Here is a 57,671-nt window from a genome sequence, read left to right on the forward strand (position 1 = left end):
CCCCCCCCCCCCCCCCCCCCCCCCCCCCCCCCCCCCCCCCCCCCACACCCCCCCCCCCCCCCCCCCCCCAACGTGGTCGTAGATACAACTTTTCCTGTTCAGTATGAGCAACTGGAAAAATTGGCGCAACGAAAATTACCTAATGACGTTTTTGATTATGTGCAAAGTGGCGCTGGGGCTGAGGAAACGCTTCGGGCGAATCGACAGGCGTTTGAACAGTGGAAGATCGTTCCTCGCTTTCTAACAGATGTCTCGCATCTTTCAACGCAAGTGAAGGTGAATGGAACTGAAATTGCGGCACCGATACTACTTTCGCCTATCGGGATGCAGGGGATTGTTCATGAAGAGGGCGAGCTTGCGACAGCTCGGGCTGCCGCGAAAGAAAATCTCCCGTTTGTATCAAGCACCGTGTCTTCTTATTCAATGGAAGAGATTGCATCTGAAACTCATGGCGTTAGATGGTTTCAACTATACTATCCGAATGATCCTGTTATTGCTAAAAGTTTGGTAGAGAGGGCCGAGACGGCAGGATATGCTGCAATTGTAATCACTGTGGATACGGCGATGCTTGGCTATCGTGAGCGCGATCGCACCAATCGGTATTCTCCTTTTCTTCTTGGTAAGGGAATTGCAAACTATGAAGCTGATCCCGTGTTCGACGAACGAGTGAGTCGGTCGGAGAATGCTTCCTTTTTAGATGAAATGAAAAAGGTTTTCTATAAACCTTCTCTCTGTTGGGAGGACATTGCGTATTTGAAAAGCATTACGTCGCTTCCCATCTATTTAAAAGGAATATTGAGTGCGGAGGATGCGCGGGCTGCTGCAGATTTTGGCATCGAAGGGATTGTCGTATCCAATCACGGAGGACGTCAGCTAGATGGCTGTATTGCCTCTCTTGATGCTCTTTCTTCTATTAAAAAGGAAATTGGTGATGAGCTAACCATTTTATTTGATAGTGGGATTAGACGTGGAGCTGACATCGTTAAGGCACTTGCACTTGGAGCTGACGCTGTTTTTGTTGGTCGCCCCTACCTTTATGGACTTGCTGCAGATGGAGAAGTTGGAGTGCAACGTGTGTTAAAGCAGCTCAAGGAAGATCTCTTTATCTCTTTATCGTTAGCAGGAGTTTCTTCATTAAAAGAACTAAACAAAGAATGGATTCAGCAAGCTTAGGAGGAATGAAAATTGGAATCGATACAAGTGAGAGCAACGCCTGGGCACTATGAATGTCGATCTGGCGTGCTTCAAGAATTACCTCGTCTTCTTCAAGAAGGACGGTTTGAGAAGGTATTTATTCTTTCAGGGCATCGCTCTTGGGAGGCGGCTCAAGAACACTTCCCGGATTTGTCTGATTTTCATACAGCGTACTCTACGTACAATGGGGAATGTTCTGAATCAGAAATTGCAAGACAAGCTGAATTAGCAAGCATCCATGAGGCTGATTTGATTTTAGGTGTCGGGGGTGGAAAAGTTCTCGATGTTGCCAAAGCCGTTGGTCACGAAATGAATAAAGATGTAGCACTTGTGCCCACGCTTGCTTCTACTTGTGCAGCGACCACGCCCCTTAGCGTGAAATATTCAGATGAAGGCGAATTTATTACGTATACTATTTTTCCAAGAAGTACATATCTTGTTCTTGTAGAGCCCGAAATTCTTTTACAGTCGCCAATCGCTTATTTACGAGCGGGGATTGGTGATACGCTTGCCAAATGGTACGAAGCGAGAGCATTAATTGAAGGACTACCTTCTACGCCTGTGTCTGTACAATTAGCATACGAGGTTGCTAAAAGCTGCCGCGATGTGCTTGTGAAGGATGGTGATCAAGCGGTTAAAGATCAGCAAAAGGGTTATCTGAGCGATGCGTTTATCCGCGTCATTGAAACGAATCTTTTATCAGGAGGAATGGTAGGGGGTCTTGGTGATCGCTATGGACGAATTGCTGGAGCGCATTCAATTCATAATGGGCTAACGCATGTTACAGAAGCACATTCTTTTCTTCATGGTGAAAAAGTTGCGTACGGTATTTTAGTACAGCTTGTACTAGAAGGGGAGTGGGCGGAAGTAAGAGGGTTGTTTTCTTTCTATGAGCAAATTGGTTTGCCGCTCTCATTAGAGTTACTTGGGGTTGCATCTGCGAATATGGAAGGCGCCGCTGATGTGATTGCTGAATACGCGACGAAAGAAGGAGAGTCGATTCACTTTCAAACGGCTTTGCCTGTTTCGAAAAGTGATGTCATTGAAGCGATCCTGGGATTAGAAGCTTTGCAACTGACGTTAAGCTGAGCTAATTCCTAAATGCAAGAAAAAGTCCCCTGGCTGCGTTCAACATCCAGGGGGCTAGCTATGGTAAGGGGAGCTTGCGAGCAGATCAAGGTGTCGATTATGGTGATCGCGTATGTGCTGCTGCTGCTGAGGGTTAGTTTTAAAGACGTTCTTGATAAGCAATAAGATTGTCATAGAAATTCCTCCTTATATAATTTAGATGTTAGCGGCGGTTGATTATTTCTTGTTCCAGCACATAAATGTTTTCCATCGGAAGCACCTCCTTCGTTTCTTTTGTTACTTTCATTCTACGCCGCAACGAAATGAAATAAACCGGCCACCGGTTCGGTTTTTATCTCATCCTTAAGAAGGAGATTTCCTCAGTCTTTTACCCATTCGACAAATAACGGGGAGTGACAGGCACTGTTCCGGCGGTTCTACTTGACAGTGCCACAATATGGTAGTATTTTAGATTAATGCCGACTAAACTTATAAGGATTATAAAGTTTAGTCTCAAGATAATATTAAAGAGGGGGAATTCAGTATGGATACATTCATCGTTATTGTGAATATTGCTATTTTACTTGTTCTTATTGGTGTATTAATAAAGATGCAGCAGAAGCATGTATCATTTAGTAAGCGAGTTTTTGCCGGATTAGGTTTCGGTGTCGCGCTAGGGGTTTACTTACAAATTGCATTTGGTGCTAGTTCGGAGATTGTTAGTCAAACATCCGATTGGTATAGCATTGTAGGAAGCGGATACGTTCGCTTGCTCATGATGATCGTTATTCCACTTGTTATGGTCTCGATCATTCAATCGATTACAAATCTTGAGAAGACGTCAGAGCTTGGAAAGATGTCAGGTTGGATCATTGGCATTCTTGTCTCCACTGCAATGGTTGCGGCCATTGTTGGTGTCGGAAGTTCGCTCATCTTTGACTTAAATGCCGAGCAAATTGAAGCGGGGCAGGCAGAGCAGGACCGAGGAAGTTATCTTGAAGAAACGCTTGGTAGCGTAAAGGATATGAGTACTCCAGATAAGATTCTTGCTTTCATTCCCGCTAATCCGTTTGAAGATATGACTGGAGCTCGTCCAACTTCCACGATTGCGGTCGTTATTTTCTCAGCAATCGTAGGGATTGCGGCACTGGGAGTACGACGGAAAAATCCTGAACAAGCGGCCGTTTTCACGAAGGGTGTTAATGCCGTTTATGCAATCGTAATGCGTATCGTTACGCTTGTTCTTCGTTTAACTCCTTTTGGGATCATGGGCTTAATGGCAACAACAGTGGCTCAGACGAACGTAGCAGGAATTCTTGAACTTGGAAAATTCGTTCTCGCATCATATCTCGCCTTACTTGTAATGTTTATCATTCATTTAATTTTGATTGCAACTGGTGGATTAAATCCACTTACGTATTTGAAAAAGGTTCTACCTGTTCTTACATTTGCTTTTACATCACGTTCAAGCGCAGGGACCATTCCGTTGAATATTTCTGCACAGAAAAATAGCCTTGGTGTTGATGAAGGAACAGCGAATATGTCAGCTTCGTTTGGCGCTACGATCGGTCAAAATGGTTGCGCAGGCATTTATCCTGCGATGCTCGCAGTGATGATCGCGCCAACAGTTGGCATCGATCCGCTTAGCCCAGGATTTTTAATTCAGCTTGTGCTAATCGTAGGCATTAGTTCATTTGGGGTCGCTGGTGTTGGCGGTGGAGCTACTTTTGCAGCATTGATCGTCCTTTCTTCAATGAACTTACCAGTTTACTTAGCAGGACTTCTTATTTCTGTGGAGCCTCTCATTGATATGGGACGGACGGCTCTTAACGTAAACGGTGCAATGACATCAGGAACGCTCACTTCCCGTATTCTTGGGAAATTTAATCATGATAAATTTAACGATTCGAAGGCAATTGAAAAAGATATTGCTGTATAAAGAAAGAGGGATCCCGCTTCGATTAAGAAGCGGGGTTTTTTAATTTCTTCAGTACCTTTGCTCGTGCAAGGGGTTATACATGCTGCCATGGCCCTCCCTAGCCATGAATCTTTTTGCCATAAACTTAAGCGGGTGATTCTGTCCGCCTGTAAAATCCTGCAATTGAAGGAAGTGCGGCAGTCACCGTCGAAAAGAAATAAGGGTATAAATGGTCAGGGGGGAAGCGAATGTATTGGCTCAGGCTGCTTGTTTTAAGTCTAGTGATCGTCGTGACGGCTTCTTGTTCATCACAGGCATCGGTTCAACATGAAACAACCGATACAATTCATCTCGTTCCGGAAGGTTTTGAAGGGAAATTGATCGTTATTTATAACGTAGAAGGTGCACCTAAGTTAAAAAAAGAAAAAGGCTTTACGGTGATCCCTTATGATCAGGATGGCACGTACTTAACCTCAACGGAAGATATGGAATATGGGGGAGTAACAGATGAGTTTTATTACGTTGATCAAAAAGATAAGCGTACCTCAATCGAGACAAATTGCACGTATCTGTTCCCGAATAGCGGCATTACTATAGCGGATCGGCGCTTGCTTTATAACGCTTTTTACTTAACACAGTCACACTGCAGTGACGACTTTCACGGAAAAGGTCCGGAAAATGCGAGCAACCGAAATATTACAGGCAGTGTAGAAGAGAAGCTTAAGGAAGAAGGGTTATTGGAGTAACCAAATAACGATAAGAAAACGACGGCGAGTTCGCCGTCGTTTTAGTTTACTCTCTCCCATATTCTCTGTACGTTTACCAAGGTTTCTTCTTCAAACATCAGGCAATACACATCAGGCATATCAAGGTTACGCCAGAAGGTGACATCGTACTTCTGATCGAAATGACTCAAGATTAATGCCAGCAAATTTCCATGGGTTCCAATGATAACGCTTTTTCCTTCATATGTTTTTAGGACGTCCTTTAGTGCAACAATGCCGCGATTACGCGCTTCTTCGTTTGATTCACCACCTGGATGCGCATAGGATTCATTATGCCAAACCATTTCTATCGCTTCCTGGAAATTTTCAACCGACTTTCCGGCGAGCGTTCTTTCTTTAAATGCTTCGATCAGTTGAATGTCCTTATCGTGCTGTAGAGCGATGCCTTCAACTGTTTGAATTGCTCGCTTATATGGACTAGAAAGAATCACGTCGATGTGCTTTTCAGCCATCTGGTGCGTGAGCAATTTCTGATCGTGTTGGCCATTGGATGATAAGCCGCGACCGTACTCATCTGGTGAATAGGTCGAGTGCGCATGGCGAACAAGATAGATTTCTGTTTGCTTCATTGGTTCACCTCTTTAAAGCGGCGGGGGGGCGGTGCCGGCCAGACCCCCCCGCCCGAAATTTGTTTCAAGCAGCCCACGTGTAAGCTGAGTCCGGTTTTTTACACCGGTTTTCTCATAAATACGGCTAAGATGTTTTTTAATTGTAACTTCGCTTAAAGAAAGAGTTTGTGCTAGCTTGGCATTAGAATATCCTTGTATCACAAGTGAAACTACTTCCTGCTCACGAGCAGTAAAGTGGAAATGATGGTCGGGCGTCTCAGATAGATTAACTCCAAGAGCATTTGCGAACGTTTCAAGATAGTGAGAGAGTCGAGCATTTCGTAAATCAAGCTCATAAGTTTTAGAAGGTCGATCAGGGCCATAATCAAAATGCATCGCTTCTGGAATTTCATTAAATCGAAACTGTTCTAATAATTCTTGATAAAAAGGAAGGGGCGTTGAAGCAACGAGAATCCCTTCGGTTAACACAAGCGGAAGAAGATGGTAAAGAAGTGCTTTTCGATCTTCCATCTGTTTTGGGTTTTTCACGCCTAGGTATCGAATGACCCAGCCGGATGGTGTATCTTGTGAAAGAATGCGCTTTTCTTCAGCGGGAGAGATTCTCTTAAAATAACTTCTTGTCACAGGACTGCTTTGCAATTTTCTAAGCGTGTTTGACTGAATGGGTAGCAAGAAAGCAATTCCCTTGACGATTCCATCTCTTTGTCGAAGCAACTTCACGTGGTGAATACCGACGGACTCGATCATTTCTTTTGTCATAAAAGCCGATTCCTGGTTGTTATTTTTAGAGGTGAAGTATTTGTTAAACTTCTCTCCACTGTGCTCATTCGCAAACGGAGTCTGCAGATCTTCGCTGACAAGAGCATTCTCTTCTAAATAAGGAAGAATATCCCTCCAGTCATCTTGATTTGCTGAAGTCATCGTGTACGTTGATAACGTTTCATAATCAAATAACGAGGCTCGCATCATAGGTTCACCTAGCAAGTAAAAAAACTCACTAATTTCCGTAGAATCCACTATTCGATCATGATCGAAAAAGGAACGACAATAAAGCAAAGCGCGCTTCCAGAGCTGATGATAGTAAAAGGGCTTCCTTCTTCTAAGGTCATCTCGCATTGCGCGTTGGAAAAGTGTATTTAACTGCCAGCCGGCTTCCGTTTCTTCAAAAAAAGAAAGAGAGATGAGCGCTTCAAAATCTTTTCGTGATATCGATTGATCAAGCATTACCTCAAGTTTTTCCTGCTGAATGTAGCGACCGATTGATGCCACCTCTATGTAAGGAAGGAGGTGATCATCTTCAAGTTCACTAAGCCATTCCTTTACAACGGTTCGATAAATTTTCTGTTCATCTCTTTCATTCCACTCTTGTGTTTCATTTAATTTCTGCACGCAGAGCGATAAGGCATAAGGATTACCGCTTGAAAATTTCCAGGCTAGCTGTACGAGCTCCGGATCCAATGTTTGGAACACCGAATCGAATTGGCCCATACTAAACCCTTTTAACTCGATCGATGTGATAAAGGGATACCAGATTGACGCTCTCCAGGACGCATTAAGCTGCTTACGACCGCAGAAAATGAGAATGCTGGAAGAGGGTAGCGAAGGAAGAAAGGACTGTCTAAACCATTCATCTAACTTTTCAAATCGTTCGTAGGAATCAATCGCAATGACAAAGCGAATTCCTTGTTTTTCTAGATGTTGGATGTGCATATGAATGGCTTCAAGTGGTGAAATGTATACGTTAGAGGCGCTCATCTGGTCAAGCAATAGTTGAAGAAAAGCAGATGGCTCGGCTTTTGAATATTGTGCATTAACAAGATAAAAAACGACGCCTCGATCCGTGGCTTCTTTTTGATAGTGAGTCATTAATTCGCTTTTCCCGGTTCCTGGTTGGCCATAGACTGAAAGAATACCACTTCCACTATGGTCTAGTAAGCGAGAGAAGCTAGCTAATTCTTTTTCTCTCGTAATATTAAATGGAAAAGCCTTCATCTGACTTTGATCATGATTGGGGTTATCTGGAAGGACCATCCGTATCACACTCCGCTATAAAAGATTACTCGAATTTTGTCTAAGTAGTATACTTTCGTATACTACCCCCAAATTCCTGCTTTTGATAAAATTAATTAATACAATATTCTGAATTTACAAATTGAGGGAGGGATCGCTGTGGAGGCAGGGAATAATCCAGAAAAAATGACGCCAACCCCACGAAAGACTTCAAGCGGATTGGAGGAAAACGTCGCAGGACTGTTGACCTATGTGTTAGGGTTTGTCACTGGAATTATATTTTTATTAATCGAAAAAGAAAACAAGTTCGTTCGGTTTCACGCTATGCAATCCATTGTTGTGTTCGGAGCTTTCTTCGTTATAAGTCTTGTGTTAAATGTTGTTCCTGTTATTGGTACAATCGTTTCTGTTCTGATTTTACCTCCTCTTAGCTTAATTGTTTGGATTGTTTTAATGGTAAAAGCCTATCAGGGGAATCAATATAAGCTTCCAATCGCTGGCGACTTCTCCGAAAAGCAGTTAGCGAAAATGAAATAAGAAAAGCCGCGATTCTCTTTTGGAGAAAATCGCGGCTTTTATTGAATCAGAGCTTCAAGGGCTCAAGAAGACTTCTTTATTTTTTGGTCGTTAATTCTTGATCAACCACTTGTTTCAGGTAGTTCATCACATCTTTTTGAAGATCTGGGCGTGTTAGAGCAAAATCGACGGTTGCTTTAATGAAACCAAATTTATCACCAACATCGTAACGTTGGCCTTCGAATTCATGAGCAAAAACGGCTTGCTGTTCATTCAATACTTTAATCGCATCTGTCAGCTGAATTTCTCCACCAGCGCCTTTAGGCAGGTTTTCAAGAATGGAGAATATTTCAGGAGTTAGAATGTAACGTCCTAAAATCGCATAGTTAGACGGTGCTTCTTCAAGGGAAGGTTTCTCAACAAGAGATTTAATGGGAATAATACCATTGTCGATTTGTTCTCCTTTTGGAGCGATAATCCCGTATTTTGAAACGGCTTCGTCCGCAACTTGTTGAACACCTACAATAGAAGTACGGTAACGGTTGTAGCTATCCATGAGCTGACCAATACACGGCTGCTCTGATTTGACAATGTCGTCTCCAAGGAGAACTGCGAAAGGCTCATTACCAATAAAACGACTTGCGCAGTTAATCGCATGTCCAAGGCCTTTTGGTTCTTTTTGACGGATATAGTGAATGTTAGCTAAATTAGATATTTGCTGAACTTCTTTTAACATCGCTTCTTTTTGCTTCTTGATAAGCGTTTCTTCAAGCTCATAAGATTTGTCAAAATGGTCTTCAATTGCGCGCTTTCCGCGACCGCTAACGATAATAATATCTTCAATTCCAGCGGCAACAGCCTCTTCTACAATATATTGAATCGTTGGCTTGTCCACGATTGGTAGCATTTCCTTTGGCTGTGCCTTAGTTGCCGGTAAGAACCTTGTTCCAAGACCAGCGGCAGGTATAATAGCCTTCCTTACTCTCATGTTGAATCCTCCCAGTAACTAATTGATTTCAAAATCGATATAAGTGCTTACTAATATTAACATATTTCCCGACTTTTTTCCTGCTTTTTCACAACCTAGCAGAATGCACGTAGTACGACGTGCTTAGAGGCTTCAGATACATTTTGTTTATCGTGAATGCCTCTATTACAGAATTTTCGACAACAATAGTCGGTATCCTTCTCAATCCTGAAATGTTAAGATGAAACACACTAAATCCCGTTTATGCGAAAATTTCGCTAGTACGCCTGTGTATAGTTTTATTTCATACAAGAAGGGTAATGAAGGATAACTGCATGTTCGTAAATTATTAAATGAGGTTGATTAAAGAAGTAAGCTCAATTGTTTTGATGTGTAGTCTGTCTAAACGATTGAACTTATTATTCTAAATGACCCTATTCCCATTTTGGTTTAAAAGTATGCGTTGGCTTTATGTTTGTCTATAAGCTCGATCGTATTCACTAAACAGGCATTTATTACAAGCGAATTAAGGGCCACAATTTACCGGGATGTGACGAAGGGTGTCATATGTTGCGATGAAGTTATAGCGACAGCATTGTTTTAACGTAATGAACCTAGTTTTCTCATTAATCCACGATCAGTCAGTCTTAGCTTTTTTGACGTGAGAACATGAAGAATCTAGCAGAGATTGTTCACACAATTGAAAGAAAATAAACTGCTTTTCCCTTATTTTTACAATGATTATTCAATCGAATTCATGTATACTTAAGTATTAGATTGAAAAGATTTATTGAAAAAATAGTCTCATAGAGAGAAAAAAGAGATAAGGCGAAGTTGTGAAGGGATGAAAAGAAATGAAAGAATTGTTCTTTTCCGTGCTTCTCGTCGTGAAGAATGAAGAGAGGTATATACGAAAGTTGCTAGAAGGTGTCTTGCAACAGGAGTTTCCTCAGCATTCATATGAAATTCTAATCGTTGATGGAATGTCGTCCGATCGAACGAAAGATATTATAGAAGATGTTAGTCTTAAGAATCCGGGAAGAATTCGACTATTTGAAAATCCGAAAGAAACCTTACCTACAGGATGGAATCTTGCTATCCAAAATGCAAAAGGAAAGTACATTTTAAGGGTAGACGGTCATACGATGATCCCTAAAGATTTCCTTAAAGGTTACTATGACTTAATTCAACGCAAGCCAAATATGGACTGCGTCGGAGGCGTTATTCGAACGGAAGGAAAAGGATTTTGGGGAACAATTAATGCGTATGTTTACTCACATCCAATGGGAGTCGGGAACTCAATGTTCCGCATTACAAAAAGCTCCAGTAAATGGGAAGGACTTGTAGACACAGTTCCGTATGGTGCTTACAAGCGTGAAGTATTCCAAAAAGCCGGATTGTTCAACGAAAACTTAAGAAGAAGTGAAGATATAGAATTTCATGCGAGGGTTAGAAATCGAGGCGGAAAGTTTTATTTGTCTAGTGATATTGCTTCCACTTATTTTGCTAGAGATAGTGTAAAGACATTTGTTCAAAAGTCTTACGCAGATGGTAAATGGGGTATTATTGCTTCTAGAAGTACAAAAGGTGTAATGAGATTTCGACAGCTTGCTCCCTTGATGGCATTTCTTACGGGAACAGGTCTTGGAATTGGAGCACTCTTTAATGATGCTTTTTTAATCGGGTTACTCTCATTAGTTGCAATTTACCTGATGATGATCGGTGTTTCTTCACTAGGCGTTATCAAACAACATGGTTTCCGCGCATATTTTCCTACGGTGATGCAGTTCTTTCTGCTCCACTTTTCGAGGGGCCTCGGACTAGTAGGCGGATACTTTAGCAAACAATACTGGAAGGTGAAGACCGGTCATGAAAAATGGGCAAGAATTACTACCGACCACATTTCTTGATAACGAGACGATTCTTTCTTATCGAAAGCAGTCTCAAACTTTAAGTTATAAAGAAGATTTATGGTCATGGTATGTACTGCGGCGAATTTCGATTTATATTACCATTTTGTTTATTAAAATGAGTATAAAACCAAATACGGTAAGCTGGATGAGTGCATTCTTTATGATTATCTCAGGCTTATCACTAATGATTGCTACTCCATTATCGATTGTTTTTGCCGCGCTATTTTATAATATTGGCTATCTCTTTGATTGCGTTGATGGTGAAGTTGCTAGAATTACGAAACAAACGTCATCAAAAGGGTATTATATTGACATTATTATACAAGCTGCAGCATTGCCGGTCTTTTTATCGATGATTTTAACTGTCTTAAGACAAGCTGGGATGCTTGAAGTAAATCTACTCGAAATGACAATGATCTATGTGACGATTGTAGCGATTATCATGGCATTACTCGTTCCAATTGCCTACCAGCTAACGAAGTTAACGATGTCGCAATCGACCACTCAGGATCCTGTGAATTCGATCCGCGATGGTTCACTGTTTTTTGATATTGTAGCTGTTCTGCTTGGCCTACCTGGCTTTTATGTTACAGCTGTGTTCATTGTTTTGATTGAACAGGTAACAGGCGCAGAGTTTCTACTTTACTATATATCCTTTTTCCTCGCCATGCTTGTGATAAAGACAGGCCTGCGCGTCATAATTACATCACGCTCATTTGATAAAGGATAGACTTGGGTACAAATCTATTATAAAACAAATGAAGCGCGCGTGATGTTAAGTATTATTAAAAATTGTAAATTGTATGTTAATTCGTGTCTCGTTAAAAAACTATTAAACACTAATAACTGGAGGGGTCGAAATGAAGAAGGTTTTGACTTACGGTACGTTTGATTTATTGCATTGGGGACATATTAATTTATTAAAGAGAGCAAAGGATCTTGGCGACTATCTAATTGTAGCCATTTCAACTGATGAATTTAACGAACTCAAAAATAAAAAGGCGTATCACAGCTACGAAAATCGTAAAGTCATTTTAGAAGCGATTCGTTACGTAGACGAAGTTATTCCTGAAGAACATTGGGAACAAAAAGTAGACGATGTTAAAAATAACGATGTTGATATTTTCGTAATGGGCGATGATTGGGAAGGCAAATTTGACTTCTTGAAAGATCATTGTGAAGTTGTTTATCTTCCACGTACGGCAGGAATTTCAACAACGAAAATCAAGAAAGAGTTGCTTGTATCTAACGGCTAAGCAGTCATAGAATTTGAGAATAAATAGTTGGGGTGCTAGGGATTGTGATGGGACAAATTAGTGTAATAGTAACCGTTTATAATAAACAAGATTATATTCAAAAATGCCTTGATTCTTTGCTTCAGCAGTCTTATCAGGATTTTGAGATTATCCTGATCAATGACGCTTCAACTGATCGTAGTAAAGAAATCATCGAGCATTATCATGACCCAAGACTAAGCTGCTATCATTTAGACACAAATGTTGGTGTCTCAAAAGCGCGCAATATGGGAATTGACCATGCTTCAAATGAGTTCATCTATTTTATGGACGGTGACGATTACCTGGCCCCATATACACTGGAGCTTCTTCTAAGCAATGTTGGAGAAGACCATCTAATTGGTGCGTCTATTTTTAAAGCTGGTAAAATTGACATTCCTACAGAAATTGGAGAAGATTCCTACCACTTACGGAGATTAAGAGGCGGTAGAAAGATTAAAGCTCTCCGCCGTAGAAGTGCGACGAACTTTCTAATTCGCAAAGACTTTATTGAGTATCATCAGCTTCGTTTTGATGAAGAAGCAACGTTTTACGCGGATTTATCATTTTCCATACCTGCGATTGTGCATTCGGAAGAGATTCCGATGATTTCAGGAGTTCCGACTTATTTAAAAGGGGAATGTTACGATCCAATTGACCATCCAACTTTAATGTTGCACTCGGTTGAGGAGAAGCTACCTGACTTATTTTATATTTATCACAAGATGAAGCTATCATATGGCGAAACGAAAAGCATTAGTCGTTATTTGGACTTGCTTTTGTTAAACTATTACTCAAAAAGTATTACAAATAAAGCCACGAAAGAACCATCTGTTTTATTTGATCATTTTACTGCTTTAAAAAACTGTCTTGCCCTCGTGGCCCCAGGAAGAATCAAGCGAAGAAATTTAGTTGAACGAAGAGAACATCGCCTCCTCCAGAAAGGTAAGAAGGAAGCCGTTCTGAAGTCAATGAAGTTTCGCGTTCGCTTAAGACAGTGGCGAAGAGCGTTAAGGAAAAAGCACTTACTCATGCGTCAGCTCTACCGAACTGTCCTTGTGAAAATGCCAATGAAAGAGCGAAAAGTGTTGCTTGAAAGCTTTGGCGGCAAAGGCTACTCTGATAGTCCTCGCTACATTTATGAAGAGCTGTTGAAAAGCAACCAGAAATACGACTATTTATGGGTTTATGATAAGCAGAAAAAGGATATACCTGGAAATCCGAAACAGGTGCGTCGATTAAGTCCAGCATATTATTATCATCTGGCAACGGCAAAATACTGGGTATCGAACGCCAGAATGCCGAATTTTGCTATTAAACGCCCTGAGACGGTGTACTTGCAAACGTGGCACGGTACTCCACTTAAGAAGCTTGCGGCTGATATGAAGGAAGTCCGTATGCCTGGTACAACAACAGAAAAATACAAGCGAAATTTTTATAACGAAGCCCAAAAATGGGACTATCTTGTTTCACCGAATGATTATTCTACGCAGATCTTTAGAAGAGCGTTCAAGTTTGGAAAAGAAATGCTTGATGTTGGTTATCCGAGAAATGATATTCTTTACCTTCCAGAAGAAGAAAAGAAAAAACGACAGCAGGAAATTAAGGCGAAGCTCGATATCCCGACAGATAAGAAGGTCATCCTCTATGCACCAACGTGGCGTGACGATGAGTTTCATGGGAAAGGTCAGTATAAATTTGACTTAAAGTTAGATCTGAAGAAAATGCAGGAGCGCTTAGGAGATCAGTATGTGATTGCTCTCCGAATGCACTATTTAGTTGCTGAGCACATCGATACAACGGGTATGAGTGATTTTGTTTACAACCTTTCTGACTATGGCGATATTGCGGAGCTTTATTTGCTATCAGATGTGTTGATTACCGATTATTCATCCGTATTCTTTGATTACGCGAACCTGCGTCGTCCGATTCTTTTCTTCACTTATGACATCGAAAAATATCGCGATTCACTGCGCGGATTTTATATGGATTTTGAAAATGAAGCACCTGGCCCATTGTTGAAAACATCAGAGGGCGTTCTTGATGCCATTGAAAATCTTGAAAGAATTGAGATCGAGTACGAAAGTAAATTTAATGCATTTTACGATAAATATTGCCATCTTGATGATGGGCATGCAGCTAAGAAAGTGATTAACAGGGTGTTTGAACCCGAAAAAGCTGAAGTGTAGATGCACATTTAAGAAACAGGGTACTGCCGCTGATAAAGGCGAAATGGCACTATCCTGTTTTTTAAAGCGAGAGGGCATTTCAAATGAATCTACTATTTGTCGGGAGTAAGGTGTCCATTTCATGAAAAAGCTATTAAAGATGATGAAAATATATCCATTGATGAAGGCATTTAGTCGACTTCTTTTCGTGGCATTAGGTCGGTTTCCTGCAAATAAGCGACTCGTGATATTCGAAAGCTTTTCTGGAAAACAGTATAGCTGTAATCCAAGAGCAATCTACGAATATCTTGTCGAGCACAATTATAACCTTGAAATGATTTGGAGCGTTGAAGAGTCACATGCTGATTTATTCCGCAAAAAGGGTATACCTACTGTAAGGCGTTTTTCACTAAAGTGGTTTTACCTGATGGCTCGTGCTCGTTATTGGGTAACGAATAGTCGAATGTCCCTTTGGATTCCAAAGCCATCGCACACCGTTTACGTGCAAACGTGGCATGGAACGCCGCTTAAGAAGCTTGCTGGAGATATGGACGAGGTCCACATGCCTGGGACAAATACGCTTTCTTATAAAGATAATTTCTATAAGGAAGCTGCGAAGTGGGATTATCTTATTTCACCTAACCGTTACTCAACAGAAATTTTTGAGCGAGCATTTGGTTTTAAGAAAAACATGATTGAATCGGGTTATCCCCGTAATGATCGCCTGCATCTTGAAAATGATGAAAACGGAATTGTCGCATTAAAAGCGGAGTACAGCATTCCAACGCATAAAAAAGTGGTGCTTTATGCACCGACTTGGCGAGATGATGAGTTCTATCAGCCGGGCAAATACAAACATGAGCTAAAATTAGATTTAGATATGTTAAGACGCGAAATCGGCGATGATTATGTTATTGTGTTAAGGATGCACTACTTGATTGCTGAGCAATTTGACCTTTCTCCATATGAGGGATTTGTCTATGATTTATCTGTAGGTGTCGACGTAAACGATCTTTACTTGATGTCCGACGTTTTGATTACGGATTATTCTTCTGTCTTTTTCGATTATGCGAATTTAAGGAGACCGATCATTTTCTTCACCTACGATCTCGCTTCATATCGAGACAAATTGCGTGGCTTCTACTTTGATTTAGAAGTTGAAGCACCCGGTCCTGTAGTGACAACAACCGCAGAAGTGTTGAAGGCCATTCAAACGTTTGAAAATGAGGGTTTTGGCGCATTCGAGGAGAAGTATAACGATTTCTATCAGACGTATTGTTACCTCGAAGGAGGATCTGCTACCAAAAAGGTTGTTGACCAAATTTTTGTTAGTGAGGCAAAATAAGCATGAATTCGATGATTGCAGTTTTAAAAGAACAAGTAAGTAACTTTTACTTAATAAATCGACTTTCGGTTTATCAAGTGAAAAGTACAAATAGCAACAACTATCTTGGTATGGTCTGGGAAATTCTGAATCCTCTGTTTCAAATGAGTATTTACTGGTTTGTATTTGGATTTGGGATCCGTAATGGTAATCCTGTCGACGGTGTCCCCTTTGTGCTATGGATGTCTGCTGGTCTTGTAGTTTGGTTCTTCTTTAATCCAGCTGTTATTCAAGGGTCAAAATCGATTTATACCAGGATTTCGATGGTATCGAAGATGAACTTCCCTATGAGTACTATTCCGAGTTTTGTGATCATGTCGGTCTTTTACCAGCACTTGATTCTTCTCGGTATTTATTTTGCAGCCGTGTTATTAACCGGTCAGGGTTTATCGTGGCACTTAATTCAATTGCCTTATTACATGTTTTCATTAATTATTTTAATCTTTGCGATCTCTCTTATTACGTCAACATTATCGACAATTGTAAGAGATGTACACAAAATGCTTCAGTCATTTATACGAATGTTTCTTTATTTAACACCGATTCTTTGGACAATTGATGATTTACCTGGATTTATCCAGGTTGGGATGAAACTTAATCCGCTATACTATATAGTGGAAGGCTACAGAGATGCACTTCTCGGCATGGGCTGGGTTCATCAGACGCTTCAATACACACTTTATTATTGGGTGGTTGTTGTGCTGTTATTGATGATTGGTTCCTACCTGCATATGAAGTTCAAGAGTCATTTCGTAGACTATATTTAATAAGGACTGTCGTTTATGAGCTATTCAGTTAAATTAAATGGGATTACGAAAAAATATAAAATGCACAGGCAGAACTCCGATAAGCTGAAGGACATCCTTCTTCCTGGAGGTTACGGTGAGGATTTTTACGCGATTCGTGACTTAACTTTTGAAGCAGGAGAAGGCGACGTTGTTGGTATTATTGGGGTTAACGGATCAGGGAAATCAACGTTCTCGAATCTTGTTGCCAACATTACTCCACCAACGAGCGGGGAAATTGACGTTAAAGGTGATGTCTCTCTAATCGCCGTTTCTGCTGGATTAAATAAAGAATTAACAGGTCGTGAGAATATTGAGTTAAAGCTTCTTATGATGGGCTATAAAAAGGACGTAATTGAAAAAATGAAGCCTGATATTATTGAGTTTGCCGATATTGGTAAATTTATTGATATGCCTGTTAAGAAATATTCAAGCGGTATGAAGTCGCGTCTCGGATTTTCGATTTCAATTAGCGTAGATCCGGATGTTCTGATTGTCGATGAGGCACTTTCAGTTGGTGATAAAACATTTGCCGATAAATGCCTTGTGAAGATGGAAGAGTTTAAAGAAAGAGGCAAGACGATTTTCTTCGTTAGTCACTCGAACGGCCAGATGAAGAAGTTTTGTAATAAAGCAATCTGGCTTGAACATGGTACGATCCGTGAGTATGGACCGATGAAGGATATCATGCCGAAGTATGAAGCCTTTATTAAAGAATACAAATCGTGGTCAAAGGAAGAAAAACGCCGTTTTAAAGAAGAAGGAATGAAGAAGCAGGAAGGTCTTTTAGCTGCTGATTCAGAAGAAAAAGGGAAACGAAAGAAGTCCAGGCTCTTGTTTAGGTAATTTGCTTTCTTCTTTAACCGAATCGCTCTCAGTAGAGAGCGATTTTTTCATTATTTGCGATGAATTTACGGGAATGAATGTGATATGATGAGAAGGAATTTTTTGGTGACATCACAAGAAGTGGGGGAGAAAGAATGGCTATTTTAGTAACAGGCGGTGCTGGCTACATTGGAAGTCATACGTGTGTGCAGTTACTTGATCACGGTTCTGATATTGTTGTCGTTGATAACTTTTCGAATAGTAAGATGGAGTCGCTTGATCGTGTGAAAGAATTAACAGAGAGAGATTTTGATATATATGAGGTAGATCTCCTTGATCGTGCTTCGTTAGAAAAGGTATTTGAAGAAAATGAGATTGAAGCGGTTATTCATTTTGCAGGCTTGAAAGCGGTCGGTGAATCCGTTTCCATGCCGCTTCATTATTATCACAATAACTTAACAGGGACGTTCGTTCTATGTGAAGTGATGGAGAAATACAACGTAAGGAATATTGTCTTCAGCTCTTCGGCCACTGTATATGGGATGCCAGACGTGATGCCGATTACAGAAGAGGCGCCCCTAAGTGCGACGAATCCTTATGGTCAAACGAAGCTTATGATTGAACAAATTCTTCGTGATCTTCACGTGGCAGATTCAAACTGGAGCATTGCTCTACTTCGCTATTTCAATCCAATCGGGGCTCACATCAGCGGGCGAATTGGAGAAGATCCGAACGGGATTCCTAACAACTTGATGCCATATATTAGTCAGGTAGCTGTCGGGAAGCTTGAACAGCTTAGCGTGTTTGGTGATGATTATGACACAGCTGACGGTACGGGTGTACGTGATTACATTCATGTTGAAGATTTAGCGAATGGCCATCTAAAAGCTCTTGAGCATATTCTAGGTACGACGGGTGTTGAGGCGTATAACCTTGGGACGGGTAATGGCTATAGTGTACTTCAAATGGTAAAGGCTTTTGAAGAAGCAACAGGAAAAGAAGTGAAGTATTCGATTGCACCACGCCGTCCTGGTGATATCGGAGAATGCTACGCCGATCCCACGAAAGCTGAAAAAGAGCTAGGCTGGAAAGCAGCGAAAGGCATTGAAGAAATGTGCCGCGACACGTGGCGCTGGCAGTCGGAGAATCCAGATGGGTATAAAGAGGGGCGTCGTCGAGGGGGTCAGGTTCGAACCTGACCCCTAACACAAACAACTGTCCCTATATAAAGGACACTGTAAAGCTCGCTCTTTCATAGAGCGGGCTTTTGTGTGTGGATGAAGCATTCTTGTTATAATACCTATAGTGGTATTCAACGATATGAAGAAATTCTAAGGAGGTTTTCACCATGGCCGGGAAACGATTCAAACCGGGAAAGGCGGATCGACTTCTTGATCCGAAGCGAAAGGAAATCATTTCACCTGAACAAGTTATAGCTCATCTTGAAGTAACGACGACCGATCATGTAGCTGATTTTGGTGCGGGGAATGGGTATTTCACCTTACCTCTAGCGGAAGTGGCTGAAAAGGTCTATGCGGTTGATATTGAGAAGCAGATGTTAGATCTTCTTAAAAAACGTGCGATAGAAGTGGAGAATATCGATTACATTGTCAGTAGTCTTGAACAAATTAACCTGGCTGATCAAGTAGCGGATAAAGCTGTTGCTGCTTTTGTCATTCATGAAGTACCTGACCTCAAGAAAGCTTTTCAAGAATTTAAGCGAATTGTTAAGCCGGGAAACAAAATACTCGTGCTCGAATGGGAAGCCATTGAAATGGAAATGGGCCCTCCCCTTCATGAGCGGATTTCTTCACATAAGATGAAGGAGATCTTCGAAGAAAATGGTCTTAAGCCTGAGGTTCATTATTTTCATGAGGCTGTTTATGGGGTAACGGCGGTAGTGTAGTGGATTGAGATGGGTGGTCTTTGAGGGGGTCAGGTTCGAACCTGACCCCCTTCAAAGACAATTGTCCTTCTATGAAAACACTCTACTTAACTATTTTATAGAGGTAGAGTTTTTGGTGTAAAAGTAAATTTATCAGTAAATATTTACTTGACTATTAGGCCTTTGTACCTTAATCTAAAAATATGAATACGCTTTCATTTTCTTTTTCGGTATTGTTTAGTAAACAAACAGGAGGGGTTAAGGTGAGAAAGGTAATGGGTCGAGTAAGTATTTTATTGATTCTTATGTTGGTTCTCGGTGCTTGTTCTAGTAACAATAGCTCGAGTGAAGAATCAGGTGATGGAGAGAGTAGTGGAAAGAAAGTCACTGCATGGGCATGGAACATTAACGTTCCGGTTCTTGAAGAAGCGGCTGAGAAGTTTAAAGAAGAAAACCCGGATTTTGAGTTAGAAGTAGTGGAACTTGGTCGTGAAGACGTTTACTCGAAATTAACGACTGGTCTCCAAGCTGGAGGAAAAGGATTACCGGATATCGTCCTTGTAGAGGATGATCGGATCCAGGGTTATATGGAAACATTCCCTGATGCATTTGTAAATGTATCGGATAAGGGATTTGATGATAGCAAAGAGAGCTTTCCTACTTATAAAACAGACCTTCTATCAAAAGACGGAGCGATGTATGGTTTCCCATTTGACGGTGGGCCAACAGGCGTTTTTTACCGCACTGATTATTTTGAAGAAGCTGGTGTAAATCCTGACGATATTCAGACGTGGGATGACTTTATTGATGCTGGTAAAAAAATCAAAGAAGCGACTGGAAAAGCGATGCTTGGACTTGATTTGAATGGTGATGACGGTCTTTATCGTATGATGATGACGCAGCAAGGAACGTTCTATTTTGATGATGAGAAGAATGTGAATTTTACTTCTGAAGAATCAAAAATGGCCGCAGAGAAAGTAAAAATGATGAAAGAAGAAGGCCTGGTGAAAGATACAGTTGGCTGGGATGCCTGGATTAGTGCTATGGCTCAAGGCGATGTGGCAACAGCTCCATCTGGCGCATGGTTAAGTGGGTCAATTACACAACAGGCGAAAGACACAGAAGGTAACTGGGGTGTGTTTAAGCTTCCTGCATTTGAAGAGGACGGTAACCGTGCAGCAAACCTTGGTGGTAGTAACTACGTGATTACAAGTGCAAGTAAAAACCAGGATATGGCGTATGATTTCATGGAATTCTTTACAACAAGTGAAGACGTTCAGTTAACGGCGATGGATAACGGTTTGTTCCCAACATTGAACACAATTTATGAAAGTGAAGCTTTCACGAAAGAAGTGGAATTCTTTAACAATCAACCAATTTGGGAGTTGTTTGCAAGTGAAATGAATGACATTCCATCTGTGAACTATACAGGTAACTATGCGCTTGCAAGCGATGAGTCCATTAAAGCGCAATCTGAAGTGATGAACGACAAAAAATCGATTGAAGAGGCGTATAAAGCAGCGGAAGATCGATTGAAGAATCGCATTCAATAATGGTGCGGGGGTCAGGTTCGAACCTGACCCCCCATAAAGACAAAAGCAAGAAAGTGTCCGTCACCGATGGACACTTTCTTCTTTGTATAAACCTCCATTAATTGGCAGGTAAATATTATAGTAAACTTTTAGTAAACATTTACTTGACTCTGTTTACCTCATCGACTATTCTAATAAGTGTAGACGCTTTCATTATGAATTTTGGAAGTTTTCAGTAATAAATTGGAGGGGTAGTCGATGAAGAAGGTAACGGGTCTAGTTAGTATAAGTATGATGCTTGTGTTAAGTCTGTTTCTTGCGGCGTGTGGGAATGGCGGAAGCGAGGACGAAGGTTCAGGTGATAGCAATAAAGTAACAGCTTGGGCTTGGAATATTAACGTACCGGTGCTTGAAAAAGCGGCCGAGAAATTTAAAGAAGAAAACCCGGATTTTGAACTTGAAGTTGTTGAAATGGGTACTGATGATGTTTACTCGAAACTTACAACGGGTCTTCAAGCAGGAGGTAAAGGTTTACCCGATATCGTTCTTGTCGAAGATGATCGCGTTCAAGGGTATATGAGTGCTTTTCCGGACGCTTTTGTAAACGTTTCCGATAAAGGCTTTGATGAAATGAAAGATAGCTTCCCGTCTTATAAAACTGAGCTTGTTTCAAAAGATGGCGCAATGTACGGCTTCCCGTTTGACGGTGGACCAACTGGCGTATTCTACCGCACTGATATTTTTGAAGAAGCTGGTGTAAACGCGGAAGATATTAAAACGTGGGATGACTACATCGAAGCTGGTAAAACCATTAAAGAAAAAACAGATAAAGCCATGATTGGTTTGGACTTAAACGGAGATGACGGTCTTTACCGCATGATGCTCAATCAGCAGGGAACATTCTACTTTGATGATGAGAAGAACGTAGCTCTAACTTCTGAAGAATCAAAGAAGGCAATGAAAGTCCAACAGACGCTTAATGAAGAAGGTCTTGTCAAAGAAACAGTTGGTTGGGACGCATGGATCAGTGCGATGACGAGCGGCGATGTGGCAACAGCTCCATCAGGTGCATGGTTATACGGATCCATTACACAACAGGGCAAAGATACTTCAGGTAAATGGGGATTAATTGAGCTTCCAGCATTTGAAGAAGGTGGAAACCGTGCCTCTAACCTTGGAGGAAGTAACTACATGATTCCTAGTGCGAGTAACAATGCGGATCTTGCTTATGACTTTATGGAATTCTTCTCTACTAATAAAGACGTTCAATTATCAGCAATGGAAGGCGGCCTGTTCCCTTCATTGAACACAATCTACGATAACGAAGCATTTACAAAAGAAGTTGAGTTCTTTAACAATCAGCCAATCTGGAGTCTACTTGCTGACGAAATGGATAGCATTCCTGCTGTTAACTACACAGGAGACTATGCCGTAGCAAAAGATGAAGCTGTGAAAGCACAGTCTGAAATCGCAAATGGCAAAGGAATTGAAGAAGCGTTAAAAGCTTCAGAAGATCGTTTGAAAAACCGTATTCAATAAGCTACAGAAATCATCAGGGGTTGATTCATTTCAACCCCTGTCATGCTAAGGTGGGATATTCATGAATCGAGCGAAACGTTTTCCATATTTATTCGCAGCTCCGGCCATTCTGCTTTTCCTAGCATTTACCGTCTATCCGATTATCGCGTCCTTCGTTCTTAGTTTTCAGGAACGAGTGGGTGGAGAATACGTTTTTGCAGGATTGAAAAACTATACGCGTCTCTGGAACGATGATATTTTCTGGACGGCGATGCAGAACACATTCATTATCTTTGTTGTTCAAGTCCCAGTTATGATCATTCTTGCAATGGTACTAGCCAATGTATTGAACAACCAGCTGTTAAAGCTAAAAGGATTTTTCCGCGTGTCCTTCTTTCTACCGGCTGTCACGTCGCTTGTAGCCTACTCGATCTTGTTTTCGATCATGCTTCAAGAAGAGGGAATTATTAACACGGCATTAAGCTACATTGGAATCACTGCGATTCCTTGGTTATCTGACCCATTTTGGGCGAAAGCTTCGATCATTATCGCCATGACGTGGAGATGGACGGGATATAACATGGTTATTTTCCTTGCTGCGCTTCAAAACATTCCAGAAGATTTATACGAAGCGGCTTCTCTTGATGGCGCCAATAAGTTTAAGCAATTTTTCTATATTACCGTTCCACAACTCAAACCCGTTATTCTTTTTGCCGGTATCCTATCCACAATTGGAACGCTTCAACTTTTTGATGAACCGTTCAACTTAACTGGTGGTGGACCAGCAGATTCAACGATGACCCTTGGACTTTATATTTATCAAAGTGGATTCGAATACTTTGACTTTGGCTATGCTTCCGCCATTGCATACGCGGTTGTTGTCATGGTAGGTATTCTCTCCATTATCCAATTCAAGATAGCAGGTGATGATTAATGGCTAAGAACCTAGAGGTAATTGAACAGTCGACAAATAAACTCACCCTTGCTGAAAGGCAACAAAAGAAACCGAAGAAAAAGAAGAATAAGCTAAAAGCCGTTTGGATGTACACGCTTCTTAGTATTTTCCTAGTTGTTTCGATCTTCCCGTTCTATTGGATGTTTATCGGGGCAACGAATGACTCTAGTAAAATGTTTACGAACCCGCCAACGCTTTTACCTGGTGATCAGTTTATGACGAATTTAACGAACTTAAATGAATCGATTGGTATATTCAGAGTTCTATTTAACTCACTATTTGTCTCAGGACTTTATGTAGTCATTGCTCTTGCCGTCTGTGCCAGCGCAGCCTACGTTCTAGCAAAGTACAATTTCAAAGGGAAAAAATTCATCTTTACCGCATTCTTGCTTTCCATGATGATTCCTTACCAGGCAACATTGATTCCTTTGTTCCAAATGATGTCTGACTTTAATCTATTAAACACCTACTTCGCGGTTATTGCACCGCAACTTTGTTTCCCATTTGCGATTTTCTTATTAAGACAGAACTTCCTGGCGTTCCCAACAGAGTTAATGGAGTCAGCGCGTCTTGACGGTGCGAGCGAAACACGCATCTTCATTTCAATCGTGATTCCGTCCATGCGACCAGCTCTAGCAGCTGCATCAATCTTCCTATTCATGACGCAGTGGAACAACTTTATGTGGCCGCTCGTTGTGTTGAACACGAACGACATGTACACATTCCCTGTTGCGCTTTCTAGCTTAATGGGACTCTCTTATATCGACTACGGTCAAGTGATGATGGGTGTTACGTTAGCAACTGTTCCGATCATTGCATTCTTCTTAACTCTACAAAAACAATTCATTTCAGGTATGCTCGGAAGCGCCTTGAAATAGGAGGAAGCTGTTATGCTGGAAGCGAGAAAGAACCAATTTTACCTAAACGACGAACCGTTTCAAATCCTTTCAGGAGGTCTCCATTACTTCAGGGTTGTCCCTGAGTATTGGAGAGATCGCCTTCAAAAGCTGAAGGCCCTCGGGTTGAATACTGTCGAAACGTATATTCCATGGAACTTTCATGAACCGAAGAAAGGTCAGTTTCATTTTGAAGGAATGGCTGACGTGGAGCGGTTCATAGCTGAAGCAGAGGAAATTGGACTTTACGTCATTCTAAGGCCGTCTCCTTATATTTGCGCCGAGTGGGAAATGGGGGGTCTCCCTTCATGGTTACTAAAACAGGATGATATGGCACTTCGCTGTAGTCATCCTGCTTTTCTAAACCACGTAGAAGATTATTTCAATGAACTTCTTCCGCGACTGAAGCCATTTTTACAAAAAAATGGAGGTCCGGTCATCGCGTTTCAAATTGAAAATGAATATGGGGCCTATGGCAATGATCAAAACTACCTTGCATTCCATAAAGAACAATATGAGAAGCATGGCATTGATACGTTTTACTTCACTTCAGACGGACCAGATTTCATTAAGCAAGGTTCAATGGAGAATGTCGTGACGACGCTCAATTTCGGATCAAGACCAGAAGAAGCGTTTGCAGCTCTTGAGTCCATGAAACCTGATTCACCTAAAATGGTGGCGGAATTCTGGATCGGTTGGTTTGATCATTGGAGCGGCGAACATCATACACGTGATGCGAAGGAAGCAGCTGAGGTTTTCCGGAAACTGATGGATATGGGAGCATCGGTTAATTTCTATATGTTCCACGGAGGAACGAACTTTGGTTTCTATAATGGCGCCAATCATTATGAGAAATACGCCCCAACGATTACGAGCTATGACTATGATTCTCTTCTAACAGAATGGGGAGATGTCACAGACAAATATAACGCTATGGCGGATGTGTTGAAAAGCGTAGCGGACGTTTCGGTTGAAGGTGTTTCGAAAGTTGAGACGAAAAGTTATGGTGAAGTGCAGTTAACGGAGAGTGTCAGCCTATTCGACGTCCTTCAAGATGTAGGAACGAAAGTAGAGTATGTGACGCCACTTAGCATGGAAAAGCTTGACCAGAACTTTGGGTATACGCTTTATCGTACGACGGTTCATGAGACGGGAACATTAGAGCTTGATACAACGCCAATTCGTGATCGAGCATTTATTTATGTAAATGGAAAACATGAAGCAACAGTTTCCGTAAATGATGAGACAAAATCAGTGATGATTCCTTTCCCAAATGAGGAAAACACATTTGAAATTCTTGTTGAAAACCTGGGTCGAGTGAATTACGGCAAGCACTTGTCTGATCAGAAAGGGATTGTGCAGAACCTCTGGTTAAATAATCAATATTGGTTCGACTGGGAAATGATGAAGATTGAAGGCGATCGCCTTCCTAAGACGTACACAGAAGGCGAGCGTTATCCTAAATATCTGAAGGGCACATTCACGGTTGATCAATGCTATGATACATTTGTTGATTTGGAAGGATTTACAAAAGGCAATGTGTATATTAACGGATTTAATCTTGGTCGCTACTGGCAGACGATGGGACCACAGGAGCGTCTCTACTTGCCAGGACCCCTTTTAAACGAAGGTGAAAATGAACTTGTTGTTCTCGAATTAGAGGGACATACGGCAAGTAGCGTTACATTAATGAACGAACCTAAACTCGGATAAAGGATCGATGGCAATGAGCATTCTCGTTAATCAACAGCAGTTTCATCTTACAAATGGAAAAATAAGCTATATCTTTCACGTTATAAAAAATGGGCAGTTAGGTCATTTGTATTTCGGAAAAGCGCTTCGTGAGCGCGATTATCGTCATTTTCAGAGAACAAACAACCCAACACCGGCTAGCTGTCATACGTATGAAGACGATGCAGCTTTTTCGCTTGAAACGATTCAACAGGAGTATCCTGTCTATGGAAAAGGGGATTTTAGAGAACCTGCCTTTATGGTATCCGGCCAGAAGCCGATTGCGAATTTTGTTTACAAATCCCATGAAGTGGTGAAAGGAAAACCTCGTTTAAAAGATTTGCCGGCAACGTATGCAAACGCAGGCGAAGCGGAGACGCTCCTCGTTGTGTTGGAAGATTCGTATCAGCAAGTAGAGCTCGAACTTAGCTATACGATTTTTGAAAATGAAGCGGTGATTGCTCGAAATGCTCGCCTGATAAACAATACGGATGTTGAAATTTCCATTGATCGAATGATGTCGCTGTCTGTTGATTTGCCTCATGCTGATATGGAAATGGTGCACCTCTCAGGTACATGGGCACGCGAACGTCATGTGAAGACAAGAAAGTTAGAGCAAGGAATCCAGTCGATTTCGAGCATACGAGGAGCAAGTTCTCATCACCATAACCCGTTTCTTGCTTTAAAAACTCCAGATGCGACAGAGCATACGGGAGAAGTACTTGGTTTTCAGTTCGTATACAGTGGGAATTTTCTTGCCCAAGCAGAAGTCGATCACTACGATGTGACGCGAGTGCAACTGGGAATTCATCCATTGGGTTTTCAATGGCATCTTAGTCCTGGCGAAACATTCCAAACCCCTGAAGCGATCATGGCTTATTCAGAGCAAGGGATGAACGGAATGAGCCAAACATTCCATCGCCTGTATCGTCATCAGCTTATTCGCGAGCAGTGGAAGAACAAGGAACGTCCTGTCCTGATTAATAACTGGGAAGCGACCTATTTTGATTTTAATGAAGAGAAGCTGCTTCATTTTGCGAAGGAAGCAAAAGAACTGGGAGTAGAACTGTTTGTTCTTGATGATGGTTGGTTTGGAAAAAGGAACAACGACCGCTCGTCTCTTGGGGACTGGACGGTTGACTTAGAAAAGTTGCCAGATGGCATTGCTTCTCTTGCTGAAAAAGTAAAGGGCACTGGACTTCAATTTGGATTATGGTTTGAGCCGGAAATGATTAGTCCTGATAGCAATTTATTCAGAGAGCACCCGGAATGGGCAGTAGGTATTCCTGGTGAACACGTTACGCTAGGGCGCAACCAGCGGGTGCTTGATTATACGCGAGCGGAAGTGGTTGACTACATTTTTGAACGAATGAAGGCGATCATTGAGGCGACAAACCTGGATTATATCAAGTGGGATATGAATCGAAACATTACGGAGGCCTACTCTGCAGGTTTAGAGCACCAGGGTGAGTTTTTCCATCGCTACATTCTAGGTGTCTATGATCTTTATGAGCGCTTAACATCAGAGTTTCCAAATGTATTGTTTGAATCGTGTGCTGGCGGCGGTGGGCGTTTTGATCCGGCTCTTCTCTACTATGCACCACAAGCGTGGGCAAGTGATGATACAGATGCAGTGGAGCGGTTGAAAATTCAGTACGGCACATCCATGGCTTATCCGATTTATAGTATGGGTTCTCATGTCTCAGCCGTTCCGAATCACCAAACGCTTCGAGAAACACCTCTTTCTATGCGAGCGGATGTTGCGTATTTTGGAACATTTGGATATGAGTTGGATCCTTCTAGCCTTTCTGATGAAGAGAAAGAAATTGTGAAAACCCAAATTAAACGCTATCAGTTACTGCGTCACCTCGTTCGTGATGGAGAGTTTATCCGGTTGCAAAGTCCGTTTGAAAGCAATGAAACGGCCTGGATGATCGTTTCGACGAATCAAAAAGAAGCGCTTGTTGGCTGGTATAAAGCATCAAGTACGCCGAATCCACGTACCAATCAGTCTGTGAAATTAAGAGGATTAGCTTCAGATTACGGTTACCACGTTGACGGAGAGACGTATTTCGGAGATGAACTGATGCAGCACGGCCTACCACTTCCAATTGAATTTAACGGAGCGAATGGCGAGCAAGCGGAGCGCGGTGGTGACTTTCAATCGAAAGTGTTTTACTTAAAAGCAGACTAAAAAAGGATGATGGCCATGGCAACGATTAAGGACATCGCACAAAAAGTGAAATGTTCACCATCGACCGTTTCACGCGTCCTCAATTATGATGAAACGTTATCTGTATCAGATGATACAAAAAAGCGGATTTTTGAAGTGGCGGAAGAGCTTTCTTACAGTAAGAAGCGCGGAAAGAAGTCACTTACACCGAAGATCGCAATCATACACTGGTATACGGAAAAGGAAGAGTTGAATGACCTCTATTATATGTCGATTCGACTTGGAGTCGAGCAGCGCTGTCAGGAAGAGCGGCTTGAACTCGTGAAGATTTTTAAAGATAACTATGATGAGCTAGAAAAGGAAAACATTCAGGGCATGATTGCCGTTGGTAAGTTTAGTAGTGAAGAAATTGCTTCATTAAATAAAGTAACCCCAAACATCGTTTTTGTTGACTATGATCCAGATAACGAACGTTACGATGCCGTTGTCGTTGACTTTGAAAAGGCAACAAAAAAAGTACTCGATTATTTTACGAGTAAAGGTCATGAGCGAATTGGTTACATTGGTGGAAGAGAAACGTTTCGGGATGCTAGTGCTGAAATTGTGGATGAACGTGAGATCACGTTTAAGCAATATATGAAAGAACGAGATGATGAGTCTTACGTATTTACGGGTTCCTTTACGGTGGATGACGGCTATTCACTTATGAATCGAGCAATTGAAGAGCTTGGTGAAGAGCTTCCCACCGCATTCTTTGTAGGGAATGACACGATGGCGATTGGGTGCCTCCGCGCTCTTCACGAAAATGGAGTAGCTGTCCCTGAGCGCGTTAGCTTAATTGGCGTAAACGACATTAGCGTTTCAAAATACGTTTATCCCGCTTTAAGCACTGTAAAAGTTTATACCGAATTAATGGGTGAAACGGCAGTGGGACTCTTAATGGAGCGTCTTCTGAGAAGAAAAGTAGCTAAAAAAGTAACGATGTCGACAAAATTGAAACTGCGAAAAAGCAGTAAATAAACGAGGCCGGGTGAAAAAAATGAAATCGCTAAATGCACATTTTCGAAAGGTGTTCGGAGACAGTGGTGAGATAAGAAGCTTCTTCTCACCTGGGCGTGTCAATTTAATTGGCGAACATACGGATTATAATGGGGGCCACGTTTTTCCATGCTCGCTTAGTATTGGGACTTATGCAGTTGCTAGAAAACGTGAGGATTCCTTAGTTCGTTTTTATTCCATGAATTTTGAAGATCAGGGCGTCATAACCGTCGATCTGAACGAGCTCATCTATGATGAGAAAGATGACTGGGCGAACTATCCAAAAGGCGTTGTCTCAATTATGAAAGAATCAGGATATGCGGTGAGCGGATTTGACGTGCTTTACTTTGGCAATATTCCTAACGGCGCAGGGTTATCTTCTTCAGCCTCAATCGAATTGGCCACAGCTGTCTTATTAAATGAACTGAATCACCTTGATCTTGAGATGGTGGAAATGGTGAAAATGAGTCAGCGTGCGGAAAATGAGTTTGTTGGCGTGAACTGTGGGATTATGGACCAATTTGCAATTGGGATGGGGAAAGAAGATGCGGCTGTCCTTCTTGATTGCAACACGCTTGAATATAGCTATAGCCCAGTTGTTCTCGAGAATGCGTCTCTTGTCATCGCGAATACGAATAAACGAAGAGGGCTTGCCGATTCTAAATACAATGAGCGCCGTTCTGAATGTGAACGTGCATTGAGTCAGCTTCAAGAGCACCTTCAGATTGAGTCACTTGGTGATCTGACGGTTGAAACATTTGAAGCAAATAAGCAGCACATTACAAATCCGATTGATCAGAAACGAGCGAAGCATGCGGTTTATGAAAACGTTCGTACGATTGAAGCAGCCAAAAGGCTAAAAGCTGGTGAATATGACGCATTCGGTCAATTAATGAATGAGTCGCACGTTTCCTTGCGTGATGATTATGAAGTAACGGGTATTGAGCTTGATGCTTTAGTTGAAGCTGCTTGGGCAGAAGAAGGTGTCATCGGCTCGCGTATGACAGGAGCAGGATTTGGCGGCTGTACAATTAGCATTGTGGAAAATCAGTTCTTGAATTCGTTTCAAACAAATGTTGCGAAAACCTATAAAGAGAAAACGGGCTTAACACCTGAATTTTACGTTGTGGAAATAGGTGCAGGAGCAAGAGAAATCAATCAGCTTTCGGAAGCGCTGTAAATCTGGAGAGGAGTGGAGAGAAACCATGAGAAGCATCGACAAAGAGATTAATCGTCTCCTCCAATATGGATTGAATAAGCATCTGATTCATGAGTGGGATTTATCATACGTACGTAATCAAATTCTAGAAGTGCTACAACTTGAAGAGAGCGATCCAAGCGTTGTTCCTTCGCATATCCCTGACAGCCCCGTTACAATTTTAGATGAAATGTTAGATTGGGCTTATGAAAACGGAAGACTCGTTGAAAATACGGTGACTTATCGTGATTTGTTGGATACGAAAATCATGGGTTGCTTAACAGAGAGACCATCAGGCGTGATTGAGAAATTCGAAACCACTTATAAACATGATGGCCCTGAAGCAGCAACGGCTAACTTTTATCACTATTCAAAAGATGTGCACTACATTCGTACGGATCGCATTGCGAAAAATGAGGAATGGCTAACGAAAACAGAATATGGAGAGATGGAAATCACCATTAACCTTTCCAAACCAGAGAAAGATCCAAAAGCCATTGCGGCTGCGAAAACGATGAAGTCAAGCGGCTATCCTGAATGCTTGCTTTGTAAAGAGAACGTAGGCTACGCGGGGCGAATCAATCATCCCGCCCGGCAAAACCTTCGGATGATTCCCGTCACACTTGAAGAGAAGCAGTGGTATTTGCAGTATTCTCCATACGTGTATTACAACGAGCATGCGATTGTCTTGTATGGTGAACATGAACCAATGAAAATATCGCGCGGCACGTTTGACCGACTGCTTGAATTTGTTGGGAAGTTTCCTCATTATTTTATTGGCTCAAACGCAGATCTGCCAATCGTAGGTGGTTCGATTTTAAGTCATGATCATTTTCAGGGAGGAAAGCATGATTTCCCAATGGCAAAAGCAGAGATGGAGCGAGATGTTTTCCTGGCCGCTTATCCGAATGTGAAAGCTGGCATTGTGAGGTGGCCGATGTCAGTATTACGTCTTCAAAGCACCGATCGCGAAGAGCTTGGTGAAGTGGCCGATGCGATTCTTCAGTTCTGGAAGGGATATAGCGATAAGCGTGCTGAAGTTCATGCGTTAACAGACGAAGAGCCTCATAACACGATTACACCGATCGCTCGTCGGAATGGCGACTTCTATGAACTTGATCTTGTGCTACGAAACAACCGCACAACAAAAGAGCACCCGATGGGACTTTTTCATCCACATGCGGAAGTGCATCATATTAAGAAAGAAAACATCGGTTTAATTGAAGTGATGGGACTGGCCGTGCTGCCAGGTCGGCTACAAGAAGAACTACATTTACTTGGTGAATCTCTCATAGGTGAAAATCCGATAAAACAAATCGAACGTGATGAGCGGATTAACAAGCATGTTGAATGGGCGAATACCCTTCTTGAAAAATATCCAGACCTGGATTCTTCCAATGTACAGAGGCGGTTGCGTGAGGAGATTGGACTGATCTTCTCAGATATTTTAAGTCATGCTGGTGTCTTCAAACGAACCGCATCTGGTCAGGAAGCGTTTGACCGATTTACGGACGCGCTTAACACTCATTTAAATCAATAAGAGCTTGCCGATTCTGGCGAGCTTCTTTTCACATTGAATCTAAACTACAAAACGGCAAAAGGAGCTAACACAATGTATGTAGGTGTCGATTATTACCCGGAACAGTGGCCGAAAGAGCGCTGGACAGAAGACGTGCGATTAATGAAAGAACTTGGTGTGAATGTTGTTCGCATCGCTGAATTCGGTTGGCAGCTGATGGAGCCTGAGGAAGGGACGTATGATTTCGCACTTTATGACGAGGCGATTGACTTGATGACGAAGAATGGGATCAAGGTGGTGCTTGGAACACCGACAGCAACACCACCTGCTTGGATGTGTGAAAAATATCCAGAAATTTTACCTGTCGATCCGAATGGTACGGTTATTTCCTTTGGAGCAAGGCGTCACTATACAGTAAACAGCGAAGTGTACCGTCAGTTTTCAGCGAAAATTGTAGAAGAAATGGCGAAGCGCTACGGTCAGCATGAAGGGATTATCGGTTGGCAAGTAGACAATGAATATGGTCATGAAAAATCGGATCGTAGCTATGGCGATGTCGATCAGCAGGCGTTTCAAGTGTGGCTACAGCAAAAATATAAAACGCTAGATGCGTTAAACGAAGCGTGGGGTACCGTCTTCTGGAGCCAAACGTATACAGCTTGGTCACAAATTCCTGTCCCACGTAAAGTGTTCCAGGAGCATAATCCAAGCTTGCTTCTCGATTTTGATCGTTTCTGTGCGGATGCGTATACATCTTACAATAAGCTGCAAACCGATCTTCTTCGAAAGCATATTCGCTCTGATCAATGGATTACGCATAACTTTGTGTACACCGATCAGGCCATTAATCAGTGGGATATGTCAAAAGAGCTTGATTTTATTTCGTTCGATAACTATCCGGTGTGGGGCGGCTTACCTGAGCCAATTGCGCCAGCTGCAATTGCGCATCAGCATGATTTGTGTCGTTCTTCAAAAGACGGGAAAGGTTTCTGGGTGATGGAAGAACTTTCGGGAGCGCAAGGTTGGAGCCGCATCGGTTACTTGCCACGTCCGGGTCATATTAAGCTTTGGACGTATCAAGCGATTGCTCGCGGTGCTGAAGCGATTGTGTACTTCCGCTGGCGCGCCGCTCGTTTTGGAACGGAAGAGTTTTGCCACGGGGTTCTTGACCATGATGGAAAACCAAAGCGCAAATACAATGAAGTAAAAGAAGTGATCGATTCACTGAGCGTGTTTGGAGATGACTGGATTGCATCGAAATATCGTGCGGATGTCGCGGTTTATTATGATGTCGAAAACGCCTGGGCGTGGGGCATTCAGCCACAAAGCAATGCGTTTGAATACAAGCAAGAGTTCCTTCGTTTCTACAGTCCTGCCCATCGCATGAACGCGATGACGGACATCGTAACAAAAGAAAGCAATCTTGACGGATATAAAGTGCTTGTTGTACCGGTTTATTTCCTAACCGATCCAGCAGTGAATGAGAAAATCTCCCACTTTGCGGAGCAAGGTGGCACCGTGATTCTTTCTTATCGCGCAGGGGTGAAAGAACAGAACAATTTTGTCGTAGAAGATACGCTTCCAGGCGCACTACGTGAGCTCGCGGGTGTTGAAATTAATGAATATGAATCGCTTCAGCTTGGTCAAAACAATGAGGTTGAAGGCGTTCAGGGAGCGCTTAAAGGTGTGAACTCTGTCGCTTCCATCTGGTGTGATCTGGTTGAGCCAACAACAGCGGAAGTACTTGCTGAATATCGCGGCTGCTTCTATGAAACAACCGCGGCAATTACGAAAAACCAGTATGGAAAAGGAACGGTATACTACATTGGATCGGCTCTTGAAGAAGAGATGATGGATGCTCTATATGCAGAAGTTTTCAAAGCAACGGATGTAACGACGATTCGTTCAAGTGAAAACGTAGAAGCAGTTACGCGTACTGGAAAAGATGGAGCGATATTTTTATCCGTTGTAAACCATTCGACTGATCATGATGGTACGCTCAAGCTTCCAGACGGTACGTGGAACGATGCCGTTTCACACGAGGAATACCGAGGAGAAATGACAGTTGCGCCGCTTGGTTCCTATGTGCTGAAGCTTAACTAGTATTTTCCGGGAAATATCGATCGTATTCGACGATTAATGCTTTAATTGGAGGGAAAAACATGGCGATTTTAGTCACTGGTGGTGCCGGATATATCGGGAGCCATACGGTTATGTATTTACAAGAGCAGAATGAAGATGTTGTCGTGCTTGATAATTTAACAAAAGGACATGAACAAGCTGTGCTTAATGTTCCTTTGTATCAAGGAGATTTAACAGATGGAAAAGTGATTGATCAAATTTTTGCCGATCACGAGATCGATTCTGTCATTCACTTTGCTGCGAGTTCACTTGTTGGAGAAAGCGTGACAAATCCGCTTGAATACTATCGAAACAACGTAGCGGGTTCCCATGCACTTGTATCAAAACTCGTTGAACATGATGTGAAATACATCGTGTTCTCATCGACGGCTGCAACCTACGGAAATCCAGAGCGAACGCCGATTGAGGAAGATGACGTGACAAATCCAACGAATCCATATGGAGAAACGAAGCTTGCGATTGAAAAGATGCTGCGCTGGTGTGACGATGCTTACGGCTTAAAATCAACGTCGCTTCGCTACTTTAATGCAGCTGGTGCCGATCCAGAAGGGAAAATTGGGGAAGATCATCAACCGGAATCGCATCTCATTCCAATCGTCCTTCAGGCGGCGCTTGGTCAGCGTGAGAAAGTATCGATTTTCGGTGATGATTATGATACGAAAGATGGCACGTGTGTCCGTGATTATATTCATGTGCTTGACCTTGCACAGGCTCATTACCTTGCGTTGAAAAAGATGAAAGAAACGAACGAGAGCGGCATTTATAACCTTGGCAATGGCAAAGGATTTACGGTGAAAGAAGTGATTGATACGTGTCGTAGCGTGACGGAGAAATCCATTGAAGCAGAAGTAGCGCCGCGTCGCGCTGGAGATCCAGCAACGTTAATTGCTTCTTCTTCCAAAGCGATGAATGAACTTGGGTGGAAGCCGGTCTATCCAGAGCTTTCGCAAATTGTGGCGCACGCGTGGAGCTGGCATCAAAATCATCCTGAAGGGTATGGAGATCAGTCATGAGTATTGAAAAGGTACGTTTATTTTTAGAAGAACAGGGATATGATGGCGTCTTACTTAGAAGGCGGAACAATTTCTCTTGGATTACAGGCGGGAATAAGAATTACATCGTTCAGACGATGGAAGCAGGTGTGGCTGACTGGATTATCACGCGTGAACAGGCGTATCTTGTTACGTCGAAAATGGAAGAGCGGCGTATTGTGGAAGAAGAATGTGCCGATCTGTCGTTTTCTTTTGAAGTGCTGTCTGATGATTGGTACAAACCAGCTGAGGATTTAATTGAATCGGTAACATCTGGACTGCAGATGGCAGCTGATATGCCTTATGCAGACTGGGATGTGGTTGATGAAGAGCTTGGGAAATATCGCTCCATTTTAACAGCAGATGAGCGTGAACGGTACCGTAATCTCTGTCAAAAAGCTGCAAAAGCGGTAGAAGAGACGTGCCGTGAAATTGAGCCTGGTCAAACGGAAAAAGAAATTGAAGCGCATCTTGCAGCGAAAATACTTGCAGGTGGGATGTCGATTCAGGTGCTTCTCGTTGCGACAGATGAGCGGATCTATCGCTATCGCCACCCAATTCCAACTGAGAAAAAGCTTGAACGTCATGCGATGATTGTCATTTGTGCGGAAGAAGCGGGCCTTGTCGCAAACGTTACACGACTCGTGTATTTTGGCGACTTACCAGACGAATTGCGTCAGCATAGCGCTGCGGTTGCAAGGATTGATAGCGTGATGAATCATGCTACAAAAGTTGGAGCCACGGCTGGGGAAGTGATTCAAGCTGGTATTGAGGAGTACGCGAAGCAAGGCTTCCCGGAAGATTGGAAACTTCTTCATCAGGGTGGTTTAACCGGATTTAATTCGCGCGAATTTCTCGCGAATCCAAATACACCAAACAAGATTGTCGTGAATCAAGCCTACGCATGGAATCCTTCTTTGCCTGGCGTAAAGTCAGAAGACACGGTGCTCCTCACTGAAGAGGGTCTCGAATTTATGACATATACAGGTGAATGGGTTTACCAGGATGTTGAGGTAGATGGGGTTACGTATGTGCGTAATGCAGTGTTGGTGAGGTAGATGAAAGTGAGGGAAGGGGGTCAAAGCGAAGGGGGTCAGGCTCGAGCCTGACCCCCTTCGCAAACAATAAACCTCAAAAGTCCACCCACAGCGGACGCTCATTCACTCCGCTTTCCGTTTCTTCCAATAAGCGCCGCAAATCGCAAGAAGTGTTGAGAAGATCCAGCATTTGAAGAATGTCGCGATGGCGGAGGAACCAATAAAAAGAAATGGTGCGTCTGTCATGTCTTGAAATTCTCGAGCTGAGAAATCTAATTTAAATGTAAAGCCAGTATTTAAACCAGCAGTTAGTAAAGACATCATAAAAGCGTATAGCAAACCAAAGACGAGAATCCGATGAAGCTGAATGACACCTCCCTGTTGTAGTCTGTATCCAGCCCATAGGAATAAACCAATTGGGATGAGCAACCCGATGATCATATAGAGTTTTAAGTTTCCTGGATTACTTGATAGGAAGCTAAAGAGTGAGAAAGGATCATTTGTTTGAAATTTCAGTCCACCAAGTGCAGAATACATCACCTGCAGTTTCTCATCTAGTATGTTCATATCTAACGTAAGAGAAGAAAGGTTGAGCGCATTCCATAGAAGAAAACCTCCTTGAAACGCGATGATTAGGAAATAGGTTGCAGGAAGATCGTCAAAGCTAAGAAAAGGATTCGCGTCAGACATGAAACGATAGAGTAATAGAACCATGACAGGGATTGAAATTGAAATTCCGAACAGGATCGTCCTTATACTTTCTTTTAATGGAGAAGAAGTTAATTGTTTCATAGTGGCACTTCCATACAAACTACCAATAAACGAAAAGATTGTCCCTAGGAAAAATGCAGCAAAGAAAGCTTTTATGAACGGATAGTTGTTTTCGATTGCCAAACTTGCAACTATTCCGCTATCTTGTGCGGAAGCATTGAATTGGAATCCCGCGATTAGAGCGATCAGTGCCGTTAGCACGCCATAAATAAGTCCGATTAAAAGCGAAGATACCCAATAGTGTTGGAACGTTCCTGATGCTCTACGCCCGTACAGACATCCTGCGATCAGTAGCGAAATAAGGGGCAGTAAAAGCAGGATCAGCAGGCCAGACTGAAGCTCAAGGTCTCCTCCAAATCGCTCACCATCTTCTGTCATGTCGAAGGAAAGCGTAGAGTTAAGAAGATGTGCTGCCATCCAATAATCCGTCATTCCAAAGAAGGGATCGGTTAGCGAAGCGTTTTCAGTACCGTAGTTATAATAAAAATCGTTTGCGACTTCTGTCGGCCACACCTCGGTTAGCTCATTTAGGGTTTGTTGAAAGGAAGCGGCTTGCTGCTGAAGCCCTTCTGATAACACGAAAGACATGATGCCAACCGCAAGAAAGGCAAGAAAGGCGCAGAGTATGGCCAATCTTTTATTAATGCCGCTTAGATCAGGAATCGTATGAGACGTCGCCACCTTTTCCTGAATTCGTTCCGCTTTAAAAGGGACGAGGGGAAGTTGAAAAGAACCACACTGCATACAATATTGCTCGTTAATGCTATTCTCTGTACCGCAATCTGAACAAAATTTTGGTTTGGCGCCCGAAGTAATGCTTGGAGTCTCTGCATGAAGCTGAAAAGTCCCATCGAAAGGACAGTAATTGTCGCTAACCTCGTTGCCACATGTTGTACAGTACGTGATGATCACCACCTCCTAGCCATTTTTCAAACCGCAACAACCGCAGAATCGAGCAGACTCAGGTACTTCTTCCTTACACATTTCACACGGTTGCGTTGCGATCACTTGAGGGGGTTCTGCTATCAGGACTTTACTTCCACAGCTTCCACAAAACGTATCCTCTACTTGAATGGGGGCTCCACATTCGCAAACGTGTTCACTTGATTCTTTTTTCATTTGGTTGAGGGCACGATTCGCTTGATAAAGTTCCAGGTCGTATGGAAGAAGGCGCTCAACTTGTTCTGTTAAATCAGAATGCTGGATTTCTCCTTTTCGAAGGAGGCGATAAGTTAGCTCTCCAAGCTGGTTGATGACTTTCATGCGATTTGAAGCAGCATCACTTGCATGCTTTTTTAACTGTGAAACTTCTTGTGCTGTTTGGAGTTTCGTTTTTCCTTGGTTTAGGCCATCTTGAAGTTTTGACAAGCCTCCGCCTATTTTCGTTTGTAGATCTGACATGCCTTTTCCTCCTTCAGCTGTTCGCTTTTCATAGGTTACGAGCAGAACGAGTGCTTTTCCCGACCTTTTCATAGATATGATAAAAGTTCTAAATCATGATATAAAAAATGGTTTGGAATAGAAGGCATAATTAGGAATCTCTCCCATATGATTTGGAATAATGGGCGGAGGTGGGAAGATGAATTGGTGCAATCAGTGTAATAGGAGCGAGACTGGAGCGTTTTGCGTCAAGTGCGGACAGAGAGTAGCGAGAACGAGGGAAACGCCATTAAACAAATCGAGAGGCCTTTTATGGGGAGCAATCATTGGAGGGATACTCCTTGTCTTGATTGGTAGTTTTCTAACGTTAAAATGGGTAACATCTCCTGAGCGAACAGTTGAACGGTTTCGCGATGCGCTTTTGGAAGAGGATTACGAAGCGATCGGGAAGTTCATTCCTGACACAAATCCATTGCTTTCACAGGAAGCTGAACTTGCGAGTTTTGTTTCGTTTATGAAAGATCACCCTGACCAACGTACGCTCCTTGTTCAAGATTTGGAGAGACAGGCTAGAAGTTTAAGCGATCATACGCTTATCAAACCGAACGAAAGCTTGCTCCTTCAAATGACGTTAATGGAAGATGGGAAGGCTTTTTATCTATTTAAGGATTACGTAATCGCTCCTCCCCCGATCTATGTAGAGGTAGGAACACAATTCAATAAAACAACGCTTTTCATTAATAAAGAAGAGAGCGGAACGATTGGAGAAGATGGTAAAAAAATCGGGCCATTTCTGCCAGGGAGCTATCATTTTGAAACAAAATTAGAAAATGAAGGGTACACGATGCGTGGAGAAGCAGAGGTCGAACTCGTTCCATCTAAAGAAACGGTGCAGGTCGATTTGCCTGTTAATGGCGCGTTTGTGATGCCAGATTCGAACTACGAAGATGCTCGCTTATTTATAAATGGAAAAGACACTGGCATCGCGGTAGGTGATACCGGAGAAATCGGTCCGTATCCAACGGACGGATCTGTTGTTATGCATGCAGAGAAAACGTTTGAAGCAGGCGTTGTGAAAAGCCCTTCTATTCATTTTGAAGGAGAGGCTCCGTTCTTTTCGATCGACTATCGCGAACCGGAGCCTGTGGTGATTGAAAAGGAAGTAGCTGCTGATCAGCCAGAAGTGGTGCAGAATCAAGATGAAACAGATCTGATCATTTCCGCTGTTAATACGTACTTAAATGATTGGATCTCTGCCTATGAAAACCTTGAAACAGATTACTTTTCAAACCTAACCCCGGAGCTTCACTCGTATTTTGAGGAACGCTTCCAGTCTGTCAGAGAAAATAATGCTGCTTTTACTGGAGAGGTTGTGGAGGCAGCCTTTGATCTTGACAGCCTATTTATTGATTCATCTGGAAAAAAAGCAGAAATCGATGTTCTCGTTACGATGGACTCAGCCAATCATGATCAAGGAGAAACCAACGTGCAGACGGAAGTCACTTCAAGTGGTTTTCACTATAAACTAGTGAAAAGCGGTGGGAAATGGTTGATTGATAGTCGAGAAGAAGTGGATGACGTTGATTTAACGGATGCTGTTGTCTATTAATGTGGTATCGTACTGGGGGTCAGGTTCGAGCCTGACCCCCAGTACGAAAATACTGATAATTTCAAAAAAACTATTGCAATTATGAATGCGTTTACAATATAATATGATAAAAGGTTATGATGTTTTAATAAACATCACTACTTATATCGGAGGTGCGGATATGATTGAAGTGTTACGCGAGCTAAATCCACATTTACATGTGCAGTCAGTAGATTCTGAAGCTTTTCGAACGTACGGGAAAGTTCTTTCAGATTTTCCATATGAGCAGATGGCGAATTTGATGAAAAAAACGGAAATTCCTGAACAGGGAAATCACTATGTTCCTTCGAAAGAAGAGCTAGAAACGGAGTCGGTTAAAGCGTTCGTTGAAAACAGCTACTATGGAGGGATGCCGGTACAGATTGGTTACTGTAACGGGAAAAATTCCGCGTTAGGTGGCCTTGAATTTCATAAGGGAAGTGAAATTAACGTTGCCATTACGGATTTTGTGCTCCTTCTAGGACATACGAATGACATTACAAATCATACATACGATGTGAAGAATATTAAGACGTTTTATATTCCAGAGGGTACCGCGATTGAAATGTTTCAAACAACACTTCACCTTGCTCCATGTAAAGTGAGCGATGAAGGATTTAAATGTACGGTGATTTTGCCAGAAGGAACGAATACGCCATTAGAAGATGCACAAAAAGGACATGATCCGCTCCTTTTTATGAAAAATAAATGGCTACTTGCCCATCCAGAGCATGAACGATTTATGTCGCTTGGCGCTCACAACGGAATTGTCGGTGAAAATATAACACTTGCTTACAGCAAGGGATAAAGGAGGACAACCTTATGTCGGGTATCACATTCACATTAGTTTCATGCGTCTTCTTTATGGCGCTCGTCGCGTGGGTTTCATACTTAAAAACAAGGAATTCAGTCAATGACTCAGATGGTTACTTTCTCGCAGGTCGAGGGTTAACGGGTGGATTTATTGCAGGTTCTCTTTTGCTCACAAACCTATCTGCCGAACAGTTAATTGGCTTGAATGGACAAGCCTATCGAACGAACCTTTCCAACATGGCCTGGGAAGTGACAGCAGCATTTGCGATCGTCATTATGGCGCTTATCTTGCTACCTCGCTATCTTGGTGGTGCCTTTTCAACCTTACCTGAGTTTTTAAGTAAACGGTATGATGAAAGCGTTCGCAGATACACAGTTATTCTATTCATGCTTGGGTATATGTTTGTGACGATTCCATCAGTCCTTTACTCTGGGGCACTTGCGATTCTTCGTCTTTTCGATGTACCAGAGCTACTCGGAATTTCATTTGAATCGTCTGTCTGGCTCGTCATTTGGGTGATTGGAATTATCGGTGCTATTTATGCCATCTTTGGTGGGTTAAAAGCGGTAGCGGTATCCGATACGTTGAACGGAATAGGACTTCTCTTTATTGGCTTAATTGTTCCCATCCTCGGCTTTTTTGCCCTTGGAAACGGGGACATGTTAGAAGGAATCAAAACGATTACAACGGAAAATCCTGAGAAGTTAAATGCGATCGGATCCAGTACAGATTCTGTTCCGTTTTCTACTATTTTTACCGGAATGATTTTTATGAATATGTTCTACTGGGGAACGAATCAGTACGTGATACAGCGAACGCTTGGTGCGAAGAACCTAGCAGAAGGTCAAAAAGGTGTACTACTTTCTGGATTTTATAAACTTACCGTACCATTTATGATGATGATTCCAGGAGTGATTGCTTTCCATCTCTATGGAAACTCAATGGATCCAGTGGATCTCGCTTATCCAACGGTTGTGTCGAATTTGCTACCGACGTTTATGTCTGGACTCTTTTTAGCTGTGCTTCTCGGTGCCGTGTTCTCAAGTTTCAACTCACTGTTAAACAGTGCGGCAACGATGTTTGCGCTTGATGTATACAAAGCTGGTATTAACAAAAACGCCACAGATCGCCAGCTGATCAATGTTAGTAAATATTTTGGAAGCGTTCTCGCGCTTGTCTCTTTCTTTATTGCGCCAATGCTTATGAACGCACCGGATGGATTGTGGGATTTGATTCGCCGCTTTACAGGCTTCTTTAACATCCCGATTATCGCCATTGTTCTTGTTGGGATTGTTTCAAAACGCATCCCTGCACTTGGAGCGAAAATCGCAATTATTTTCCACGTGATTACGTACTACATGCTTGTATGGGGATTAAACCAGCTGTTTAACATTGAAATTACGATGAACTTTATTCATATTTCAGCCATCCTTTTCCTTATTGAGGTTGCGATCATGATGGTCGTTGGCCGTATTCGTCCACTACCTGAAGCGTATGAATTCCGAGCGAATCCAAAGGTGGACATGGTGCCGTGGAAGTTTACGATTCCAGTATCTGTTGTTCTCATTAGCCTTGTAGTGATGGTCTACATTCTCTTCTCACCAATTGGATTTGCCTACGCAGGTGGAATGGTTTCTGGATGGTTCTGGCCAGCGATCTTAGGAACGGCTGTCGCTGGAGCAATTTGTTACCTTCTTGCACTTAAATCATGGAATAAAAAATACTCTGGCTTTGTTACAAGGAAGCATGAAGAAGCGGTTAACGCTGAAAAGAAATTTAGAAGCGCATAAACGATAAGAATGTAGGGGGAAATCATGTTGCATACAAAAACGATCAAACCGAGTTTTGAAGTGAAGCAAAATGGAGAAGAATTTGACGTTCATCTGGACGATCGCTTACTGTTTCGTCATTCACCAGCCCAACCATTTATTTTCGTTGGTAGCGGTGAAGAAACGATTGATATGTACAGAGGAAATTTTAAAATAAAAGATTATGTTGTGGAACGAGTAGCTCTTCGCTATGCAACGGTACGGTATGAAGGAGAGACGTGTCGCATCGGATTTCGCCACTTTTCTCACGACCATGAGCTGTTAATAATGGTATTAAAGCAAGACAAAGAAGGTCTACGCGTATCGTTTGAGCTCGTAGATCCTCTGTTTAATCGTTTTTGGTTACGCGTTGCCGCTGATGCCGATGAGAAAATTTTCGGGTGTGGGGAACAGCTTTCCTATTTTAATTTAAGAGGAAAGAACTTCCCACTTTGGACGTCTGAACCAGGAGTCGGTCGAAATAAATCAACGTATACCACCTGGCAAGCCGACGTGAAAGATCAAGCTGGTGGCGACTATTACAATACGAATTATCCGCAGCCAACCTATGTATCTACGAATAAATACTACTGTCATGTTGAGACGACGGCTTTCGCTGACTTTGATTTTCAACGAGACGATTTTCATGAGCTTCACATTTGGGAAGCACCGGCTTCGATTTTGTTTGAAACAGGGCAAACGTATAAAGATCTCGTTGAAAAGCTAACCGCTCGTCTCGGTCGGCAACCAGAGCTTCCAGATTGGACGTTTGATGGAATCTGGCTCGGGATGCAGGGAGGAACGGAACGCGTACAAAATAAAATTGATCGCGCGATTGAAAAAGGAATGAAAATTGGCGCTGTTTGGTGCCAGGACTGGCAAGGTAAGCGAGTGACGTCATTTGGTAAACGCTTGATGTGGAACTGGAAATGGAATCCGGATGAGTATCCTGAACTCGATCAAAAAGTGAAAGAATGGAAGGAAAAAGGCATTCGCTTCATGGGGTACATCAACCCTTATGTTGCTGTTGAAGGAGATTTGTATCGTGAAGCCTATGACAATGGCTATCTTGCTACGGCGTTAGATGGCGGTGATTATGTTGTTGACTTCGGTGAATTCTATTGTGGCGTTGTTGATTTTACAAACGAAGCAGCGTGTGAATGGTATGAAGACGTTATTCAAAAGAATATGATTGATTTTGGAATGGACGGATGGATGGCTGATTTTGGTGAATATTTGCCAACAGACTTAAAGCTTCATAGCGGAGAACCACCAACCAAAATGCACAACGCCTGGCCCGTCATGTGGGCAAAAGTGAATCATAACGCCGTTCAAAAAGCAGGACGCTGGGGCGATATTGTGTACTTTATGCGTGCTGGTTACTCAGGTAGTCAGGGATACTGTCCATTGTTATGGGCTGGCGATCAAAGTGTTGATTGGAGTCTCGACGATGGTCTTGCTTCCGTTATTCCAGCTGCACTATCTGCTGGGATGAGTGGAAATGGCGTTCATCATAGCGATATCGGTGGCTACACAAGTCTTCATGGCAACAAGCGAAACAAAGAGCTACTGCTTCGCTGGGTTGATATGGCGGCATTTACACCTGTTATGCGAACGCACGAGGGAAATCGTCCTGATGATTGCTTCCAGTTTGATCAAGACGAAGAGACGCTCAAGCATTTTGTGAAAATGACAAACGTTTATACAGCACTGAAGCCTTATCTAAAAGCGTTAAGCAAAGAGAACGCTGAAAAAGGAATTCCGATTCAACGACCGATGTTTATGGAGTATGAACATGATCTCGCTTCTTATAACATTCAATATCAATATATGCTAGGTTCAGAGATGGTGGTCGCACCGGTTTATAAAGAAGGAAAAGAAACATGGTCGGTGTACTTGCCTGAAGATGACTGGGTTCATTTATGGACTGGTAAGGAAACAAGTGGAGGCCAGGTTGAAGTGAACGCTCCGATTGGTGAAACGCCTGTTTTCTATCGCAAGCGTTCGGATTATGCAGATATTTTCCAAAAAGTAGCATTTTAATAAGAAAGTGAAATAAAAGGTTACTACCTATTTTAAAACATAATAATGTATGATATAGTAATTGTAACAAATGGAAGAGAAAGGTTGTGACCAATCGTGCCGAAAACGAGCATTCTATACGTACCAATTGGGAGAAAGACGTTTGATCTAGAAGCTGGAGAGCTACAGCGAAAGAAAAGTTCAGAATTTCTGCATAGCGTGACCGAGAACGTGATTGAACCAGAGGAAATCATTACGTCTCCTGAAGATCTTGAGACTTTTCTTGAAAACGTTAACAGCGAAGATATCATTGCAAGTATCTATCAGAGCGTCACGTTTGCAGATGGGGAATTTGTTGAAGCGTTAATTAAAAAAGTGGAAGCGCCAGTGATCGTCTGGTCCGTACGTGAGCCAAGTGTTGGAGGAAGACTTCGCTTAAATTCCTTAACAGGCGGAAACAGCACAAGTCATGTACTTCGGTGTGCGAACCACCCATTTAGCTTTGTGTTTGGGAATGGTGATGAAGCGCAGGTACAAAAGAGAATTAAAGTTCAACTCAAAGTGCAAAAGGTAATTGAAGATCTGAAAGGTCTTACGATTGGGGTGATTGGGGAACACCCACCAGGTTTTTTCTTCTCAGGAACGGATGAAGAAGCGCTTCAAAAACAGCTTGGCGTGACGGTGAAAAACTTTGATTTAAACAAAGCGTTTGAGGAATGCGTCAAGCTACCTCGTGAAAAATGGGAAGGCGCGATTGAACGAGCAGAGCAACAGGTGATTGGGCTAAATCGGAATGAAGAAACGGTACAGCGATTTGCTCAGTTTACGACGTATGTGCAGGAACAAATTGATGCAGAAGACGTATCAGCGCTTGCGATTCGCTGCTGGCCGGACTTTTTCAATGAGCTTGGCGCTGCGGCATGCTCAACCCTTTCTCAGTTTACAGAGGACGGAGTTGTATCATCGTGTGAGTCAGATATTCATGGATCGGTATCGATGTTTATTTTGCAACAGCTAACAGGAAGTGCGCCGTATCTTGGAGATATGGTTCACGTGAATGAAGCAAGTAATTCGGTTGTGTTCTGGCATTGCGGTGCTGGCGCTTATTCGCTCGCCCATCCTGATCAAGGTGCACGCCCAGGCGTTCATCCAAACCGAAAGCTCGGCTTTACGATGGAATTTGGATTAAAACCAGGTCGCGTGACGATGTTTCGCGTTGGCTATACGCCAGAAGGATATCGTTTGCTTGTGATGCGAGGAAACGCACTCGATACGCCTCAGCGCTTCAATGGAACGTCTGTTGAAGTGGAACTAGAAACTGAAATCAATGACACGTTATATGGATTAATGGAAGAAGGTTTCGAACCACACTATGCCATTATTTATGATGATGTAGCCGATGAGCTCGTTGAACTTGGAAAGCAGCTTGGTCTGAAGACGACGATCTATACAAAGAACTGAAGGGAGACAGTTGCATGAAAAAGGTCGCTATTGGTCAGGCCGGGGGACCTACGGCCGTAATAAATGCTACCCTCGCAGGGTTTGTGAAAGAGATCGAACGCGATCATTCTCTGCTTTTTATACAAAATGGTTATGAAGGATTAGCGCATGGTATGTATTTAGACGGTGATGATGAGATGCTAAGTCGCATTCATCTTCATCGAGACGTACCTGGGGCGTGTCTTGGATCAGGTCGGTTTCCACTAACAGATGAGCATATTGAAAAAGGTGTGCGCTTGCTACGTGAGCAGGGAGTTGATGTGCTTGTTTTTATCGGTGGTAACGGTACGATGGAGGCGCTGGCGAAAGTAGAATTGGAAGCGAAGAGGCAAAATTTTTCCCTTCAAGTAATCGGACTTCCCAAAACGGTGGATAACGATCTCGGTGGTACAGATCATGCCCCTGGCTTTGGAAGTTCGGCTCGATATGTCGCTCAGGCGACGCGAGATATGAGCCGCGACCTCGCCTCCATGCAGAATTTTGAAAAGGTTCGTGTACTTGAAACAATGGGAAGAAATGCAGGGTGGCTGGCTGCGGCATCTGGGCTTCTTAAGGAGTATGAAGAAGAAGGGCCGCATTTTATTGGTATTCCAGAGCGGCCAATTCAAGCAGAAAAGCTTCTTGAAAATGTAAACACCGCATTGAATCGGTTTGGGTATGCCACGGTCGTTGTGAGTGAAGGCGTTTGTTTTGGAAAGACGGGTCAAGTAGCGAGAGGAAACGTCGCTGGTAGAACAGTGCTTGGCGGGATTTCCAATGAGATAGCTAGCTTTTTAAAAAGTGAGTTAAGCGTCATGACAAGAGCTGAACTTTTAGGCATGAATCAGCGAAGTTTTTCTGAAGTCGTTTCCGACGTTGATCGAGAAGAAGCTTATCGTGTGGGGAGCGTTGGAGGCGAATGGATTCGTGAAGGGGTTTCAAATGTGATGGTCTCCATCCAACGGGATGCTCACCATCGCTATTCAGTAAGGATGACCCCGATTGAACTTCAAAACGTGGTGGCTGCTGGAGAACGAGTGATGCCTGAGGTGTTCATTGAAGATCAGAAAGCATATTATCATTGGCTAAAACCGCTTATCGGTGAAGATATTAGGTCGTACCCACCGCCATTACAAAGGACTGAAATGTATGTCGATTAATCAGAACGGAGAGGCGCTTTATCTTCAAATAAAAGATGTTCTGATCGACCGCATTCAGAGTGGAACCTGGAAACCAAATACGATCATTCCAACAGAGCAAGCGCTCATCAAAGAATTTGGTGTTAGTCGGACGACGATTCGGCAAGCAATTGCGATTCTCGTTCAAAATGGTTTGCTTGAAAAGAAACAGGGCCATGGCACGATCGTAAAGCCACATCAATTGGTAGGTAACCTTGGGCAGTTAAAAGGTTTTGCGGAAGAAGTAATGGAAAAAGGGCAGGTTCCTTCATCCAAACTGATACGAGCTGAATTTAAGGAAAACCTTTTTCATGAAAGTGAAATGCTTCAAGTGGCTGAAGGAGCTCCGATTCTTCTCGTTGAACGCATACGGTTTGCGGATGAGACGCCTGTTGCCCTTGAACGAACGTGCTGGCCAGAGTCAATTGGAAAGATACTTATGCGGCATGATTTAAATAAAGCGAAATACTATGAAATTCTAGAAAACTATCAGGTTTATTTAAACAAAGCAAAAGAGCGAATTGCCGCGATTAACGCCACGATCGATGAAGCGGATTCATTGGCGATTCGGCCGGGTGAAGCGTTACTTGAAATGACGCGTCTCAGCTATGGGTTGAATGACCATCCAATCGAATATACAAAAACGAAATATCGAAGTGATCAGTACCATTACAATATTGAATTGAAGCGATAGAAGGGAGAAATGATGATGCCATTTATTAACGGAAAAACAATGCTGGATCATGCTTTTCAAAATGGATATGGGGTAGGGGCATTTAGCGCACATAATGCGGAAACGGTGCTAGCGATTTTTGAAGCAGCTGCAGAGGAAAAGGCACCTATTATGATACAAGTGGGGCAGAAAGTAATTCAAACACTTGGTATGGAAGCATTAAAAGGGTTGATCGATACGTATGAAAAAGAATTTGATGTTCCAGTCGCTATTCATCTTGACCACAGCCGTCAGTTTGAGCAAACGATGCAAGCTGTGCAAATGGGCTTCCAATCCGTCATGTTTGATGGGTCTGGTTTATCTTTTGAAGAAAACACGGCAACCACGAAAAAAGTGGTCGAAATTGCAAGAGCACTTGGGATTGGATCAGAAGGAGAAATCGGTAAAATCGGTGGCACGGAAGATGACATTACGGTTGATGAAAAGGATGCGCTGATTACAACAACAGAAGAAGCCGTCGCTTTCGTAGAAGCAACAGATGTGGATTACCTAGCCGTATCGATTGGAACAGCACACGGAATTTATAAAGAAACGCCTAACCTTCGCTTTGAGCGGTTAAAAGAAATTGTTGATGCAGTCAAGCGTCCAGTTGTCCTACACGGCGGATCCGATGTGCCGGATGAGCAGGTGCAAAGAGCGATCTCACTAGGTATTGCGAAAATCAATGTGGACACAGAGCTTCGTCAGGCATTTACAAGAGGCGTTCAAGAAGCTTTTGAAGAAAACCCGGATGATATTGTGCTCGCTAGTTCACTTGGTCTCGGTCGCTTACGCATGAAAGAAAAAGTACAGGAAAAGATTCGCGTATTTGGTAGCGGGGGAAAAGCAGAAGAACTTTTATCAGGTAAAAAGGTCGTAACGTTATAAAAAAGGAGGATGATGTTAACGTGGCTACACAAACTTCAGTACGAACATATGGATTATATATTAATGGTGAATGGCGAGAAAAAACAGCAACAGATGACGTGCTAAATAAATATACCCAAGAAGTGGCAGCCAAAACAGCTTCAGCTGATGAAAAAGATGTAACCGATGCGGTGCAAGCTGCTAAAACGGCTCTAAAATCTCCTTTTTCGCCTTACGATCGATACACTGTTTTGATTAAGGCAGCCGCGACACTTCGAGCTCGTCAAGATGAGCTTGGAGAAGTGCTTGCGAAGGAAGTTGGAAAGCCTTTAGCGGAGTGTAAAGGTGAAGTAGGTCGAGCTGCTTTAACATTAGAAGTTTCGGCAGAAGAAGCTAAGCGAATTCACGGCGAAGGTATTCCGGTTGAAGCTGCGCCTGGATCTGAACAGCGTCAGGCCTATACAAGACGCTTCCCAATCGGTGTTGTTGCAGCAATCACGCCATTTAACGTACCACTGAATCTTGTTTGCCACAAAATTGGCCCTGCACTTGCAGCAGGCAATAGCGTGGTATTAAAACCAGCTGAAGTGACGCCGGTTTGTGCGATTCTTTTAACGGAAATATTTGAAGAAGCGGGACTTCCAGCAGGACGCCTGAACCTGATTACAGGAGAGGGAGCAACGGTAGGCGAGTGGCTTCTTTCGAACCAAGATGTGAACATGTTTACCTTCACCGGAAGCCCGCGCGTAGGGCAGCATATTCGCGAAAAAGCAGGATTGCGAAAAGTAGCGTTAGAGCTTGGAAACAATTCAGCAACGATTGTGCATCATGATGCCGACGTTGAAACAGCGGCAACGCAGTCAGCGCAAAAAAGTTTTAATAATGCTGGCCAGGTTTGTATTTCAGTCCAACGCGTCTATGTACACGAAGATATTTATGAGCCGTTTCTTGCAAAAATGAAGGAAGTAACAGAAGGACTTGTTTTAGGTGACCCAATGGACGCGGCGACTGATATCGGCCCGATGATTGCTGAACGTGAAGCGATTCGCGTTGAGAGCTGGGTACAAGAAGCAGTTGATCAGGGAGCTGTGATTGAAACGGGTGGAAAACGAGATGGCGTTTTCTATCAACCTACGATTCTCACGAATGTGAATGATGATATGAAGGTTTGTCGTCAAGAAGTCTTTGGTCCGGTCGTAGCGGTAAGTACGTACCGTTCAACAGATGACGTGATTGCGAGAGTGAATGATTCAGAGTATGGTCTTCAAGCTGGACTCTTTACGAATGACCTCGCTTTTACGTTAAAAGCGATCAATGAGGTTCATGTAGGTGGACTCATCATTAATGATACGTCAGGCTATCGTGTTGATCATATGCCATACGGTGGCGTGAAGAAAAGTGGAACGGGCAAAGAAGGTCCACGCTATGCGATTGAAGAAATGACTGAAGAAAAAATTATCGTTTTTAACGGATGAGAGTAGAAAGGGGGCCGATAAATCGAATCGGTTCCCTTTTCATCCTCTAATAGGACGCTATTGCTTTTAGAAGCTGAAGGAGAATGAAGATGTCGATCATAACCATACTGCTACCGATCTTTTTCGTATTTGGCGTCGGGTATCTTGCGCAGCGCTTTTTAAAATTAGAGACGAGAGTACTCTCGAATCTCGCGTTATATGTGCTCGTGCCGCTTCTTGTTTTTCGAACGTTCTATGAACAAGAAATTGATTCGTCCTACGGGTATTTATCGATCTACATGCTTGGTTTGTGCTTTGCACTGATTGGGCTTGTCAGCATTTTATCGAAAATATACGGCTATACCGAATCAGAACGGTGCGGTTTGGTTTTGTCGAGCGCATTTATGAATAACGGAAATTATGGCACTCCGCTTGTCCTGTTTCTATTTGGAACGGTCGGGATGGAAACGGCGATTGTGTTAATGGTGCTACAGCAGTTGTTAATGAGTACGCTTGGCGTCTATTATGCGGCAAAAGGAAGTCCGGATCATGACGGGATAAAATCATCGCTTAGAGCGGTTCGAAAAATGCCAATGGTTTACGGTGCCATTGTTGGTCTTATCTTTCAATGGTTTCATATTCCGCTCGGAACGATCCGTGATGGCGTTGATTTGATAGCGGACGCAGCGATTCCCGTTATTATGGTGACGCTCGGCATGCAACTTGCCAATATACGGTTGCGTGCGATTGATTGGCGAAAGCTGTCAACGGCGTTATCGCTTAAATTAATGATTGCGCCGCTTATTGCTGCTGGAATTGTTGTATTTATGCCTGTTGATCCATTGACGAAGCAAATTATGATCATTATGGCCGCAACTCCAACGGCCGCCAATACGACGATGTATGCGATTCAGTTTCATACGGAACCTCAAAACGTTTCGAGCGCAACGCTCGTTTCTACTGTGTCGAGTTTAGCTACAGTGCCGGTCGTGATTTATTTAGCGACGACGTTTGTGTGAGCTGGGTCAGTGAGAGGGTGTAAGAGGGGTCAGGCTCGAGCTTGACCCCTCTTACAAACAAAAAGGCGAAAGTGTCCACGTTGAGCGGACACTTTCGCCTTTTGATCATCCTATAAATGAAGCAATTAATAAGGCAAGAAAGACAAGCGAGATTAACGCAAGGAAGATCACGCCCATTTTGCGAATCGCTGGAGGAAAGTGATCGGTTAGCGGAACTCTGATAAGAAAGATCATGATCGCAAGAGAAAGAATAAGTAATAAGAAGTAACCCAAGTATGACACCACCTATTTCCGTTTTAAGTGATGTTCCCTAACAATAGGGTTATCAATCATGAAAGCCCGCTAACGTAGCGGGCTTTCATGATTGATTTTAAGGGTGCTGAATATTGGCAAATGACGCTTCTACAACCTTCCCATCGAAAGCAGATTGATAGATCGCACGAATATCGGCTTCGTAAAGAGGAAGCGGGCTTCTGGCAAGGAGTCTTTTCTGTTTCAGACCGTCTTCAGTGAGTGATTCAAGTGCTGAACTTGGAATATCAAACCCGCTAAGTGTACTTGGAATGCCGACATCTTGAACGAGTCTTTCTAATTGGCGAACGCATTCATAGGAAGCTTCCTCTTCTGAAAGAAATTGAGAATTACCACCGAGCGCGTTCAAAATGTCTCCCATTCGCTTTGTACAGCTTTTTCGAATATATCCCATCACATATGGAAGCAACACCGCATTGGAATCTCCATGTGCAATGTGAAACTGACCGCCAAGAGGATAGGCGAGTGCATGGACGCCTGCCACTCCTGCATTAAAAAAAGCAAGACCGGCCATATAGCTTCCGTTACTCATATCGATACGTGCTTCCCGATCTTCTCCATTCGTAACAGCACGTCTAATGGAGCGGCTAATTAGCCGGATTGCTTGTAAAGCAAGTCCATCCGTCGTCGGACTTGCGTTGACCGAGACGTAAGCTTCAATCGCATGGGTAAGGGCATCAACACCTGTTGCCGCGGTAACCTTTGCCGGAACGGAAATGGTTAGTTCTGGATCAACAATTGCTGCATCTGCGAGAAGATAGTCGTGTGTAACGACATCTTTTGAGCTTTCAAGAGATAGAACTGCAATGTTGGTTACTTCAGATCCAGTACCTGCGGTTGTTGGAATTAATATTTTGGGTAGACCTTTTTCTGAAATCTCTCTGTTTCCTGATAAATTGAGATAATCACTAGCAGAACCTTCATGTGCCGATAAAACGGCTGTTAATTTGGCGAGATCTAATGCACTTCCTCCTCCAAGGCCGATAACGAGATCATACTCATTTTCTCTCGTATAATTCACAAGTTTTTCACCAATAGCGAGCGGCGGTTCTGGAACTATGTCGGTATAAATGTCGACCGTATATCCGGTCTGTTCTAGCGGTACACGAATTCGGTCAACGAGACCGATCTCTTCTAAAACAGGATCAGTCACAACTAGGATACGCTGGGGCGAGTGCTTCTCTACTTCAGGTAGAAGCTGTTCAAGTGACCCCCAGCCGGTGTAACTGAGTGGTGTGAAAACAAGTTTTGAAAAAGACATATTTGGCCTCCTTTATTCGTAATAACCTTCTGTTGATTTGCGGAAATGATTAAATTGATTTGAGTCATGACCAAACCATACTTGACTATTTGTCTCCTTAGCTAGTCGACGGATTTTTTCAACTGAAGCCGCATAACCTAGTGAATCATAAATGATGCCAGGTGGTTTAATAGGGGGGCCAAAACTTCCGGCTGTATAGACGGCATCTGAGGCAAGAATAATTCCACCAGTTTCGGGCATTTGGACGTGCAAACCGATCATTCCCCATGCATGTCCACTTCCGAAATTTAAGACTTTTATTCCATCTGCAAGCTGCACATTATCCTCATTTCGCTTAATGGTTTGCCATTGAAGATTGTTTTTGATCCACGCATCGATATCTGCCCATATATAGGCGCCTTCTTTCTGGTTTCGAGCATAAGACTGAAGAGTTCCATTTAATTCGTCTTCATGAACAATGATGGTTGCGTTTGTAAACATTTCAAGACATCCAGCGTGATCGAGATGAAGGTGAGAAGCGACTACAAATTTAATGTCTTCGGGGCGTACGTTTAATTGTTCCAAACGATTATGCAAATAACATTCTTCACTTGCTTGATAAGGGAAGGTTTGTTGTGTCGCTTCTGTCCAACGTCCTTCAGGACCCATTGAATTTGGGTTACACGCCGTATCAAAAAGAATTTTACCAGCAGGATGGTCAATCAAAACGGTGTAAATTGGGAATTCTACAAATTCTGTTTGGGCATTGGGGTTCGTTACTGTTGCTGGATTATGCATAGCGATCATCCAGTTTTTATCCATACTCATGCGACCATTATCCATCACATACAGCTTCGGATGTTGATTAATAAAGTTCATGTGTATTCCTCCTCATATTAATTGTGATTACTTATTCTTATTGCAAGTTTGATGCCATTTTTAGAAGCTTGTCATAGAGCGATTCTTTATAAAGCGTGTTGAAGAGAGGTTGCTTTTTTCACCATTTTGCAGGTATTTAGGGTATAACAGTGAATAGTTGAGTGGTGGTAGATTTCACCAAGTGTTGAAGAATTTCACCGGAAATGGGGGAAGGCTTTTGCTTAGTATAATGAAGACAGCAGGGTGGGAAGAAATTTTTTCTTCCTTACACAATGGTATTGTGATGGTTGATCATAATGAAAGAATTAGATATATGAATAAATCGGCACAATCCCTTCTACGTATCCATAACTGGGAAGGAGCAGATGTCCAAAAAATCGTTCCGAATACTAGAGTGAAAGAAGTTCTTGAAAGTGGACATAGTTTAATAGGTGAACGACTTGAATTGTTCGATAGAGAATGTGTGGTTAATCGAACGCCGCTCTATAAAAATGAGGAGCTAGTCGGTGTCATTAGTGTCATACAAGATATTACAGAAGTGAAACATTATCGTGACTTGCTTCGCCAGTTTGAGTCAATTATCGAGTTTTCTACAGATGGATTATATGTTGTAGATCAAGAAGGTGTTACGATCTATGTTAACTCCGCTTACGAAGAGATAACTGGTTTTCAAAGGTCACAGCTAATCGGTCGGCATATGAATGAATTAATAGATGGCGGTTATATTGATCAGTCAGTGTCATTACTTGTGTTAAAAGAAAAAAAGCGTATATCATTACTACAAAAAATAAGCGATAAAAAGGATGTTATTGTTACGGGTAGCCCCGTTTTTAATGAAAATCATGAGATTGAGTTAGTTGTAACGAGCGTAAGGGACATCACGCAATTAAATAGTTTACGATCAGAGCTTGACCGAGCCAGAACGTTTTCGGCATTGAACCAAAATCGCTATTCTCTTCAGGTAGAAGGAATCTCTGAGAAAATTATTTTTCGGAGCAAAGAGATGTACGAAATATATGAAAAAGTTAAAAGAATCGCACCGTATCCAACAAGTATTTTACTGTCAGGAGAATCAGGAGTAGGGAAAGAAGTAGTAGCAAATTTAATTCATTATGAAAGTGACCGAAAGGATATGGCATTTATAAAAGTAAACTGTGGTGCTATCCCTGAACACTTACTAGAGTCAGAGTTATTTGGCTATGAGTCAGGTGCTTTTACAGGAGCCCGTAAAGATGGAAAGTTTGGATTGCTTGAATTAGCACAGGGTGGCACTGTTATGCTAGATGAAGTAGGAGAAATGCCTCTTTCTCTTCAAGTGAAAATGCTACGTGTTTTACAAGATGGTGAGTTTTATCGTATTGGAGGAAGTCAGCCGATCAAGCTTGATATTCGAATCATATCGGCTACTAATAAAAAGTTGTTAGAAGAAATTCAGAACGGTTCCTTCAGAGAGGATCTATATTACAGGCTTCAGGTGATTGAGATTTTAATCCCTCCCCTGGGTAAGCGCGTCCCTGACATTGAAGTATTAGTGGATCATTACTTTTCTTATTACTGCACAAAGTATCATATAGAAAAAAGATTGACGAAGGAAACGCATCTTGCTTTGTTGGCCTACAGTTGGCCTGGTAATGTGCGAGAACTAAAAAATATGATCGAGAATCTTGTGGTTTCCGTTCCTGCCATTTCGATAGAGCCACACCACTTACCAGTACATATCACCGATTCTCGTATCAAAGGTAGTGAACCACTTACATTAAAAGAACGTGTTGAAAACTTTGAAAAGCGTATCATCAAAGATGCTCTTCAGAAACACCCCTCTATTCGCTCGGCTGCAAAAGAATTGGGGATCGATCATTCGACACTAGTGAAGAAAATGAAGAAGTGGTAAAAAATTACTAAAATTTCTAGGTTAAATCCATTGGAATATGGTAATAGAAAGGTATAGAATAACGTATCTTTATCATTTCTTATATGAAGCGAAAGGGGAGAGTGGTGTGAGGCCTTTATTGTTAACTGGATTTGAACCTTTTCTTGAGCATCGTCATAACCCAACCGAGCAGATTGTGATGGAATTGGATGAAGAAACGATTGGTGGGTTTGAAATTATTTCACGCGTGCTGCCTGTCGATTATGAACGCGCGGCAGAAATGCTGATTGAGTATGTTGAACAGTGTGATCCTGTTGCAGTGATTATGCTTGGACTCGCTGCGGATCGGACGAAAATCACACCAGAACGTATTGCGATTAACGTGAATGATAGTGTAGAAGATAACGCGGGACACGCCCCTGAAGACCAACCGATTGTTGAGGGAGGTCCGGCCGCTTATTTTTCCACGCTTCCCATTAAAAAAATGACGGACGCACTCATGCAAAATGGTATCCCTGCCGAAATTTCCAATACGGCTGGAACCTACCTTTGTAATAACGTCATGTATAGCGTGCTGTATGCGCTTGAACAAAAAGACCTTACGATTCCTGCAGGATTTGTTCATGTGCCACCTACTTTTGAGATGACGCTTCATCATTCGGCACACACCGGTTTTCCGTTTACGAGTATTCGAGATGCCATTAAAATTATGATTTACGCTCTAGAAGAGGATGTACAAAACTAATATTATTCTCAAAAAGCTGAGCCCATTCGGTCAGCTTTTTTCCAATTTGAAACCCATTATAAACGCTACTCGTATAAAGAGTAGGGGGGTTAAAGATGGCTATCTGTCAGCAATGTCAAACAAAATGGACATGGAAAGAAACCTTTCGCGCTGTCGTTAATTTTTAAAAATACGATTGCTGTCCGTCTTGTGGAAGTAACCAGTACCCTACTCGCAGCACAAGGAATAACCTGGCTGTGATTCCGAGTAGTGCTGCGGTACTCTGGCTACCGATGCTTGCATTTGACGTTTCGCTCTCGATTATTTTGCCGGTTGAGCTTGCAATGGCAGTTGTTACGATCGGTATTTTACCGTTTTTTTATCATGTTACGGATTGTGACGAGCCGATGTGGTAATGGACTCCACATTTCTAAAAATTTGATTTGAAAGGAGCTCCTTCTTTTGAGTTATGTAATTGGAATTGATCTTGGAACAAGTGCAGTGAAAGTAATTGCGGTTGATCAAGAGGGAAAAATATGTGCTGAATCTTCAAGGAGCTATCCACTCTATCATCCGAAGTTTGGCTATAGTGAACAAGATCCTGAGGACTGGGTCAATGAGACGATTGCTGCACTTCGGGATTTAATGTATCAACTTCCTTCTTCTATGGTTGAAGGTATTAGCTTTTCAGGGCAAATGCACGGGCTCGTTATACTCGATGCAAAAAAGAAGCCGCTTCGTCGAGCGATTCTATGGAATGATACGCGTTCTACGAAACAGTGTCGAACGATTGAGAAACGAGTCGGAGAAAAGAGACTCTATGAAATTACGAAAAATCCATCCCTTGAAGGCATGACTCTTTCAAAGTTATTATGGGTGAAGGAAAATGAACCTGATGTTTATAAAGAAGCGGAAGTCTTTCTACTGCCAAAAGATTATGTGCGCTTCAAATTAACAGGCGACCTACATATGGATTACTCAGATGCAGCTGGTACGCTCCTATTAAACATACGAGAAAAAGCATGGAGTAAAGAAGTAGCTGAAAAAACGGGAATCAACCTTTCACTTTGCCCGCCATTAGTCGAATCTTCCGAACAGACTGGTAAAGTGAAGAAAGATCTTGTGCGTGGGCTTGATGGTGTGAAAGTGTATGCAGGAGGAGCAGATAATGCATGTGGCGCAGTTGGAGCAGGGGTTTTAAAAAATGGGCGAACCCTATGTAGTATTGGCACTTCTGGTGTGATTTTGTCATACGAAGAAAGCGCGAACCTGGAGTTTGAGGGGAACGTTCACTATTTTAATCATAGTCAACCAGATGCTTATTATACGATGGGGGTGACGCTTTCTGCCGGGCAAAGCTTAAGCTGGTTCCGAGAACAATTTGCTGAAGATGTTTCATTTGAAGAATTACTTTCTTCTATCAATGAAATTCCACCTGGTGCAAACGGGCTGTTGTTTACTCCGTATTTAGCGGGAGAACGAAC

47 protein-coding genes and 1 pseudogene (1 of these 48 cut by a window edge) are annotated in these 57,671 nt (G+C 42.6%); 40 read left to right on the forward strand and 8 right to left on the reverse strand.

Annotated elements, in window-relative coordinates; genetic code table 11:
* Positions 1 to 120: 120 nt before the first annotated feature.
* From PQ578_RS02375 to PQ578_RS02390, 4 genes are all read left to right on the forward strand, one after another.
* Positions 121 to 1,173, forward strand: coding sequence for an alpha-hydroxy acid oxidase (locus PQ578_RS02375; RefSeq protein ID WP_273832034.1), 1,053 nt, complete (start codon positions 121 to 123; stop codon positions 1,171 to 1,173).
* 12 nt (positions 1,174 to 1,185) lie between these two features.
* Complete coding sequence (locus tag PQ578_RS02380) at positions 1,186 to 2,283, forward strand: iron-containing alcohol dehydrogenase family protein (protein ID WP_273832035.1); 1,098 nt, start codon at positions 1,186 to 1,188, stop codon at positions 2,281 to 2,283.
* Between the two features lie 523 nt (positions 2,284 to 2,806).
* Positions 2,807 to 4,201 (forward strand): L-cystine transporter, encoded by a 1,395-nt coding sequence (locus PQ578_RS02385; protein WP_273832036.1) that lies wholly within the window; start codon positions 2,807 to 2,809, stop codon positions 4,199 to 4,201.
* Between the two features lie 227 nt (positions 4,202 to 4,428).
* Positions 4,429 to 4,926 carry a DUF6843 domain-containing protein gene (locus tag PQ578_RS02390; protein ID WP_273832037.1) on the forward strand — a complete coding sequence of 166 codons (498 nt, stop codon included), beginning with the start codon at positions 4,429 to 4,431 and terminating at the stop codon, positions 4,924 to 4,926.
* A gap of 41 nt (positions 4,927 to 4,967) precedes the next feature.
* On the opposite strand, the gene PQ578_RS02395 is transcribed toward PQ578_RS02390, so the two are convergent.
* Together PQ578_RS02395 and PQ578_RS02400 are read right to left on the reverse strand one after the other, a co-directional pair.
* The gene (locus PQ578_RS02395) at positions 4,968 to 5,534 is read right to left on the reverse strand and encodes a histidine phosphatase family protein (RefSeq protein WP_273832038.1); all 567 of its coding nucleotides are present in this window, start codon (positions 5,532 to 5,534) and stop codon (positions 4,968 to 4,970) included.
* 12 nt (positions 5,535 to 5,546) lie between these two features.
* Positions 5,547 to 7,565, reverse strand: a complete 2,019-nt coding sequence (locus PQ578_RS02400; RefSeq protein ID WP_273832039.1) for a LuxR C-terminal-related transcriptional regulator — start codon at positions 7,563 to 7,565, stop codon at positions 5,547 to 5,549.
* A gap of 138 nt (positions 7,566 to 7,703) precedes the next feature.
* On the opposite strand from PQ578_RS02400, the gene PQ578_RS02405 reads away from it, so the two are divergent.
* Positions 7,704 to 8,081 (forward strand): DUF4870 domain-containing protein, encoded by a 378-nt coding sequence (locus PQ578_RS02405; protein WP_273832040.1) that lies wholly within the window; start codon positions 7,704 to 7,706, stop codon positions 8,079 to 8,081.
* Positions 8,082 to 8,157: 76 nt separating this feature from the next.
* On the opposite strand, the gene galU is transcribed toward PQ578_RS02405, so the two are convergent.
* Positions 8,158 to 9,048, reverse strand: coding sequence for a UTP--glucose-1-phosphate uridylyltransferase GalU (gene galU / locus PQ578_RS02410; protein WP_273832041.1), 891 nt, complete (start codon positions 9,046 to 9,048; stop codon positions 8,158 to 8,160).
* Between the two features lie 833 nt (positions 9,049 to 9,881).
* Between galU and PQ578_RS02415 the strand changes: the two genes are divergently transcribed.
* The 21 genes and pseudogenes from PQ578_RS02415 to PQ578_RS02515 all read left to right on the forward strand — a co-directional run bounded on the left by PQ578_RS02415 (position 9,882) and on the right by PQ578_RS02515 (position 36,052).
* Positions 9,882 to 10,937, forward strand: coding sequence for a glycosyltransferase family 2 protein (locus PQ578_RS02415; RefSeq protein ID WP_273832042.1), 1,056 nt, complete (start codon positions 9,882 to 9,884; stop codon positions 10,935 to 10,937).
* Positions 10,897 to 11,670 (forward strand): CDP-alcohol phosphatidyltransferase family protein, encoded by a 774-nt coding sequence (locus PQ578_RS02420; protein WP_273832043.1) that lies wholly within the window; start codon positions 10,897 to 10,899, stop codon positions 11,668 to 11,670. Before PQ578_RS02415 ends, PQ578_RS02420 begins: the two co-directional genes overlap by 41 nt.
* A gap of 130 nt (positions 11,671 to 11,800) precedes the next feature.
* Positions 11,801 to 12,196 carry a glycerol-3-phosphate cytidylyltransferase gene (tagD, locus tag PQ578_RS02425; RefSeq protein ID WP_165998134.1) on the forward strand — a complete coding sequence of 132 codons (396 nt, stop codon included), beginning with the start codon at positions 11,801 to 11,803 and terminating at the stop codon, positions 12,194 to 12,196.
* Between the two features lie 47 nt (positions 12,197 to 12,243).
* Complete coding sequence (locus tag PQ578_RS02430; protein ID WP_273832044.1) at positions 12,244 to 14,403, forward strand: bifunctional glycosyltransferase/CDP-glycerol:glycerophosphate glycerophosphotransferase; 2,160 nt, start codon at positions 12,244 to 12,246, stop codon at positions 14,401 to 14,403.
* A gap of 121 nt (positions 14,404 to 14,524) precedes the next feature.
* Entirely contained in the window at positions 14,525 to 15,727 is a 1,203-nt protein-coding gene (locus PQ578_RS02435; RefSeq protein WP_420541503.1) for a CDP-glycerol glycerophosphotransferase family protein, read from the forward strand.
* Between the two features lie 2 nt (positions 15,728 to 15,729).
* Positions 15,730 to 16,533 carry an ABC transporter permease gene (locus PQ578_RS02440; protein ID WP_098445139.1) on the forward strand — a complete coding sequence of 268 codons (804 nt, stop codon included), beginning with the start codon at positions 15,730 to 15,732 and terminating at the stop codon, positions 16,531 to 16,533.
* 15 nt (positions 16,534 to 16,548) lie between these two features.
* Positions 16,549 to 17,334, forward strand: a pseudogene (gene tagH, locus PQ578_RS02445) (teichoic acids export ABC transporter ATP-binding subunit TagH); the annotation flags it as partial.
* Positions 17,335 to 17,531: 197 nt separating this feature from the next.
* The gene (gene galE, locus PQ578_RS02450) at positions 17,532 to 18,575 is read left to right on the forward strand and encodes a UDP-glucose 4-epimerase GalE (RefSeq protein ID WP_273832045.1); all 1,044 of its coding nucleotides are present in this window, start codon (positions 17,532 to 17,534) and stop codon (positions 18,573 to 18,575) included.
* Positions 18,576 to 18,724: 149 nt separating this feature from the next.
* Entirely contained in the window at positions 18,725 to 19,282 is a 558-nt protein-coding gene (locus tag PQ578_RS02455; RefSeq protein WP_273832046.1) for a class I SAM-dependent methyltransferase, read from the forward strand.
* A gap of 242 nt (positions 19,283 to 19,524) precedes the next feature.
* Positions 19,525 to 20,814: an ABC transporter substrate-binding protein gene (locus tag PQ578_RS02460; protein WP_273832047.1), complete on the forward strand. Its 1,290-nt coding sequence runs from the start codon at positions 19,525 to 19,527 to the stop codon at positions 20,812 to 20,814.
* 237 nt (positions 20,815 to 21,051) lie between these two features.
* Entirely contained in the window at positions 21,052 to 22,332 is a 1,281-nt protein-coding gene (locus tag PQ578_RS02465) for an ABC transporter substrate-binding protein (RefSeq protein WP_273832048.1), read from the forward strand.
* A 61-nt stretch (positions 22,333 to 22,393) separates the two neighbouring features.
* A complete protein-coding gene (locus PQ578_RS02470; RefSeq protein WP_159785293.1) occupies positions 22,394 to 23,245 on the forward strand; it encodes a carbohydrate ABC transporter permease in 852 nt (283 codons plus the stop codon).
* 107 nt (positions 23,246 to 23,352) lie between these two features.
* Positions 23,353 to 24,144, forward strand: a complete 792-nt coding sequence (locus tag PQ578_RS02475) for a carbohydrate ABC transporter permease (protein WP_048312872.1) — start codon at positions 23,353 to 23,355, stop codon at positions 24,142 to 24,144.
* A 12-nt stretch (positions 24,145 to 24,156) separates the two neighbouring features.
* Positions 24,157 to 25,875, forward strand: coding sequence for a glycoside hydrolase family 35 protein (locus PQ578_RS02480; RefSeq protein ID WP_273832049.1), 1,719 nt, complete (start codon positions 24,157 to 24,159; stop codon positions 25,873 to 25,875).
* A 13-nt stretch (positions 25,876 to 25,888) separates the two neighbouring features.
* Positions 25,889 to 28,087 (forward strand): alpha-galactosidase, encoded by a 2,199-nt coding sequence (locus tag PQ578_RS02485; RefSeq protein WP_273832050.1) that lies wholly within the window; start codon positions 25,889 to 25,891, stop codon positions 28,085 to 28,087.
* A gap of 15 nt (positions 28,088 to 28,102) precedes the next feature.
* Complete coding sequence (locus PQ578_RS02490; protein WP_273832051.1) at positions 28,103 to 29,086, forward strand: LacI family DNA-binding transcriptional regulator; 984 nt, start codon at positions 28,103 to 28,105, stop codon at positions 29,084 to 29,086.
* A gap of 19 nt (positions 29,087 to 29,105) precedes the next feature.
* Positions 29,106 to 30,284: a galactokinase gene (locus tag PQ578_RS02495; RefSeq protein ID WP_273832052.1), complete on the forward strand. Its 1,179-nt coding sequence runs from the start codon at positions 29,106 to 29,108 to the stop codon at positions 30,282 to 30,284.
* Positions 30,285 to 30,309: 25 nt separating this feature from the next.
* Positions 30,310 to 31,842, forward strand: a complete 1,533-nt coding sequence (gene galT, locus PQ578_RS02500) for a UDP-glucose--hexose-1-phosphate uridylyltransferase (protein ID WP_273832053.1) — start codon at positions 30,310 to 30,312, stop codon at positions 31,840 to 31,842.
* Positions 31,843 to 31,914: 72 nt separating this feature from the next.
* On the forward strand, positions 31,915 to 33,924 hold the full coding sequence (locus PQ578_RS02505; protein ID WP_273832054.1) for a beta-galactosidase: 2,010 nt from the start codon (positions 31,915 to 31,917) through the stop codon (positions 33,922 to 33,924).
* A 59-nt stretch (positions 33,925 to 33,983) separates the two neighbouring features.
* Positions 33,984 to 34,976, forward strand: a complete 993-nt coding sequence (gene galE, locus PQ578_RS02510) for a UDP-glucose 4-epimerase GalE (RefSeq protein WP_273832055.1) — start codon at positions 33,984 to 33,986, stop codon at positions 34,974 to 34,976.
* A complete protein-coding gene (locus tag PQ578_RS02515) occupies positions 34,973 to 36,052 on the forward strand; it encodes a M24 family metallopeptidase (protein ID WP_273832056.1) in 1,080 nt (359 codons plus the stop codon). Before galE (PQ578_RS02510) ends, PQ578_RS02515 begins: the two co-directional genes overlap by 4 nt.
* Before the next feature lie 102 nt (positions 36,053 to 36,154).
* Here the strand turns inward: PQ578_RS02515 and PQ578_RS02520 are convergent, their stop codons facing one another.
* Positions 36,155 to 37,714 carry a zinc ribbon domain-containing protein gene (locus PQ578_RS02520; RefSeq protein WP_273832057.1) on the reverse strand — a complete coding sequence of 520 codons (1,560 nt, stop codon included), beginning with the start codon at positions 37,712 to 37,714 and terminating at the stop codon, positions 36,155 to 36,157.
* Positions 37,715 to 37,720: 6 nt separating this feature from the next.
* Entirely contained in the window at positions 37,721 to 38,203 is a 483-nt protein-coding gene (locus tag PQ578_RS02525; protein WP_273832058.1) for a zinc ribbon domain-containing protein, read from the reverse strand.
* Between the two features lie 178 nt (positions 38,204 to 38,381).
* On the opposite strand from PQ578_RS02525, the gene PQ578_RS02530 reads away from it, so the two are divergent.
* From PQ578_RS02530 to PQ578_RS02575, 10 genes are all read left to right on the forward strand, one after another.
* Positions 38,382 to 39,791, forward strand: a complete 1,410-nt coding sequence (locus PQ578_RS02530; RefSeq protein WP_273832059.1) for a zinc ribbon domain-containing protein — start codon at positions 38,382 to 38,384, stop codon at positions 39,789 to 39,791.
* Between the two features lie 160 nt (positions 39,792 to 39,951).
* Positions 39,952 to 40,617, forward strand: a complete 666-nt coding sequence (locus PQ578_RS02535) for a DUF4867 family protein (protein WP_273832060.1) — start codon at positions 39,952 to 39,954, stop codon at positions 40,615 to 40,617.
* A gap of 14 nt (positions 40,618 to 40,631) precedes the next feature.
* Entirely contained in the window at positions 40,632 to 42,413 is a 1,782-nt protein-coding gene (locus tag PQ578_RS02540) for a solute:sodium symporter family transporter (protein WP_273832061.1), read from the forward strand.
* Positions 42,414 to 42,437: 24 nt separating this feature from the next.
* Positions 42,438 to 44,474 carry an alpha-glucosidase gene (locus PQ578_RS02545; protein WP_273832062.1) on the forward strand — a complete coding sequence of 679 codons (2,037 nt, stop codon included), beginning with the start codon at positions 42,438 to 42,440 and terminating at the stop codon, positions 44,472 to 44,474.
* Positions 44,475 to 44,570: 96 nt separating this feature from the next.
* Positions 44,571 to 45,914: a sulfoquinovose isomerase gene (gene sftI / locus PQ578_RS02550; RefSeq protein WP_273832063.1), complete on the forward strand. Its 1,344-nt coding sequence runs from the start codon at positions 44,571 to 44,573 to the stop codon at positions 45,912 to 45,914.
* A 14-nt stretch (positions 45,915 to 45,928) separates the two neighbouring features.
* The gene (locus tag PQ578_RS02555; RefSeq protein ID WP_273832064.1) at positions 45,929 to 47,092 is read left to right on the forward strand and encodes a diphosphate--fructose-6-phosphate 1-phosphotransferase; all 1,164 of its coding nucleotides are present in this window, start codon (positions 45,929 to 45,931) and stop codon (positions 47,090 to 47,092) included.
* Complete coding sequence (locus tag PQ578_RS02560) at positions 47,082 to 47,804, forward strand: GntR family transcriptional regulator (RefSeq protein WP_273832065.1); 723 nt, start codon at positions 47,082 to 47,084, stop codon at positions 47,802 to 47,804. The genes PQ578_RS02555 and PQ578_RS02560 overlap by 11 nt, the downstream gene beginning before the upstream one ends.
* Before the next feature lie 15 nt (positions 47,805 to 47,819).
* A complete protein-coding gene (locus PQ578_RS02565; RefSeq protein WP_273832066.1) occupies positions 47,820 to 48,710 on the forward strand; it encodes a class II fructose-bisphosphate aldolase in 891 nt (296 codons plus the stop codon).
* Positions 48,711 to 48,730: 20 nt separating this feature from the next.
* Positions 48,731 to 50,164 (forward strand): aldehyde dehydrogenase family protein, encoded by a 1,434-nt coding sequence (locus tag PQ578_RS02570; protein ID WP_273832067.1) that lies wholly within the window; start codon positions 48,731 to 48,733, stop codon positions 50,162 to 50,164.
* Positions 50,165 to 50,253: 89 nt separating this feature from the next.
* Positions 50,254 to 51,162: an AEC family transporter gene (locus PQ578_RS02575; RefSeq protein WP_273832068.1), complete on the forward strand. Its 909-nt coding sequence runs from the start codon at positions 50,254 to 50,256 to the stop codon at positions 51,160 to 51,162.
* A 105-nt stretch (positions 51,163 to 51,267) separates the two neighbouring features.
* Here the strand turns inward: PQ578_RS02575 and PQ578_RS02580 are convergent, their stop codons facing one another.
* The 3 genes from PQ578_RS02580 to ahlS all read right to left on the reverse strand — a co-directional run bounded on the left by PQ578_RS02580 (position 51,268) and on the right by ahlS (position 53,593).
* Positions 51,268 to 51,435 carry a hypothetical protein gene (locus tag PQ578_RS02580; RefSeq protein ID WP_273832069.1) on the reverse strand — a complete coding sequence of 56 codons (168 nt, stop codon included), beginning with the start codon at positions 51,433 to 51,435 and terminating at the stop codon, positions 51,268 to 51,270.
* A 97-nt stretch (positions 51,436 to 51,532) separates the two neighbouring features.
* Entirely contained in the window at positions 51,533 to 52,735 is a 1,203-nt protein-coding gene (locus PQ578_RS02585; protein ID WP_273832070.1) for an iron-containing alcohol dehydrogenase, read from the reverse strand.
* A gap of 12 nt (positions 52,736 to 52,747) precedes the next feature.
* Positions 52,748 to 53,593: an AhlS family quorum-quenching N-acyl homoserine lactonase gene (gene ahlS / locus PQ578_RS02590; protein ID WP_273832071.1), complete on the reverse strand. Its 846-nt coding sequence runs from the start codon at positions 53,591 to 53,593 to the stop codon at positions 52,748 to 52,750.
* Between the two features lie 217 nt (positions 53,594 to 53,810).
* Between ahlS and PQ578_RS02595 the strand changes: the two genes are divergently transcribed.
* The 4 genes from PQ578_RS02595 to xylB all read left to right on the forward strand — a co-directional run.
* Positions 53,811 to 55,484 carry a sigma-54 interaction domain-containing protein gene (locus tag PQ578_RS02595; protein WP_337958000.1) on the forward strand — a complete coding sequence of 558 codons (1,674 nt, stop codon included), beginning with the start codon at positions 53,811 to 53,813 and terminating at the stop codon, positions 55,482 to 55,484.
* A gap of 106 nt (positions 55,485 to 55,590) precedes the next feature.
* Complete coding sequence (gene pcp, locus PQ578_RS02600) at positions 55,591 to 56,208, forward strand: pyroglutamyl-peptidase I (RefSeq protein WP_273832072.1); 618 nt, start codon at positions 55,591 to 55,593, stop codon at positions 56,206 to 56,208.
* Between the two features lie 236 nt (positions 56,209 to 56,444).
* The gene (locus PQ578_RS02605) at positions 56,445 to 56,603 is read left to right on the forward strand and encodes a hypothetical protein (protein WP_273832073.1); all 159 of its coding nucleotides are present in this window, start codon (positions 56,445 to 56,447) and stop codon (positions 56,601 to 56,603) included.
* A 46-nt stretch (positions 56,604 to 56,649) separates the two neighbouring features.
* Positions 56,650 to 57,671, forward strand: the 5' portion of a protein-coding gene (gene xylB / locus PQ578_RS02610; protein ID WP_273832074.1) for a xylulokinase. It continues 463 nt past the right edge of the window; 1,022 of the gene's 1,485 nt are visible here — the first part of the coding sequence; it begins with the start codon at positions 56,650 to 56,652; its stop codon lies beyond the right edge, outside the window.

Source organism: Guptibacillus sedimenti (assembly GCF_028610665.1).
Lineage (GTDB): Bacteria > Bacillota > Bacilli > Bacillales > Guptibacillaceae > Guptibacillus > Guptibacillus sedimenti.

Coding starts and splice junctions, on each gene's coding strand:
- PQ578_RS02385 (WP_273832036.1), top strand. CDS start 2,807: ATGGATACATTCATCGTTATTGTGAATATTGCTATTTTACTTGTTCTT.
- PQ578_RS02390 (WP_273832037.1), top strand. CDS start 4,429: ATGTATTGGCTCAGGCTGCTTGTTTTAAGTCTAGTGATCGTCGTGACG.
- PQ578_RS02395 (WP_273832038.1), bottom strand. CDS start 5,534: ATGAAGCAAACAGAAATCTATCTTGTTCGCCATGCGCACTCGACCTAT.
- PQ578_RS02400 (WP_273832039.1), bottom strand. CDS start 7,565: ATGGTCCTTCCAGATAACCCCAATCATGATCAAAGTCAGATGAAGGCT.
- galU (WP_273832041.1), bottom strand. CDS start 9,048: ATGAGAGTAAGGAAGGCTATTATACCTGCCGCTGGTCTTGGAACAAGG.
- PQ578_RS02415 (WP_273832042.1), top strand. CDS start 9,882: ATGAAAGAATTGTTCTTTTCCGTGCTTCTCGTCGTGAAGAATGAAGAG.
- PQ578_RS02420 (WP_273832043.1), top strand. CDS start 10,897: ATGAAAAATGGGCAAGAATTACTACCGACCACATTTCTTGATAACGAG.
- tagD (WP_165998134.1), top strand. CDS start 11,801: ATGAAGAAGGTTTTGACTTACGGTACGTTTGATTTATTGCATTGGGGA.
- PQ578_RS02430 (WP_273832044.1), top strand. CDS start 12,244: ATGGGACAAATTAGTGTAATAGTAACCGTTTATAATAAACAAGATTAT.
- PQ578_RS02435 (WP_420541503.1), top strand. CDS start 14,525: ATGAAAAAGCTATTAAAGATGATGAAAATATATCCATTGATGAAGGCA.
- PQ578_RS02440 (WP_098445139.1), top strand. CDS start 15,730: ATGAATTCGATGATTGCAGTTTTAAAAGAACAAGTAAGTAACTTTTAC.
- galE (WP_273832045.1), top strand. CDS start 17,532: ATGGCTATTTTAGTAACAGGCGGTGCTGGCTACATTGGAAGTCATACG.
- PQ578_RS02455 (WP_273832046.1), top strand. CDS start 18,725: ATGGCCGGGAAACGATTCAAACCGGGAAAGGCGGATCGACTTCTTGAT.
- PQ578_RS02465 (WP_273832048.1), top strand. CDS start 21,052: ATGAAGAAGGTAACGGGTCTAGTTAGTATAAGTATGATGCTTGTGTTA.
- PQ578_RS02470 (WP_159785293.1), top strand. CDS start 22,394: ATGAATCGAGCGAAACGTTTTCCATATTTATTCGCAGCTCCGGCCATT.
- PQ578_RS02475 (WP_048312872.1), top strand. CDS start 23,353: ATGTACACGCTTCTTAGTATTTTCCTAGTTGTTTCGATCTTCCCGTTC.
- PQ578_RS02480 (WP_273832049.1), top strand. CDS start 24,157: ATGCTGGAAGCGAGAAAGAACCAATTTTACCTAAACGACGAACCGTTT.
- PQ578_RS02485 (WP_273832050.1), top strand. CDS start 25,889: ATGAGCATTCTCGTTAATCAACAGCAGTTTCATCTTACAAATGGAAAA.
- PQ578_RS02490 (WP_273832051.1), top strand. CDS start 28,103: ATGGCAACGATTAAGGACATCGCACAAAAAGTGAAATGTTCACCATCG.
- PQ578_RS02495 (WP_273832052.1), top strand. CDS start 29,106: ATGAAATCGCTAAATGCACATTTTCGAAAGGTGTTCGGAGACAGTGGT.
- galT (WP_273832053.1), top strand. CDS start 30,310: ATGAGAAGCATCGACAAAGAGATTAATCGTCTCCTCCAATATGGATTG.
- PQ578_RS02505 (WP_273832054.1), top strand. CDS start 31,915: ATGTATGTAGGTGTCGATTATTACCCGGAACAGTGGCCGAAAGAGCGC.
- galE (WP_273832055.1), top strand. CDS start 33,984: ATGGCGATTTTAGTCACTGGTGGTGCCGGATATATCGGGAGCCATACG.
- PQ578_RS02515 (WP_273832056.1), top strand. CDS start 34,973: ATGAGTATTGAAAAGGTACGTTTATTTTTAGAAGAACAGGGATATGAT.
- PQ578_RS02525 (WP_273832058.1), bottom strand. CDS start 38,203: ATGTCAGATCTACAAACGAAAATAGGCGGAGGCTTGTCAAAACTTCAA.
- PQ578_RS02530 (WP_273832059.1), top strand. CDS start 38,382: ATGAATTGGTGCAATCAGTGTAATAGGAGCGAGACTGGAGCGTTTTGC.
- PQ578_RS02535 (WP_273832060.1), top strand. CDS start 39,952: ATGATTGAAGTGTTACGCGAGCTAAATCCACATTTACATGTGCAGTCA.
- PQ578_RS02540 (WP_273832061.1), top strand. CDS start 40,632: ATGTCGGGTATCACATTCACATTAGTTTCATGCGTCTTCTTTATGGCG.
- PQ578_RS02545 (WP_273832062.1), top strand. CDS start 42,438: ATGTTGCATACAAAAACGATCAAACCGAGTTTTGAAGTGAAGCAAAAT.
- PQ578_RS02555 (WP_273832064.1), top strand. CDS start 45,929: ATGAAAAAGGTCGCTATTGGTCAGGCCGGGGGACCTACGGCCGTAATA.
- PQ578_RS02560 (WP_273832065.1), top strand. CDS start 47,082: ATGTCGATTAATCAGAACGGAGAGGCGCTTTATCTTCAAATAAAAGAT.
- PQ578_RS02565 (WP_273832066.1), top strand. CDS start 47,820: ATGCCATTTATTAACGGAAAAACAATGCTGGATCATGCTTTTCAAAAT.
- PQ578_RS02575 (WP_273832068.1), top strand. CDS start 50,254: ATGTCGATCATAACCATACTGCTACCGATCTTTTTCGTATTTGGCGTC.
- PQ578_RS02585 (WP_273832070.1), bottom strand. CDS start 52,735: ATGTCTTTTTCAAAACTTGTTTTCACACCACTCAGTTACACCGGCTGG.
- ahlS (WP_273832071.1), bottom strand. CDS start 53,593: ATGAACTTTATTAATCAACATCCGAAGCTGTATGTGATGGATAATGGT.